We start from the raw sequence: 57671 nt of genomic DNA, 5'->3' as shown, positions 1-57671 counted from the left end.
CACAGACAAAACCTGCTGCACTAGGGGCAATAACTGGCACTCAACTGTAACTTCAGTTTGAACTACCTTTATTTTTAAGTGGTAGGACAAAGTGAACTAACCGTGGCGCTAAATCCCGAATTGGGTTAATTGCATAACCAGTTGTCCCTCCTAATGATAATCCTATTCCAAAGACCGTTAATCCGACAAATAGTGGTCCTCAAGCCCCTAAACTAAAGGTATTGTATTTCCCAATTGCTAAAATTGCACTAATTAAGACAAATGTCCCAATAAATTCGGCAAAGAAATTAAAAAAATTATTTTTATGTGTTGGACCTGTTGAGTGGATTGCTAAGATAAAATCTGGTTGTTCTGTTACAGTATCTTTAATGTGTTTTCAGTAAAAGATATCAACTATAATTTGACCAATAACAGCTCCAACTAATTGTCCAAGTAAGAGCGCAGGTAATAGATATCAACCATTGGCATTAAACCAAGTTTGTTGAACAACCATGGCAAAGGTTACAGCTGGATTTAAGTGAGCAACACCCTTTAGGGCACTAGAAATCATCGCTCCTACTAAAACAGCGAAACCTCATCCAGCAGTAATGGCAAAAAAACCTTGCCCATTTCCTTTTGTTTTTTTTAAGATTGTATTAGCAACAACCCCATTTCCTAAAATAATTAACAACATTGTCCCAAAAAACTCTAGGCCAAAATGTTGTAGAAATATTTTCATTTCTTCCATTATTATTTATTCTCCTTTCAGATTTATTTGCAATAAAAATTTAGATTCTCCTTTCTAACTTTTTTATAACATTTTGTAGAGATTAATTTTGCTAAGAATTCTTAGCAACGGGTAAAATCGCTAATAATTGTAGGTAATAATTGGTAAAGCAACTGTTGATTTCTTGTTGGATTATTACTAAATTTTCCCGTCATAATTGATAATTTTCGAGATTAAAAAGAATTGCACTAAAAATATGAATAAGGTCAAGTTTAATGTATTGCTTATGGCGATTAGTATCTTTGGCGATGGCAAGGCGATAGCCTTCGCGCGTTAGCGACAAAAAAGCAGCAAATTCAAGCTGACTAATTTTTAAATGCATCCGAATATTTTCTAAACAGGTAATAACTTTTTGATAAATTTCTGTTTCCATTAAGGACTCCTCCTTACGTAATCTTCAATTTTTAATTGTTATTGGTAAAAAAGGTGGTAATTTGATTCTTATTTGTTTATATTGTAAGGTATTTTATAAAATTTTAAAAGGGGATAAGAAATAAAATAAAATTATTCAACTTTTGTTTTTTCGTTTATAATAAAAATGAAGTGAAAATTTTTAAATAAAAGAGGAGAAAAAATATGTCAAATAAAATGCAAGGAATTGGGGCTAGTCAAGGGATTGCCATCGCCAAAGTTTTTAAATTAGAAGAACCAAAATATGTTATTCCTGAACAAAACGTTATTGATGTTACAGCTGAAATTGAAAAATTAGAAGCAGCAATGACAAAAGCTAGTGCTGATATTATTAGATTACAAGAAATTACATTAGAAAAATTAGGGCCAGAAAAAGCCGCTATTTTTGAAGCTCATGGGCAAATTTTAAATGACCCAGCAATGATTGATGATGCAAAAACAATGATTAATAATGATAAAAATAATGCCGCTTTTGCAATTCATACTGTTGCTCAAAAATTTATTGAAATGTTTAGTGCAATGGATGATCCATATTTTAAAGAACGAGCAGCTGATATCAAAGATGTTACTGATCGATTAATTAAATATTTATTAAATGTACCAGTGTTGGATTTAGCAACAATTAATGAAGAAGTTATTATTGTGGCTGATGATTTAACCCCATCACAAACAGCACAATTAGATCCAAAATTTGCAAAAGGATTTGCCTGTGATATGGGAGGAAGAACAAGTCATGCCGCAATTATGGCTCGTAGCTTAGAAATCCCAGCAGTTTTAGGATTAAAAACAATTACAAAGGAAACTAAACACCATCAAAATATTATGATTAATGGTGAAACTGGGATTGTTATTTTAAACCCAAGTGATAAAGAAATGTCAGAATGAAGAACTGCTTGTAATAAATTTGTTGAGCAACAAAAAGAACTATTAACTTTTAAAGATAAAGCAACTGTTTCAAAAGATGGTTACACTAAATTTGTTTTAGAAGGAAATATAGGTTCACCGAAAGATATCCATGGGGTATTAGAAAACGGGGGCGAAGGAGTTGGATTATTCCGTAGTGAATTTTTATACATGGATAATGATCACTTTCCAACCGAAGAAGAGCAATTTGTTGCGTATAAAGAAGTATTAGAAAATATGTCCGGAAAAGCTGTTATTATTCGAACATTAGACATTGGGGGCGATAAAACATTATCTTACTTTCAATTTCCACATGAAATGAACCCATTTTTAGGATATCGGGCAATTCGTTTATGTTTAGATAAAGAAGAAGTGTTCCGAACACAGTTAAGAGCATTATTACGAGCAAGTGTTTATGGCCATTTAGGAATTATGTTTCCAATGATTGCAACAGTTGATGAATTTAAAGCAGCTAAAGCTATTGTTTTAGAAGAAAAAGCAAAATTAATTCAAGAAGGGCAAAAAGTTGCTGATGATGTTGAAATCGGAATGATGATGGAAATTCCAGCAGCAGCAGTAATTGCTGATCAATTTGCAAAATATGCTGATTTCTTCTCAATTGGAACAAATGATTTAATTCAATATACAATGGCTGCTGACCGCATGAGTCAATTTGTTTCATACTTATACCAACCATATAATCCATCAATTTTACGATTAATTAAATCAATTATTGATGGGGCTCACCAAGCTGGTAAATGAGTTGGAATGTGTGGAGAAATGGCTGGAGATCCCGCTGCAATCCCATTATTAATGGGAATGAAGTTAGATTACTTCTCAATGTCAGCAACAAGTATTTTAAATGCTCGTCGTATTATTAGTAAATTAGAAGTATCAGCAATGGAAAAGTTAGTCGAGCAAGCAATTATGTGTGAAACAAATGATGAAGTTTTAGTCCTAGTTGAAGCCGCAACAAAAGAAGCATTGCAATAATTTAATAATTTCGTTAAAATTACACTATATTAAAGTAGTGTTTTTTTATTTTTAAGTTAGGAGATGTAAATCCAATGAATTCAACCTTATTAATTGCCCTTATTTTAGTGGCTACTTTTGGTGTTTTAACTTTAGCTAGTGGATTATGATATTGTTGAGAACGTCGGCAAAAAATCAAGCAGTCACCAACGGGGGTTATAATTGATACAAAACAAAAAATTATTGTAAAAAAACTGTTAGTTAAAAATAAAGCCTTAATTATATTACTAATTTTTTCGTTATGTCTATTAGCATCTGTTGTTGTTATGATTGAAGGTCTCGTTATTATGAGTCCTAGTGTTTATGGTAGTTAGAGAAAAATAAGCAACAAAGTTATTTGAAAATTTGTCCCCGCAATTTTAAAAATTATAGTATACTTAGAGTATATTTCAAGAATTTAGAAAGGGATAATTCAAAATGGGATTGTTTACAAAAAAAAGTAAAGAGATTGAGATTATTGCCCCAGTTGATGGTGAAATAATTAAATTAGACGATGTTAATGATGAAGTATTTTCACAAAAAATGCTAGGAGATGGTTTTGGAATTAAACCAAGTGCCGGAAACTTTTTAGCCCCAATGACGGGAAGACTAATGACAGTTTTTCCAACAGGTCATGCTTATGGAATTAAACATGCAAGTGGAGTTGAGTTATTATTACACATTGGAATGGATACAGTTTCATTAAATGGTGAAGGTTTCGACATTAAAGTTAAACAAGATGATAATGTTAAACAAGGAGACTTATTGTGTGAAGTTAATTTAAACCAGATTAAAGATAAAGTGCCAAGTTTAGACACTCCAATTGTTTTCACACCAGATGCAATTGGTAATCATACAATTAAACTTTTAAAAACTGGAAAAGTTAAACAAGGTGAAGTAATTGCTATTGTTGAATAACCAAATAAAAAAATCTTATTAATAAGATTTTTTTATTTTTTGGCAATTATCCTTTTTACGACACTTTTTGCTATAATTGTTAAAAAGAAAGGAAATTAATTCAATGGTCAAACTAATCTTTATTGCGATTGCTTTTTCAATATATTATTATTGGATTTTTTCTTCAACAGGGGCTGTTTTAACAGAAATGCTAAAATTACGAACAAAAAATATTTATTTTGGGATGATTATTGGTTTTTTCTTTTATTTTGCTGCTGTTTCGCTCTTTTTAATGCCGTTTCAATTAATTCCTGATTTACGTTACATTTTTCTAGTTTATTTACTAGGTGCTGTCAATGTTCTTTATTCATTAGTCCTGTTAATTTTAATTCGGTTTTGATTTAATATTCGTTTATTAGATAAAAATCATGCAATTTTTTTGTTTGCAATGGCCATTTTTATTTTAGTTTATTATTTTAAAAACTATTTTATTTCCCCCGCTGGACAAAATTTAAATACTAGTTATATTTTAACTTTTTTTACTCGGGATGAAAAAGACCTAACTAAATTTGTTTTAGATCCTAGTGTCATTATTGGTAATACAAGAGCATTAGCATCCCTAGGTTGATTCACCAATGTCTCAATGTGGTTTACAATTACCAACCTAGACCCTAATGAAATTATCTTGAATTTATTAGATATATTAGATGCGATGGTTTTCGCAGCGCTATTTGTTACGTTACTAAATAATTTTTCTCGCAAAAATAATAACAATTTAGTCATTGGCTTTTTTTCGCTCCTAATTTTAACGGGATCAAAATTACTAATTTATTATTTTGGCTATGATGCATGACACCCCGAAAATATGATAACAAACTTATTTTTTGTCATTTTTATTATTCTAAGTATCTATACTAATGCTGAGTATCGTAATCGTAATATGCCATGAATCATTGGGATTATTTTTACTAGTTATATCACCTTTGACTGAGATGCCACTTATATTATTCTTTTTTTAGTCTATGTTAGTGGTTGAATTACAATGTTAAAGTATCAAGTTAATTTTTTAAAGGATTTAGTAAAGTTTACGGTTTTTCCAACAATTTGTTTTATTTTCTATAATATTTGATATGGAACAATTTGATTAATTTTTGTTTTTTTAGGATTAATGTTAATTATGATTATTTTATCCTTTTTACTATATCGTAATTATGCACGGATTTTTGAAATTGAGAAGGCAATTTATAGTCATAATCGTGCCTTAATTTTTGTTATCCCTAGTTTATTTACAATTGCTTCAGTTTTGATTTTATTAGCTTCAGGGAAAATTAAGCTTGATTTTTGAAATCTTGAAGCAATTGCTTCCTCAATTTATACCCAATTAGAATTAGCAAAAATTAAGGACTTAGCTAACAGCATTTTCTTAATTATTTCCTTTATTTTCCTAGGGTTTGGATTATTATGAATTTTCTTTATGGAACGAATTCCCAATTTTTCGGCCAAAACATCAATTAATATGTTGGCAATTTTAACGGTTACTTTTTTTAACCCATTGGTTGGGCGTTTCTTAATTTGAATCTTTAATGATCGGGCTTTATTAAATAATGCGACAGTCTTTATTGTTGCGATTTTAGTTGCCATTAATACTTCTGTTTATGCCGTTAAAATTAAACAATTTAAAAAAATTACTTGAAAACCCCAACAAAAACAACAAAATCAGATTAATTACAAACAAAAATAACTATTAAACTACAGTGGAGGAAAAACAATGAACCAAGCAACAGCACAAAGCAGAATTGAAGAATTAAAACAGTCGTTAGAAGAATGAAATTATCAATATTACGTTCTGGATAAGCCTAGTGTGTCTGATCAAGAATATGATCGGGCAATGCAAGAATTAATCGCTTTAGAGCAACAATTTCCAACGTTAATTACCCTTGATTCGCCAACCCAACGAGTTTCAGGGACAGTAAGCGAAAAGTTTACGAAATATTTCCATACTAGCCCAATGTTAAGCTTAGGAAATGCTTTTAACTATGAGGATTTAGTCCATTTTGATGAACAAATTAAAGAATTAACAGGTTTATCATCAATTACCTATACATGTGAATTAAAAATTGATGGTTTATCAATCTCATTAGTTTATCAAAATCATTTACTAGTAATGGGAGCAACGCGTGGAGACGGTATTGCTGGGGAAGATGTTACAACTAATATTAAAAAAATCAAATCAATTCCATTAAAAGTGGCACAACCTAATTTGATTGTTCGGGGAGAAGTTTATTTATCATTAGAAGAATTTAATAAAATTAATGCTGAACGAGCTGCGAATGATGAACCATTATTTGCTAACCCCCGCAATGCCGCGGCAGGAACTTTACGACAATTAGATTCAACTATTGTGCAAAAACGGAACTTAGATGCCTTTTTGTATTATTATGTTAATGCCAATGAGGATGGGATTCCAACTCAGTATGAAGCGTTGAAACATTTAGAAGGATTAAAATTTAAAACAAATAAAGAATATCAATTATGTCATAATGTTGATGAAGTTTGAGGTTATATTCAAAAATACCAAAATTTACGTCATCAATTAGGTTATGAGATTGATGGAATTGTCATTAAAGTTAATGATTTTAAATTATATAATCGGATTGGTTATACAGCCAAAAATCCAAAGTGAGCAATTGCTTATAAGTTCCCCGCTGAAATTGTTATGACAAAATTAGTTGATATTTTCCCTAGTGTTGGACGAACTGGGAAAATCACTTATAATGCTGTTTTAGAACCAGTACGGATTGCTGGGACGATTGTTCGCGCGGCAACATTACATAATGCTGATTTTATTATTAAACGTGATATTCGGGTTGGGGATTATGTCGAATTGAAAAAGGCGGGAGATATTATTCCCGAAGTAATTCAATCCTTACTTAATCGTCGACCAAGACAAACTGTTAAATGAACAATGGCGAAAAAATGTCCTGATTGTGGGAATTGATTAGAAAAAACAGATGATGAAGTTGATCAATATTGTGTTAATTCTTTATGTCCTAAAAAAATTACCCGTGGGTTAGAACATTTTTGTTCGCGCAAGGCAATGAATATTGAAGGAGTTAGTGAAAAAATTATCAACCGTTTATTTGACTTGGGATATTTAAAAAGTTTTAGTGATTTATACTTATTAGAGAACTATCGTAATGAGATTATTGAATTGGATAATTTTGGGGAAAAATCCTTTCAAAATATGATTGACTCAATTAATCGTTCAAAAGAGAAATCGCTGGAACGATTATTATTTGCCTTAGGAATTCGCCATGTTGGACAGAAAACCGCACAATTATTGGCCAAAAAATTCCAAACTATTAGTGCAATTCAAACAGCAACAGTTGAAATGCTATCGGTAATTAATGATGTTGGACCAATTGTCGCTACTAGTGTGGTAGATTATTTTAATGTTCCAAATAATGTTGAGGAAATTGCCAAACTAATTAAGCATAATGTTAATATTAAGTATTTAAAAAGTGATAGTTTTGTTGTTCAAAAATTAGAAAATCAGCGTTTTGTTATTACTGGGACATTATCAAAACCGCGAGAATATTTTAAAGAATTAATTGAAAATTATGGGGGCCATGTTTCGGATAGCATTAGTAGTAAAACAACTTATTTGTTGGCCGGAACAGATGGAGGTAGCAAATTGTTAAAAGCAGCAAAATTAAATGTTAAAATAATTAGTGAGATAGATTTTATCAACCTAATTGAAGGAGGAGAATAGGAAAAAATGAAAGTAACCACAGAACAGTTAAAAAAATTAGCAAATGATATTATGTTAGATTTTGGACCGGAAGAATTAGAAAAATTAAAAAATGAATTTGATGTGATTTTAAAACAAATGGATTTAGTTCAAAAAATTGATACAACAAATGTCCGTTCAATGCATTTTCCTTATAATTTAACAGTTGATTATTTACGTGAAGATGTTGGACCAATCGCTGAACAACAAAAAAATATTTTAGCATTAGCACCAGTTGCAGAAGGGGATTATATTGTAATTAATAAGGTAGTAAAATAATGATGAAGAATTATACAGTAAAAGAATTACATGAAAAATTAGTGGCAAAAGAAATTACCCCTTCAGCAATAATTAAAGATAGTATTGCCAAATTAAAAAAATATCAAATTTTAAATGCAACTGTAACAGAATTAGAAACATTTGCCACAAATTTAGCAGCACAATTAGATAATGTCCCAATTTTACCATCTGATTTTCTAGCGGGGATTCCTTATGTGGCGAAAGATAATTTTGCGACAAAAGGAATTTTAACAACAGCTAGTTCAAAAATTTTAAGCAATTTTGTCCCAACTTATGAATCAACAGTCACTGAACTATTAAAAAAACAACATGCTATTTTAGTCGCAAAAAGTGCTTTAGATGAATTGGGAATGGGAGGGCATGGACTTTATTCCTATACTGGTGATGTTTTAAATCCGTGAGATTTAACAAGAATTACAGGGGGTTCATCATCTGGTTCAGCCGCTTTAGTAGCAAGTGGAGTTGTTCCATTTGCGCTTGGAACAGACACTGGTGATTCAATTCGTAAACCAGCTAGTTATTGTGGAATTGTTGGATTTAAACCTAGTTATGGTTTAATTTCACGATTTGGGGTTATCCCTTATGCGCCATCATTAGATACGGTTGGTTATTTTACCCGTTCAGTTGTTGATAGTGCGATCATCTTAGATTATTTAGCAAAAAATGATCACCAAGATGCGACATCATTAACTAGCCTAGAAAAAGATTATTATCAAAATATAACAACTGATTTAAAAGGGAAAAAATTTGCCTATTTTCCGTTTGCTCATAACCAATTATCTGCAGAATTAAAAACAACTTTTAATAAATTATTTACAAAATTGCAAGAACACGGGGTTGAAATTTGTGAAGCAACATTTCCAGAAGAATTATTAAAAGCATTATTACCGGTTTATATGATTATTTCTTATGCTGAAGCAATTAGTACCCATTCAGCGTTAGACGGAATTAACTTTGGTCTCCGTGTTTCTGGTGAAACATATGAAGATGTAATGATTAATTCACGTGTTAGTGGTTTTGGAAGGGTTGTTAAACGTCGTTATGCAATTGGGTCGTATGCCTTATCAAAAGATAATCAGACCCTATTATTTTTAAAAGCAAAACGAGTTCGTCGTTTAATTGTTGATGAATTAACGAAAATTTTTGCTAATTATGATATTTTATTGTTACCATCAGCAACAACAGTGGCTCCAAAAATCACAGGTGTTAAAGCACATACTTTAACCGAATCAGACTTAGAATTTTATTTTGACGACTTGTTAGTTTTAGCAAATATGATGGGTAATCCATCAATAACTGTTCCGTTAACTTTGATTGATGGATTACCAATTGGGGTTAATATTAATGCCAAGCCGTTTGCAGATCAAATTGTTTTAAATGCTAGTTTGTTAATAGAAGAAATTACGGGGTTAAAAAATCTTGTGGCCCCAGGAGGAGAAGAAAATGAATAATTTTGAAGTTGTTATTGGAATTGAAAATCATGTTGAATTAAAAACAACGACAAAAATGTTTTCTCCTGGACCAGTTAGTTATGGGGCAACACCAAATACTAAAGTTAATATTATGGATGTTGGCTACCCAGGAGTGATGCCAACAGTTAATAAAAAAGGGGTGGAATTAGCTTTAATTGCTTGTCATGCCTTGCACCTTGAAATTGACCCAATTGTGCAGTTTGACCGAAAAAATTATTACTATCCGGACTTATCAAAGGGATTTCAAATTACTCAACAGTACTATCCAATTGGTAAAAGAGGTTATTTAACAATTATTGATGAGGATAATACTCCTGTTGTTGTTAAAATTGAACGCTTACATATTGAAGAAGATACAGCAAAACAATTACATCATGAGGATAAAACATTATTAGATTATAATCGGGCTGGAATTGGTCTGATTGAAATTGTTACTGAACCAGTTTTACGGACAAGTTATCAAGTCCGCAAATACTTAGAACAATTACGCGAAATTTTATTATATTCAAATATTAGTGATGCTAAAATGAATGAAGGATCACTACGTTGTGATGTTAATATCTCTTTGCGCCCATTTGGTAGTGAAAAATATGGTAATAAAGTTGAATTAAAAAACTTAAATTCTTTAGCAAATGTTGAAAAAGCAATTGATTATGAAATTAAACGTCAATCACAAATTCTATTAACAGGGGGAACTGTTGAACAAGAAACTCGTCGTTTTGATGAAAAAACAAAATCAACGGTTTTAATGCGTAAAAAAACTGATGCAACAGATTACAAATATTTTTCAGAACCTAATATTTTTCCAATTAAGTTGCCCCCAGAATGAATTAATGATGTTATTAGCCAGATACCAGAATTGCCAGCAGCAAAAAGGCTTCGCTATCAAAAAGACTTTCAGTTAAAAGAAACAGAAATTGAAGTTATTCTACAAGATTATGATTTAATGCGTTTTTTTGAAGTAACTGCTCGTCAAACAACAAATTATTCAATGTTAGCGAATTATTTAATTGGTGATATTCAAGGTTATTTAAATCAAAATGGTTTAACTTGGGCTGAAATTACTTTGTTACCAGAACAATTAGCAGAAATGCTAAATTTAATTTCTGATAATATTATTTCAACTAAGCACGCTAAAACAATCTTACCAATGTTATTAAAAGAAAATATTAGTCCAAAAAATCTAGTTGATAAATTAGGACTAAAACAAATTACTGATTCAACTGAAATTGCGACAATTATTGAACCAATTATTATTACTAATGTAGAAATGCTATCTCAATATGTTGATCGCCCTGAACGAGTAATTAAATTCTTTATGGGAGAATTAATGAAGTTAACAAAAGGGCAAGTAGCACCAGAAATTGGACAAAAAGTTGTTGAAGAATTAATTTTTAAAAATCAAAAAAAATAGATGGAAATTACTTTCCATCTTTTTCATTGTCAGTTGTTTGTAATTTAATTACTAAATCATTAATTGCGTTAATTTTTGAAATAACTAATAATTCATCTCCTAATTTTAATGTATCAACATCAGCTGGCAAAATAATTCGTCCTTTTCTTTTAACATGGACAATGTTATAGTCTTTGTTATTGATTAAACGTAAGTCAAGTAATGATTGTCCTTCGATTGAAGGCTCAGTAACAATAATTGAAACTGATGCATAGTTTTCATCAACTGTTTGGATTTCAATATCAACATCAAATAAGGCTTTTGAGGCGGTCATATGCCCAGCCATTACATCTGGTTGAACAATATTAGTGATTCCTAATGCTTTTAAGATTCTTGTATGACGAGAATCTTTTGCTTTCGCAATAATATTAACAACACCAATATCTTGTAAACTAATGATTGTTAGAATACTTGCCTCAATATTTGTTGCCATTGTAACAATCACGGTATCATATTGTTCCATTCCTTGCTCAATTAAATTAGCTTTAATAGTTGTATCTAAAGCTACACCATCGACTTGCTCATAACTTGCTACCATATTATTAATTTTTGCTTGATCAATATCAAAAACCATAATATGTTGTTTTTTCTGAATTAATGTATCTACAATTGCTTGTCCAAAATTATTAATCCCGATAATTGCAAAACTTTTTTTTCGTGCCATTTGTTATCTCCTCAATTCCTAGTATAAATATTATACTATTTTTTATTTTTTTAGGCAAAAATATCACAAATATTAGCCCCCTTAACATTTTCTTAAAAACGCGGTAAAATAATAATAGTAATATTAATTCGTAATAACTTTTGAGATAAGAAAGGATTAATTTTATGACCAGAAATGATAAAGAAAAAATTTTAGCCCATTTTCGCCGTCAATTTAATTCACAAGATATTTTTCCTTGTGTATTATGTGGCGAACCAACCGAGGAGCATCAAAGTTGTTGTTCAACTTGTATGTATGATTTAACGCCAAAAATGATTGAAGATTATCAGCGCATTGGCCCGGAAAAATTCTGATTTAAATACTATGAAAAATAATCTAAGAAAATCCTCAATAAAGAAGAACTTTATTGAGGATTTTTCCTAAAAGAGGATTTATTGCTATTTTTTAACTAATACGAATATTATTGAGACCTTGTAGTATAATGTTATTAATAAATAGAGATGGTAAGGGGTATAAATTAATGCAGATTTATCAGCAATTTTTTAAAAATATTTTTAAAAGAAAGCATGAACCAAGTAAAGGCAAAGGTGATGATAATGCTGCTCCAATCACCCGTTCACGCTTTCATTTTTTACCATTTTCAAAAGTTGCTGGAAAACTATTTTTGATCTATGTTTTAGTCGTTTTTATTACCGGTTTTCTATTATCTGTGCCTGGGATTGTTGTTGGCAATCGAATAGTATATGATCCTTGAGGAGAAATTATTGGTGAATATAATTTTCAGTGAAATTTCTTAGTAGGATTATTTACTGCTTCAAGTGCTTTTTCTGATACAGGACTATCAATTGCTAATGCCGCTGCTGATTATAGTTTTTTTGGTCAATTTATAATTATTGTTTTAATCCAAATTGGTGGCTTTGGAGTTTTAACTTTTAAGGTAATGTTGCTTGTCTTATTAGGGCGCCGTATTTCAATTAAAGATCGTCAGTTAGTGCAGGGAGAACGAGGAAGTAGTAACTTTGGCCAAACAATGGATTTAATTAAAAATAGTTTTATCTTTTTAGTTATTATTGAGTTTATTGCAGCAGTTTTACTATTTTTTAATTTTTATTTTTCCTCAGGGTCAACGGCTGGTGAACATATGATTGATAATGTTACTTATCATGATTTTTGAAATAGTTTATGAAGTGGGGTTTTTCACTCCGTATCAGCAATTAATAATGCTGGGTTTGATATTATTGGGAATTCGTCTTTAATGCCATATAATGATAACTATTTTATGCAATTTATCTTTTTATTTGAATTTGTTATTGGTGGTTTAGGCTTCCCGACTTTTTATGATTTAAAACGTAAAATTATTGCATGAAAAAACAAGGAAAATGTTAAATTCAGTTTATTTACCAAAATTAATTTTATTACGTATGTATTAATTTCCTTTGTTGGGGTTTTTGGAGTTTGATTAATTGAATTTGTTAATATTAATGCCCCAGGAGAATCAATTTTAGCGCAAGCGTCATCAAACTGGAATGGTTTTATGAATGTCTTTTTTAATACAATGTCAACGCGGAATGCCGGTTTTTCAACTGTTGATATGACAAAATTCTTACCAGGATCGCGGGCAATTATGTCAATGATGATGTTTATAGGATCAGCTCCCAGTTCAACCGCTGGAGGAATCCGGACAACAACCTTTGCTATTATTATTTTAGCAATTTGATCGGTTATCCGGAATAATGATAGTGTTAATGCCTTTAAACGGAAAATTCCAAATGAAACGGTGAAACGGGCATTAGTTGTTACGGTAATTTCCGGAATCCTTGTTGGTTTAGCAGTTACAATTATTTGTGCTGAAAATCCGCATTTAAACTTTTTAAATGTTTTATTTACAATCTGTAGTGCCTTTGGGACAGTAGGACTAAGTGCCTTTTCCTTTACCGAGATGTATGGTCTAGGAGTTTTTAGTACGCTAGTTTTAATTCTCTTAATGTTTATTGGACAATTAGGAGTTTCATCAACGCTATTAGTATCAGTGCGTGGAACAGGGAAAAAAGAATATAGTTATGTTGAAGAAAACATTGTTATTGGTTAAAAAAGTTTTTATCAAGCTTCAATAATTTGGTATAAATCTTCAGCAACTTTTTGATGGGCTCATGTTGTTGGGTGAAAGTTATCAAAAAAGAAGTGTTTACTTAAATGTTTAGGGCTAGTATTATCATAATATTTTGGAACAATTTTTCCGGTACGAAGTTCTTTAAAATCAAAGTTAACACAAGGGTCAGTGATATTATGATGATGATCAAGTTCTTGAAAAGCAAGGAGAAATTCATTTGAACGAGTAAATAAATCATATTGTTTAATAATTATTTTGTTTTTTTGGTCAGATATTTTGGTCATTATTTTAACAATTCCAGCATTATAATTTTTTGTGAATTCTGTGGCTAGTTTTCGCTGTTCATTATTCTGAAAATAGGGGATACTGCCCAAATCAACACTATTAATTAACAATAAATTTTGAACGCCTTGCTCAATTAACGTATTAAGAGTTTGTTCAAGATTAATCAAGGTCTTATTTAGTTGTTCTTGTTTAACTGGTCGCGCTGTATTTTCAGTTAAAATGTTAATTAAATCATTACCACCAATTTGGACAATAATTAAATCAGTTGCTTTAACGTTATGTTGTTCTAATAAAGCGGCGGCTTGGTTAGCAAGATTAAAATGGTTAAAAAATAACCGTGATAAAAGGTTATCCATTGGACCTGTTGTTGCTCCCGCAATAGCATAATTATTACCATATTTACTATATTTTTCATCTTTATAAATGAAACTTCATCCTGCTGTTAAAGGTCAACCCATTTTTTCGGCTAAAACTTTAACACTAACGTCTCCATTAGTAAAAGAATTATTCACAAATGGACTAGGCATCATAATTGTTTCAACTGTTTCGATTTTTCCGGCATTTAAAAGCACAGCCCCAGCTGTTGCGAGGCCATTTGAATCACTTAGGCTATCTCCCAAAATAAAAAAATTGGTAAGTTTTTGACTATCTGGTTTTCTTGTTTTATTACTATTTTTTGTGTTATTAAATAACATATGAAATATCATCTCCATTGCCTTGTTGTAAAAATAACTTATACTAAATATAACCGAAAATAGGTAGATGTCAAGAAGAATTATTTATTGTTTTAAAAAGATTCGGATAAAGATTTCCAAAAAAATAGTTGTTTTACTTGTTAAATAATTTAAGTTTTGTATAATAATAATTGTAATCAATTTGGAACAATACTCAAGTTGGTGAAGAGGGCACCCTGCTAAGGTGTTAGGTCGGGTAACCGGCGCGAGAGTTCGAGTCTCTCTTGTTCCGCCATTAAATTTAAAGATTATTTATGAAGTTATATTTTATTATAACTTTTTTATTTTAATTGATAAAATATAAGTATGAAGATAATGTGGGGTTAAGTTATGAAAAATTGATTAAAAATTATTTTATCAATGATTTTCTTATTTGGATTAGTAGTATTAGCAATTGTCGCAGTAGCAGTTGTTTTTAATATTCAATATACTTTTATTTTTCTTGGTTTTATTTTAATTGATTTTCTGTTTTCTTTTGTGATTTTTTTCTCAAAACGCCGTTATGAAGTTAAATTTTCGTGAATTATTTTTATTAATTTTTTCCCAATAATAGGGCTTTGTTCATATTTGATGTTTGGACGGAAATACCATTATTCAAATCAAAAAACATTATTTTATGAAAAAATTAATAAAAATGAATATCAAAATAATTTATTAACAAATGATAAAGTTAAAAAAACTGTTGGTTTGATTCCTCAACATTTTGTTAAAACAGTTGATTTAATTAATGAAATTGCCGAAAAACCGTTATATCAAAATAATGCGATTGAAATTATGGAAAATGGGGCAAAATGTTTTCAACGAATGCTAGATGACTTAGATAATGCTAAATCGTATATTTTATTAAATTATTTTATCATTGCCGATGGCGAATTATTTGAAATTGTTTGTGCTGTTTTACGAGACCGCATTGCGGCAGGGGTACAAGTTTTTATGATTTATGATCATGTTGGTAGTTATTTTAAAATTAGTAAAAAAAGTATTCGCAAATTACGAAAAATAGGGGTTATTGTGCAAAAGTTTTTACCAATTATTACTCCTTTTATAAATGGCAATGCAAATTATCGTAACCACCGAAAAGATGTTGTAATTGATGGTTTAGTTGGTTATACCGGCGGAATTAACTTGGCCGATGTTTATGCTAATCAATCAGCAAAATTTGGGTTATTTCATGATGTGCAAGTTCGAATTGTGGGGAAAGCAGTCCGAGGATTAGAAGTTACTTTTGTTGATGATTGATATTTTGCAACAAAACATCAAGAAAAGTTAACGGAATTAGTTCCTGCGATTTTGCAAACAAAAAACTATAATAGTCAAGGAACAGCAATCGTCCAAATTGTTAGTCATGGGCCAAGTATTGACCAATCAGTTACGAAAGATGTTTATCTGTCATTAATTAATAGTGCCCAAAAACGAATTTGACTATCAACTCCTTACTTTATTCCTCCTGTTGAATTAATTGAAGCGCTAAAATTAGCGGCTCGATCAGGAATTGATGTCCGTTTAATAATTCCAGGATTAACGGATAAGATTTTTGTTCTTGATATTACTAAAACTTATTGTCGCGAATTAATTGAAGCGGGAGTGAAAATTTTTGAAATGAATGGTATTTTTAACCATAATAAAATTGCCATTTTTGATAATGATGTGACAATCATTGGGTCTTGTAATTTAGATTATCGTAGTTTCTTTGCTGATCATCAAACAAGTGCAATTATTTATGATCAAGCTGTTGTGGAAACTTTTTTACCTCGCTGAGAATGAGACTTCCAACACGCTATTATGTGACAAGAATGGCCAATTAAATATAAGCCATTAAAATATCGTTTTTTACTAGTTTGTCTAAAACTTTTTGCACCAATTTTATAAGTTAAAATAAAAATAAAGTATAATTATTTAGTAAGTAAAAGTAGAAGGAAGTGGGCTAATGTTATTTAATAAATTAAAAAAATCAGGTGAACAACATGAATCAGAGCAAAAAGGGAAAAAAGTTAAAAACTTATTGCAAGAAGATAAAGATAAAGCAGCGGTAGCAGAATTATTTGAAGAACAACCAGTTGGAGATGTTAAAACCGGTTTTAGTTTTCGCCGTCGAAAAACACAAAAAATTATTAAAGAAATTAATAGCCAAAAAGTGAAAGTGCTACTCTTTTATACTGATGTAAAAAATATTTTACGACAATTAGAGTTTGGTCTACAACCGGTTAATAATATTCATTTAGGTAAGAATGATGAATATACTGTTTGAACCTATTTAGAAAAAAAAGACCATTTAGAATTTGAGTTAGATAATTCAACACGACACTTTTTTTGAGAATGAATTGCGGAGCAAAAAGTTGATCCAAATCAAATTGCTATAGTGGCACTAGATATTAAAAAATTATATGAACATACAAAAGCGGATTGAGAATATGATGAAGTTACTCGTCGCATTAAAATCTTTGAAAATATTAAACCAGAAGTAATTTCATGAATTTTAGTTAAAAATCCAGAATATGTTAAACGGATTGAACAATACTTAATGAGCCAAAATAATTTAAAAATTAAATTATTTAAAGGGGAAAAAGGAAATATTGAAAACTTAACAGTTAAAAGTAGAAAGAAGTAAATTATGAGTAAGAAATTAGATAAGATAACACCTCGTAGTGTTGATTTTCCCCAATGATACACCGATATTGTTTTAAACGCCGATTTGATTAGTTATGGACCAGTTAAGGGCACAATTATTTTTAAACCTTATGGTTATGCGATTTGAGAAAATATCCAACAAATTCTAGATGCTGAGTTTAAAAAGTTGAAAGTTAAAAATGTTTATTTTCCACTATTAATCCCAAAATCATTATTTAATAAAGAAAAAGACCATATTGAAGGTTTTGCTCCCGAAGTTGCGACAGTCACAAAAGTTGGTGATAAAGTTTTGGATGAAGAATTATATATTCGCCCGACTTCAGAAGTTTTATTTGGGACTTTCTTTAGCAAAGAAATTCAAGGTTATCGTGATTTACCATTATTATATAATCAATGAGTGAATGTTCTGCGATGAGAAAAAACAACTCGCCCATTTTTACGAACAAGTGAATTTTTATGACAAGAAGGGCATACTGTCCATAGTAGTGCACAAGAAGCCGAAGATTTTACTTTAAAAATTTTAAATTTATATGCCAAATTTGCCGAAGAAACATTATTATTACCAGTTATTAAGGGCCAAAAAACTGAATTTGAAAAATTTGCTGGAGCAGATAAAACATATACAATTGAGGCATTAATGTATGATGGTCAAGCTTTACAATGCGGAACAAGCCACTATTTTGGTCAAAATTTTACTAAACCATTTGAGATTAAATTTTCAAATAAAGAAAACCAATTAGAATATGCTTACTCAACATCATGGGGAGTATCAACGCGTTTAATTGGGGGAATTATTATGAGCCACAGTGATGATAGTGGGCTAGTGTTACCTCCAGCAATTGCTCCAATTCAAGTGATGATTGTTCCAATTAAAAATGATGAACAATTATGCAAAGTAAGTAATGAAGTAATGACAACTTTATCAGATTATCGTTGTGAAATTGACTTTTCTGATAAAAGCTATGGTTTTAAAGCTGCAAATACTGAAATTAAAGGGATTCCGTTACGAATTGAAATCGGACCACGTGATTTAGCTGAAAATAAGGTAACAATTGTTCGCCGCGATAATTTTGAAAAAATTCCAGTTTTATTGTCTGATATTTCAACTATTGTTGATAAACTTTTAAAAGAAATTAGCGCTAATTTATATGAGCGAGCATTAAATAATCGTGATAAAAACACAAAAAGATTAAATACTTTTGCAGAATATAAAGCTGCTCTTAACACTGGAAATGGTTTATATTTAGCCCCGTTTTGTGGCAGAATTAGTTGTGAGGAAAAAATTAAAGCCGAGACGCAAACGACAACTCGTTGTATCCCCTTTGGCATTGAGAAAGAAAAAGGGAAATGTTTTTACTGTCAAAATGATTCAGAATTAATTGTATATTTTGCTAGATCATATTAAAAAGGAATTTAACCTCTTATTTAGGTAAAACTAAAATAGGAGGTTTTTATTTTGTTTGCTGTTAATGAATCAACAATTTACAATAATGATAGTCATAATTTTATTGGCGTTAATAAAATTAATTTAAGTTTAGATGTAGCAATTGAAACTTTACCATTACCTGGTGGACAAGGAGAAGAATTATACCCGTTTTATTTTCGTCCAACAATTGGGATGATTGATCCATGATTTGATGAGCATGGCCAAACAACAGATATATATCGCCAAGATCTCTATGGCCATTTTAAATCGTACCAATGATTATTCCATCACTTTCCAACTTTAAATATAAAGATAGGCCAATTAGAAGTTGTTATTAATGTTAATAACAAAAAAGGTTGCTTATTTAATAATTTAGTTAAAAGTAATAATGATTATGTTATTAGTATCAAAGATAAAATAATAACTTTTGGTCATTGAGCAAAAGTTGCTATTCCAGTTGGGTGTTTTACAACAACTGAAGTTAATAAATTGAGCACAGTTATTACTATTCCTAGTTTAGAAGATAATAATCTTGTTGCTAAAACATCTTACTTAGAAACAATGATTAATTTGCAAAATAGGGTTGAAGTTACCCAGGAACAGTTAAAAATTACGCCATTTCTTAAGTATCAATTATATAATAGTGAAACTGGGGATTTTTATCAAAAAAGTATTTTAGCAGAAAATAATTTTGAAATATCATTTAATCATATGACAAATAATTTTATTGACCAGCTTTTTAGCATTAAAACTGAACTTGCTTTTGATAAAGAGCAATTTAAAGGTTTTCCAATTGATATTTGGTCAAAAATTGATAAAATCAATAATTTCTATAATCATAATTTTAATCCGCTTGTAACAGAAACAACTATTGTTGAAAGTGAAACAAAGTATGATAGTGAAAAAATTCGGGGTTATTTACAATATGATTTTGCAACAAAAACTTATTATCATCATTTTATTGATAAACCTTATTTTAATGCTAAAAAAGAACTAGTTGGTTTTCGACCAAGTTTTGACAATAACATGGTGGGACTCATTACTAATCCTTTTGTAGATAAAGAGCAAATATCTTTATCAACAAAAATTTTACAGTGAAATATTATAATAAACCAAATTTTAGTGGCCCAAACTGATTATGATAATTTGCGAATAAAAATTACAGAACAATACCAGGATTTTCCTAATCGACTTACAAAATTAATAGGTAGTTTAAATCAAATTTATTTAATAGATAATTTTAATTTAAAAAAGTATTTTAATCAAGAATTCACAAAGGAAGTTTTTGAAGACTTTTCAGCGGAGTTTTATTATAAAAATTAATAGTAAAAAAATTGTTATTTGGATTTTAGTTTTTATTTTTATAATTTGTGGTGGGGCTTTAAGTTATTATATTTATCAAAAAATTGTGATTGAAAATAATAAACCAAGTTTAAAAATAGTTAAAAAACCAGAACCTTCTGTAAAACCTAAGCAACCAAATGACAATTATGATCCATATCACCTGAATTTAAAGTTTCCAAATGAAAAGGCGTTAATTAAATATAGTAATCAACAATATTTTATTATTAATCAAGCCTTCAAAATAAGTTTTTTGGGACAATGAATTAAAACTTATCCTATTGTTGATCAAAATAAAAGTTTTTTAGGTTTTAAATTCAGTAATGAAGCAATAGGATTGTCAAAAACAATTTCAATTTATCATTATAGTTTAGATTATCAACCTTTTCTTATTTGGAAAATTTATCTTTAATACAAAAACTACTTTATTTAATTTTAAAAATTAGATACAATAATATTGTTTTTATATTAATTAACATTGGGAGGCAGGGAATGAAAATACAATTTAATCCATCTGGGAAAGGCCCATGAGGTTTTTTTGACCCGGCAGGGAGTTATCAACCTAGTTTAGGATGACAAGAACAATCAGCTTTTAAAGGGCAAAGTTATCTTTTTCAACTTGTTGGAATTGCAATATTTGTTCTAATTGTTGGATCCCTATTTGTTTTCAAAAAATATTATGCTAAAACAGCAAACTGAAAGTGATTTCGAATTTCAATTGGGATATATCAAATTGCTACTTATTTTATTTGCTATGCAATATGAGCAACTTATTTAGCAGTAGTATTAAAAGAAAACTGATTTTGAGGACCGTCAGGAATGTCACGAGTGAGACCATTAAGTGAAATCATGCCATTACACTTATGTAGTATTCATCAACTTTTATCGGGATTTCTGTTGATTTTCCCGAGCAAGCGTTTTTTTGAGATTTGTGCTCCATCAGCTCTAATTTTACCTGTATTAGCAATTGTTAATCCAGTTAATGCTTATTGAAGTTTAGATAATGTCTTTTATTATAATTATTTTATTTTACATACAATTATTATTTTTTCATATATTTATGTATACAAGTATAGTTTAGTTGGCCGCTCATATACAGGTTTATTATTAAAATGACAATTTTTATGATTATTTTTATTTTCAATTGTGGCAGTGATTTGAGACGGAATTTTTAGTGCTAATATGTTATATGTTGGTCCCAATGGGGGTAGTCCTTGAAATGTTGGGGGCTTTAATATTGGGAAATGAAACACAAACTATGCTGGGGTTAAATATGTCTGACCATTGGCTTGATTCTGGATGGTTATGTTAGGAATCTTATTAATTTTACCAGCCCATGTTTTAATTTTCTTTATTAAACAAAATGGGCAGTATGATAAAAAAACAAAGAAAATTGTTTATAATCCCAAATCACAACAAAACGATTTTTATGGCCAAATGGGTAAAGACTATATTTTCTTCACTTTTAAATCATTCTTTTGAAGTAAAACAAAATTAAGAGCAGAAATTATTAAAGCAAAATTAGCAAATTACTTTGATAATGATATTAAACAATTATTAAAACTAAAATAATTGTTTTTATTTTGCCAAGATAATTTCAATAATCTTTTTCGCTAAACTTTGTTATAATAGACTTATAAATAAAAGGAGCGGATTATATGAATATTTTAGAAGAAATTAAAAAAGTTTTCCAAGAAAATGGCATTAAACAAACTATTACAATGGACACTGTTTTTAAAGATTTAGGAATTGACTCATTAGATTTGATGGATTTAGTAATTATTGCTGAAAAGAAGTTGAATGTTAGAATTCCTGATGATAAATTAATGGATATTAATAAAGTTTCCGATTTAGTTGCAATAATTGAAGAATTAAAAAAATAGGAGATTTTTAGTTTATGGCTTTGAAGTATGAAAAAATTGTTGATTTACTGAAAGAAAAAAATTATCGCTTAACGGATATTAGACTTGCTATTATTAAAATTTTGACAACAAATGAACATTTAACTTTAGCTGAAATTGTTGAACAATTAGAAAAAGAATTTAAAAATGTTAATTTAATGTCAGTTTATAACACAATTGATTTATTATTACGTGAGCATATTGTTTTTACTAATACATTTGATGGGAAACAAATTTGATATGATTTGGCCCAGAATCCTTCAGTTCATATGATTTGTGATGCTTGTAAAAATGTTGTTCATATTAGAGATTCAGAAATATTGCAAAAAATTGATTTAATAAACTTAAGTGAAGGAATGAAAAAAATGGCATGAGAGCCAATTCACTTTAAAATTGAAGGCCATGGTTTATGCAGTAATTGTTTAAATAGTGGCGAAGGTCATAATCATTTTGATGATGATCTTGATTAATAATTAAAAATTTATTGCTATTTAATTTTTATTTGTTAAAATAAGTAAGTGTTTATAACACTTTTTTATAGGGGTGTAGTTCAATCGGTAGAACAGCGGACTTCAAATCCGTTGGTTGTGGGTTCAAGTCCTGTCACCCCTGCCATATTAATGATGAAAAGTAGAGTATACTTTTTTTATTTTATGGTATTATTTTACTGTGAGATAGGGGTGTAGTTCAATGGTAGAACAGCGGTCTCCAAAACCGTTGGTTGTGGGTTCAAGTCCTGTCACCCCTGCCATAATTTACATTAAATTGGAAGTATACCCAAGCCTGGTTGAAGGGGGCGGTCTCGAAAACCGTTAGGTGGAGAAATTCACGCAAGAGTTCGAATCTCTTTACTTCCGCCATTTAATTTAAACGATAAAATTTAAACAAAAAAAATTAGGAATGTTCTTCCTAATTTTTTTGTTTGATAGGATATGTTATTTCAAATATTTTTGTGGGAGAGCAATTACAGCAATAGTATCGAGACCAGCATGGGCAAGAAAAATTGGCGCAATATCTTCAATTTTATAGGATACATTTAATTCAGATAGTTTTTGAACTGTTAAATCTCATATTTTCGGGCTGCATTCAGCTGTTTTTAAAACAAAAATTTGGTATGTTTCTTTAACTTTGCTAGCAAAGTTTTTAAAACTTTCCACTAAAGTTTCAATTAATGAATTAATTGTTCGTGATGTCCCAATTTTTTTTGGTGTTTCTCCTCATTGAATTAACACTTTAATTTTTAGTAAACTAATTAATGAAATTAATATTTTTCCAACGCGACCACCTTTTGCTAATCGATCAACACTACCAGGAATCATTGCCATATAACTTTCTTTTTCAAATTCATTTGTTTTAGAAATAATTTCCTCAACAGTTTTATTTTCTGCCACTAATGATTGAGCATAAATAACTAATTGTTTTAAAGCAAAAGCAGCAGTATGATTACGAACAACATGTACTTTTCCTTTGTAGTCCTCTTCCTGACTGATTGTATATGCTGTTGCATACTGACTTGAAAGTTTTTCAGCAATTGGATAATGAATAATTTCATCATAATCTTTTAAAATTTCATCATATTTTTGCATTAATTCTCCATTTGAGGCCTGGCTAGTTTTTGTAATTCCAGATCGAACAGTTTCAATAAAATTAAATTTTTCTCGATTTTCGTCAGTATCATAAATATCAATTTCATTATCTAAAATAATATGTAAGGGAAGCACAAAGATCCCATATTTTTTAGCTTCTTTATCTGTAAATCCTGCTGATGAGTCAGTCAAGATGGCTATTTTTTTGCTCATATTTATTTCTCCTTACTTTTTGAAACTTATTTATCTCAACAAATTAGTGCAATTGTATTTGCTCCTGTATGGGCTGCAATAACGTTTGGTAAATTTGCTAACTGGTTAATTTCAAATCCTTTTTCTTTAGTAATGTTTTTTACTTCTTCTAATAGCTCGTCATTCATTTTTGAATATACTAAATCAATTTTTCGTGATTTACGTTCTTTCTTAATTTGGGTTAGAGCTGTTTCGACTGCTTTTTTAAATGTTCGGGTTTTATCAAATTTATCAATTTTACCATCATAGCGTAAAATTGGAGTAATTTTTAAAACCTTTGCTAATGCCGCAGCGGCAGGAGTAATTCTTCCTCCTCGTTTTAAAGTTTCTAAACTTTTTGGAATAATAAAAGCAGTAAAATGTTGTTTTAATTCATCAATTTTTGCTTGAATTTCCGTAACATTAATTCCACTTTTAATTCATTGGTAGATATCATCAATCATTTTTCGAATGATTAAACTAACACCATCAGTATCAATCACAAAAACGCGATCTTTATATTCATCTTGCTGAGAAAGCATGTATGTACTGTCATGTTGTCCTGATAAGCCTTTTGATAAACCAACAAAAACAATTTTTTCGTAGGTTTTTAATAATTCATTTCATGTTGTCATCATTTTTCCTAATGGAATTTGGCTAGTTTTGATAACTTGATGTTCTAAAATATCATAGAATTCATCGTATGAAATAACGTCATCATCATCTTCGATTTCTGTTCCATCTGGGAAGTTTAACAAGAGAGGTAATAAATATGTATCCTCATATTGTTTCAACATTTCCTTCTTAATTCCAGATGAGGAATCGATTAACAGGGCCACTTTTTTCATATGTATCCTCATTTCTTTATTAGTATTAAATTTTTTTAGCTTTCAAAATAAATTACTGCATTTAAAATATACTAGTAATACTTTAATTATAAACTTTGATATAATATTTTCAAGAATGAAAGGGAGATATCAATGAAACTTTTAGATAATAGCAAAAAAATGTATGAAGAAATTCTACAAGCCTTTGGACCATCAGGATGTGAGTTCCAAGTTACAGAAATAGTTAAAAAATACTACCAAAAATATACAACCGAAATTATTCAGGACAATTTAGGGAGTTGTTTTGCCGTTATTCGTAATAAAAAAGGGTTAAAAAACCCAAAAAAAGTTATGTTAATGGCCCATGGTGATGAAGTTGGATTTATGGTTCGTCAAATTAATGAACAAGGGTTAGTAAGTGTTAATCCATTAGGGGGGATTTGAGAGCAAACATTATTAGCTAAACGTGTTAAATTATTAACAGATGATGGGCGCTTTTTGACTGGAACTTTTTCGGCAATTTCTCCACATCTTTTAACTGCCACTGCACGGGAAAAAGCAACGCCAATTAGTGAAATGCTAGTAGATTTTGGCTTTAGTTCAAAAACTGAGGCCCTTGCTGGAGGGATTCGACCAGGAAACTTTTTAATTTGTGAGGGACCAACTGTTTTTTTAAATGAAAAACGTTTATTATCAAAGGCGATTGATAATCGAATGGGAGTTATTTTAGGGTTAGAAGTATTAGAACAAATTAAAGATCTTAGATTAGATTATGATTTATATGTTGGTTTTTCGGTCCAAGAAGAGGTGGGAACGCGAGGAGCACGCACAGCAACAAGTTTAATTAACCCTGATTTTGCAATTGTGACAGATGTTTCACCAGGGCAAGATTATAGTTCAACAGCTGCTTTTGGACAACTAGGGGCTGGGGTAATGTTACGAGGAATGGATCGCGGCTATATTACCCGTTATGATTTATTCCAATATCAAATGGCTTTAATGGCAAAAGAAGAAATTAAATCACAGTTTTATATTTCCCCTGGGGGAACAGATGCCGGGGAAGTCCATTTACATGATTATGGAGTTCCAACAATTCAAACATGTTTAATTGCGCGTAATTTACATACAATTAGTGGTATTATTGATTTAGAAGATTTTAATGAGACAATTAAATTGGTTACAGCGATTGTCAAAGATTTAGATGCGGTTAAAATTGTGGATTTTAATTTTGTTAATAGGAGTATGGAAAATGAATAAAAAAACTATTGGACTTTTTTATAATTTAGGATTTGATACATTATTTGGTTATGTTAAAGGTTTTGACCACAAAAATTTTACCCAAGATGGGGATTTAATTATTTTTTATGATGAAGAAAATGAATTTGTTGGTTTTAATTTACTTAATGCCAGCAAAAAAATAACTAGTTTTTTATATAATGGCATTAATAGTGATAATGTACCCTTAATTGCTGAATTAGGTTCAGTATTAAAATTAAAATCTGGTCTCTGAGAACAATATAATCAAGAACCACAATTTTTAGTTGGGGAAATTAATAGTTGTGTTCACCATCCTAATTCGGATAAATTAAGTATTTGCCAAGTAAACACGGGGGAAAAAATTGAACAAATTGTTTGTGGAGCCCCTAATTGTGATCAAGACCAAAAAGTTGTTGTTGCCACAATTGCGGCAATTATGCCAAATTTAATGAAAATTGTTCCTTCAGAATTGCGTGGTGAACAATCAAATGGAATGTTATGTTCTGAGCGTGAATTAGGGATTGCAAGTGATAATCTCGTTAAGGGTCTATTAATTTTAGATCAACAACAATATCATACTGGTAACAGTTTTTGAAAGGAATATTATAATGAGCAAAATTAAGGATGGTTTTTATAGCGCAGTTTATTTTCAAAAGACAGCTAAAATTTTAAAGATAGAGCGCCCCAATGATATTGTTACAATGCAGTTTTTTCAACGTAGTGATAATGTTAAATTATGTGGAATTAATGAATGTGTTGATTTAATTCGCCAAGAAGCTTTTAATCCTGAAACATTAGAAGTATGGTCATTAGCAGATGGTGATTTGATTAATGCCAATGAACCTGTTTTAAAAATTATTGGTCACTATAGTAATTTTGGTCATTTAGAAGGCTTAATTGATGGAATTTTAGCACGACAAACAAGTATTGCAACTAATTGTTATCGCGTTTTACAAGCAGCCCCATCTAAAGGAATTATTTTTATGAATGATCGTAATGATTATTATTATAATCAAGCAACAGATGGGTATGCCGCATATATTGGGGGGATTCGTAAATTTGTTACAGCAGCGCAAGTATCATTATTACCAGAAAAACTAACACCAATGGGAACTGTTCCCCATGCCTTAATTCAGGCTTTTAATGGGGATTTAGTTAGTGCGTTAGAAGCTTATCAAAAACATTTTCCAACCGAAGAGTTAGTTGCTTTGGTTGATTATAATAATGATGTTATTAATGATTCCTTATTAGTTGCCAAAACATTTCCAAAATTGGCAGCAGTCCGTGTTGACACATCACAAGCGTTAACTGATAAATATTTTCTTGGTAAAGAGGAGCAATATTTAACAACACCAGTTAATGGAGTTAGTAAGGAATTGATTCAAACTTTACGTAAAGTTCTTGATGAAAATGGCTATAATGGGGTTAAAATAATTGTTTCATCTGGTTTTACTGCCGAAAAAATTGCAATGTTTGAAGCTGTTCAAGTTCCTGTTGATATTTATGGGGTTGGTCAATCATTGGCAAAATTATCAGTTGGATTTACCGGTGATTTAGTGATATTAAATAACGTTAAACAAGCAAAATTTGGCCGTAATAATATTGAAACAAAACGACTAGTTAAACGATAAAAAATGTTTTATAATTAAAGTAATAATGGAGGGTTTAAAATGAGTAATGATAAAAAACAAGAAGTTGAATCTTTTTATAATCATGATGGGACTTTTTTTGACCATCCCAATCAACCAGAAAGTAAAGAACAAAAAGTTGAAGTTAAACAGCAGCCGCAAGAAAAACCAGTACAAGAGCCAAAAAAACCAACTTTTTTTACAGGTTTAAGTGAGGTTATTTCACCGTTATACGGAAAAAAAGCAAAAGAACCGAATCAGCGTGATGCTGTTGGTTATGATCAAATTGCTAAAACGGAAATAAATTTAGCAAGTAGCTCAATTCAAAAAATTATTGACCAACAAATTGATGAAAAGAAAAATAATTTTGTCAAACCAACTAATCTATCTTCTGCACAGTTAGATGATCAAGTTGATAATTTAGTTAAAACAAAGCTATCAGAAAATTTACGACAAAGTAATATTAACCCAGATGGAAAAAATAATGACGAAAAATTTTATCGCATTAATAAATTGTCTGAACAAGCGGCAAAAACTGAATCATTTTTGTTCCGTCCACGTAAAAATGGGGAAAATATTTTTGGGGAACGAACAGCAGAGTTGACATTAGAATTGGAAAATATTAAGGAAAAAATTCGTAATACAAACCCGCGTTCTAATTTTAGTAGTAATTACGAACAAACAGCAATGTTTGGGGGAATTGAAGAGCAAAAAGAAATTAATCGCCAAATTCAAGATGCGATTAATAATGTTTATCAAGTTGAAGATGATTTTTCTGAAGATATGCCCTTAAGTGAGCGTCGTAAAAAAATTGAAAGTAATTCAATTCATGCGAGCTCAATGCGCCTACAAAAAATTAAAAACTTACAAAACCATAATTTACAAGATCAGTTTTTACGTCGCCCAAAAACAATTTCCCAAAGTTCATTAGATTACCATAAAATGTTACAAAAATTACGTGACCAAAACCCTGATGAAGAAAGTCGTAAAGTAAGCAAATATTATGCTAATAATAATCTATATTTAGAAAGAATGATTAAGTTAGAAGAAGAAAATTTTGAACAAGCAAACAATAGTCGTAAAGAACGAATTCATGAAGAAGCAAACCAAGTTAAAGACAATAATTCAAATAAAAGTCGATAAACTGATTTAGAAAGTTTTTATTTAAAGAACTATAAAAATAAGTTATAATAAACTAGTAGAAATAAACAGTAGGTGAAGAAATGTATTTAATTTTATGAGCATCAGAAGGTGATTTGTTAATTTCCCAAACAATTTTAATTATTATTTTATTGTGTTTAGCAATTGTTTTTTGTTTTTATGGAATTATTGCTGCTCGAAAAGTTGCGATTGCTGCGAAAAAATTTGATTATTTTGTTGAAGATTTAACATATAAATCAGAAATGTTAAATTCAACAGTGGATACTGTTGTCAAAATTTCAAACTATATTGATATTTTTGAAGCTTTCACAAAAAGAAATGTTAAAGCATGAGTTAAAGTAATTGCTCGTAATAAAGATATTGCTTATCGTCTTGTTGATAAATTAAAAGAATTTGCTAATTCTGATGAGAAGAGTTAAAAATGGCTTTTAAGTTAGTTAAAACAGCAGTTATTATGGTAGTTGGGATGTTAATTGCCCCAAAAAAAGGATCAGAATTACGACAAGACTTTGTTAATTTAATTAAAAAATATAATCCACAGTTAAAAGAGATGGTAAATAAAATTGAAATCGTCTGAGAAAAATCGCAAGGAATTGAATCAGATGAAGTAGCAGCCGACATTGAATTAAAAATTAAAAATGTTCGTGGGGCGGTTGATATTTTAGAATCATCAACAACAAAAGAAATGGCTTATAAAGCTCTGAAAAAAGTTGATGCTGGGGCAGTAAGGTTAATTAAAGCTGCGGCTAAATCACCGAATGTGCGGGCAGTTGCGAAAGATTTAGCAAAAATTACTGTTAGTGTCATTGATGAAGGGGTTAAAGTAACCGAAGATTTGAAAAAAACTTCCGCTTCAATTTCTGAGCGAATTATTGAAGAAGGTAAACCAACCCAAATAAAAAAAAGTAAAAAAATCGAACAAGAATAAACTCTAATCTTAGAGTTTTTTAATTAATAAAAGTAATAGGAGAAATAACAGATGAATATTATTAAGGAATTAGAATGGCGAGGATTATTAAAGCAGTTAACTAATCCGGAAAAAATTTTAAAGGCGCAAGAACTTAAAAAAGGGGTTTATTGTGGGTTTGATCCAACTGGTGATTCTTTGCATGTTGGACATTTAATTCAAATTTTATTATTAAAACGTTTTGAACAATTTGGTTTTCAACCAATTGCGATTATTGGTGGGGGAACAGGGATGATTGGTGATCCCAGTGGTAAAAAAGCGGAACGAACATTGTTAGATGATAAGACAGTTAATCAAAATGTTGCTGAAATTACTGCCCAAATGAAAGGATTAATTCCCGATGTTAAAATTGTTAATAATGCTGATTGACTAGAAAAACTTAGTTTGATTAATTTTTTACGTGATGTTGGAAAAGATTTTAATATTAGTTACTTATTGAATAAAGAAAATATTAGCTCACGCTTAGAAAATGGTTTATCATTTACTGAATTTTCATATACGTTATTACAAGCCTATGACTTTTATCAGTTATATGTAAATTATGATTGTGTTGTTCAAACTGGGGGCAGTGATCAGTGAGGAAATATTACTTCGGGAACAGATTATATTCACAAAAAAGTTGGGGAAAATAATTTAGCATGTGGATTAACAATGAATTTATTAACAAAAAGTGATGGAACTAAATTTGGGAAAACCGAATCAGGGGCCGTTTGATTAAATAAAACAAAAACATCTCCTTATGAGTTTTACCAATTCTTTTTTAATCAAGAAGATAAAGAAACAGGGAAATTATTACGTTATTTAACCTTTTTATCAGAAGCAGAAATTAAGGGGATTGAAGAACGACATGCTCAAGATCCTGCTAGTCGTTTTGCTCAAAAACAGTTAGCTCAAGCTATTACTTTATTTGTTCACCAGGAAAGTGGTCTTGAACAAGCATTAGCAGTTAGTGAGGCTTTATTTACTGGTAATGTCAAAATGTTATCAGCCTCAGCTGTTGAAAGTTTAAAACAAAGTTTAGAACAATATCAAACTGAAACATTTAATTTACCAATCCTTGATTTATTGGTTAAGGCAAATATTGTTAGTTCAAAACGAGAAGGACGAGAATTTTTAGCACAAAAAGCAATTTTATTAAATGGTGAAATTGTTCAAGATGAAAATTATCAAGTTAGTGCGACAGATTTATTATATAATAATTATTTAATTGTTCGTCGCGGGAAAAAGAAATATCATTTAATATATCAAAAATAATTTAACTTAATTAAAAAGTTATGGCAAATTGCCATAACTTTTTAATTTGTTAGTTAGTTTTTACTTTTATCATCATTTTGTGATAAGTTTTTTTCATATGCTTCAACAACTGCTTTATGAAATAAATAGTCTTCTTTTGAAATATTTTGAACAATACGTTCTTTAATTTCTTTTTCTAAAAAAAGCGAAATTGATTTATGGATTGTTTGAATAGCATTATCAGTTTCACTGCTTGGATCAATAAAATCATTTAATAATTCAAATTTTTCTTCCCAATTTAGGGTATTAATAAATTCTAAGATAAACTTCGGATTTTCTTTAATATACTCTGAAAGTGGCTTATGTCTATGGTCTTCAATAAAAGTTTGAATTTTTGTTGGTAACATTTTTTTCACTCCTTTATGCTATCCTTAAAGTACCTATTAATTATACCATTTTAACTAATAAAAATTAAAGGGGTTTAATGATGTTTTTAAATAATAAATTAACTTGTAATTATTTTAAATTATTAGTAAAATGATTTGGTAAACTTTAAATTTAAAATGGGGGAATAGCAAAGATGAAAAATGTCTGTTTAGTATGCTCAGCAGGAATTAGTACTAAGATGATTGTTACAAATATTAATGAATTTTTAACAACTCATCAAAATGATATTAAGTTTTTGGCTGTTAATATTAACGAATTAACTTCGGAACATTATGATGTTGTTTTATTAGCACCACAAATTGGTTATTTAAAAGACAAAATTACCACAATTTTTAAAGATCAAAAAAATGTAAAAATTGAAATTTTACCATCAGATTTATATGTAAGTAACAATGCTGAGGGAATCATTAATTTTATTACCAACTTATAGAATTATTTCGTAATACGCTTATGAAAAATGGAGGTACCATTTGAAAAAAATAGTTACAATAGTTTCATTAACGTTTCCAATCGTAATTATTTTGTTATTTTTAGGTACCATTTTTTATGGCATGAATCAAAAGACGTTGCGAAAATAATTACCGAAGAATTTCTTTTTGAAAAAAACAAATGAGCCTTGAACAGTTTACGGGGATATGATGATGGGTTAATGCCATCAATTCGTAGTACTGTTATTAATAATTTAAGTAAAACATTCACAATGAAAGAAATTAATTCATGAAAAGTTGAAGTCTACTATGGACATGTTGATGACAATAATTTTTATAAAGCCCAAGCCATTAATTTTAATGACTTTTTTTTTTTTTTTTGGGATTGTCAATGCATGAAAAGGTTTTTACTTATACTTTTACGTATAATGGTGTGGCTTTATTTGTAATGATTTCAAGATATTTTCTGATAGATAGTAAGAAAGTTACAAATAGATGACTATATATTTTCCTTTTTGGAATTCCTTTAATTTTTTTAAGTGCTCTTGTTACAACAAAATATAATGTTGGAAATATCTATTTAATTTTACGTAGTTATAATATATAAGCCAAAGTGTTAAAATAAGTAAGACTATAAGTTATATGAAATTTGATTTTAACTTTTATCCAATAAGTTTAAAGTATAATTATTAGATTTTAAAATCATTTATTCATCATGCTTTAACAAATGTTATTATCAAAAATTATCTTAGAGTAAAATATTTTTGTCTAAGTAATAAAATTATTAAAAATTTTTATTTCTTAATTTTCTCCTTTAATAATAATTAATAATAAAATTCTTGCTTTCCCTAGTTTTTTTCGTTAAAATAAAAAAAGTTTAATAAAAGTGATTTTTTTACTGGGTTGTTATTTGATAAATAGAGAGAAGACTTTCAAATGGATAAAAAAGTTATGAAATTCAAATTTAAAGGAAAAACAAAAAATCATCAAAAAGATCTTGGCTTTGTTAAAACAGAGGAAATTAAAGCAGTTTCACAATTTTCACAGCCAGAAATATTAGAACATTTTGAAATTACCAAGTTTGGATTAAACTATGAAGACGCAAAAGAAGTTGGAAATAAGTTTGGGGATAATTCTCAAGAAAAAATTAAGTTTCATTGATTTTTGCGACTATTAAAAGTTTTATTAAATCCTTTTAATATTGTTTTAACAGCAATTGCTGTTTATAACCTTCTTAGTTATTTCTTAATGGCTGGAGATAAGTTTGAATTAATTGCGACAGGGATTATTTTTACCATGATTATTATTAGTTCAACAATTTCGTATATTCAAGATATTCGTAGTTTCTTAGTTACAAAAAAACTAACGGAATTAGTAAGTAGTAAAATTACTGTAATTCGGTTAGAAGATGATGAAAAAGTTAGTGACATTTCTGTTAAAAATAATACAACATTAATTCGTGAAGCAAAAGAATTAGAAATTCATGAATTAGTTCGTGGGGATTTAATTTATTTATCAAGTGGGGATCTTGTTCCAGCTGATGTGCGGATTCTATGAAGTAATGATTTATTTATTAACCAAGCTAGTTTAACAGGGGAATCAATGCCCGTTGAAAAACACGCGAATTATAATCCATCTAAACCAAGCTTGTTAGAACTACAAAATATTTGCTACACTGGTACTAGTGTTATTTCTGGTAGTGCAATTGGAATTGTTGTTGGGGTTGGGAAAGATACTTATTATGCAACTATTTCAAAAACAATTTCAGAAAAACAACCCCCAACTAGTTTTAACAAAGGGATTAAACGAACAACATGATTACTATTATGCTTTATGTTAGTAATGGTACCAATTGTTTTTGCTATTAATGGGGTAACAAAAAATGATTGAATTTCAGCGCTGTTATTTGCGATTACTGTTGCTGTTGGTTTAACACCAGAAATGTTGCCAATGATTGTAACATCAAACCTAGCGCGGGGAGCTAGCCAAATGAGTAAGGCAAAAGTTGTTGTTAAAAAATTGGAATCAATTCAAAACTTAGGAGCGATTGATATTTTATGTACTGATAAAACAGGAACATTAACAAATGATAATATTGAATTAATTGATTATCATTTATTAGATAATAAAAATGATGAACAATTATTAAATTACTTATTTTTAAATAGTTATTTTCAAACGGGGTTAAAGAATCCCTTAGACAAAGCAATTATTCAGTATGTTGAAAAAAATCATATTAGTTTATTAAAAGAGCATTATACTAAAATTGATGAAATTCCCTTTGATTTTAATCGTCGAAAATTAACTGTTGTTGTTTCTAATGAAGAAGGGGACCATACTTTAATTTGTAAAGGGGCGATTGAAGAGGTTGTTAAAAACTGTACACAAATTTATTACCAAGGGAAAGTGCAACCATTAACCAATGATCATTTACGAATGATTGAAAGTAGTGCTGATAAGTTAAACACCCAAGGCTTACGTGTTTTAGGATTAGGTTATAGCGCTGGGCATAACGATGATAGTTACTATTCAACGGGGGATGAAAGTAATTTAATTTTTATGGGGTTTGCTTCTTTTTTAGATAAACCAAAACCTTCAGCAACTAAAATGATTCAACTATTACATAAAAATGGGGTTGATTTAAAAATTTTAACTGGGGATAATGAGCAAGTAACAAGAGCCATTTGTGAGCGGGTTAACTTACATGTTAAAGGATTAGTTAGTGGAGATTACATTGAAAAATTAAGTGAGTTTGAATTACGAGAAGTTGTTGAAAAAAATAATATTTTTGTCAAATTAAATCCGTTACAAAAAGCAAAAATTATTACGGCGCTAAAACAAAACGGTCATACAGTTGGATTCATGGGGGATGGGATTAATGATGCTCCAGTTTTACGACAAAGTGATGTTTCAATTTCGGTTGATAATGCAACCGATATTGCTAAGGAAGCTTCTGATATTATTCTCTTAGAAAAATCATTATTAGTATTAGAAAAAGGAATTATTCAAGGGCGGAAAATTTTTGGAAATATTCTAAAATATATTAAAATTACCATTGCATCAAACTTTGGGAATGTTTTAAGTATTTTAGTTGCTTCCGCTTGATTGCCATTTCAACCAATGGCGCCAATTCAGTTACTATTTCAAAATTTATTATATGATATGTCACAATTAGCGGTCGCTTTTGATAAGGTTGACCAGGAATTTTTAAAGACACCTCAGCGGTGAACAACAAAAGATATTTTACCGTTTGTCTTTATCAACGGACCAGTCTCCTCAATCTTTGACATTCTAACCTTTGTCTTGATGGGCTATTACTTTGGAGTTTTAAGTAATCCAAGTAGTATTAGTTCAGACCAAGTAATGTTATTCCAAACAGGATGATTTGTTGAAGGATTAGTAACACAAACCTTAATTGTCCAAATGTATCGAACAAGAAAAATACCATTCTTCCAATCAATGGCGTCATGACAATTATTGTTGGCAACGTTCTCAGTTATTACGATTGGAATTGCGTTGCCATTTACCCCACTAGCAATTAATTTAAGTTTAGTTAAACTACCTGCAATTTATTTTGCTTTCTTTACTGCCTTGATTCTTGGTTATTGTATTATGAGTCAAAGCATCAAGATGTTGTATATCAAATTTTTTAAACGGTGGCTATAATAAAAAAAGTTTACCAATTAATGAATATGTCAAGAAAAATAGACAATTAAAAAGTTACTTGAAGGGATGATTTTCTGTATTGAACAGGACTCATTCCTTTTAATTTGGCTTGTGGTCTAAAATTATTGTAAAAATAGATATATTTAGGTAGATTTTCAATAATTCATTTGGCTGTTCGTTTTTTTCTTTTTATATGATATAAAAATTCAGTTTTCATAGTACCAAATCATGATTCTGTATGGGCATTATCATAAGAGTTTCCACGTCTGGACATTGAAATCGTAATTCCAAGATAATTGCATAATTTTTCATAATCAGAATTTGTATAATGAAAACCTTGATCTGATTGTAGAACTCAAGTTGATGGCTTTCCAGCTTTTACTCAAGAATTAATTATGTTTTTAAAGACAAATTCTTTTTCTAAATTATTACTGATTTGGTAGTCCAAAATTTCATTAGTATGAAAGTCTTTTACTATTGATAAAAAATAGGTTTTGTCGCTTGTTAATAAATATGTTATGTCTGTTCCTATTTTTTGATTAATATCTGTGGTTGAAAAATCTTGATTCATGATATTTTCATGTCTTTTGTTACCAGAAGATAATTTATAATTAATTTTTTTATTCTAATAATTGATTTTAAATTCATATTTTTCATATATCTATAGACAATATGAGGTTTTAAATTTCAATTATATAGTTTATTAATAATTAGTGTTAACATATTATATCCATAAATTTTCTTAAAAGTTAGAAATAACGTTTTAACTTTTTTTGCAATTGTATTATTCCATTTATTAAAAAGTTTCATTCCAGCATTAAATCATTTATAATAACCAGCTCTAGAAACATTTAAAATTTTGCATAAATATTTAATCTTGTATTTTTTCTTTAAGGACCAAATCGTTTGAAATTTCTTCTTTTTCGATTTGGGCAAGGACTTTTTTACATCTTGAATCATTTCAATATACTCAATTAATTCTTTTTTTGTCATTAATTCAAAATTAAGATTTTTTGGACGCCCTGGTCGGCGAATTCCTTTAGATTGTAGACCATTTCCTGGTTCTAACGCTTTTTCTCCACTAATTTTAACTGCCTTTTTTCAACGAGATAAAGTTGGTGTTGAAATTTCAAATTTTTTAATTGTTTTTGCTCAACCATTTTCTTTGTAATATTTTAAAATATTAAGTTTTTCGTTTTTTGTAAATCATTTTGTTCCCATAATAAAAGAATACCTTTCAATAAAATTATGACACATAAGTAACTTTTTATGTGTCTATTTTATTTTAGGTATTCATAATGGTAAACTTTTTTTATATAGTTATTAAGATTTACTTATGATTTTTAATAAAATTATCTAACTTTGTTTCAATTGCAGTTAGTTTTTCCATGATTTTTACATGTTGGTCATGGTTATGGTCTTTACAATGTTCCATCGCGATATTCCTCCAATTGTAATGAAAAATTAAAAGGTAATATTTTCTTAAAAGCCCACCCAACCCACACCAAGTTGTTATTAATTAGTAAAATATATTAAAATAAACTTTTTGTTGCTATTTATTTTTATCTTAGCACAATTTATAGTTAATGCAATAATTTTATTTTTGAGATGGGTATTATTAGGTTAGTTAAAAAATTTTTATAAGTGTAATAAAATGTCTTGTCATTTTTTTCCATTTTGTTATATTTAAGTTATGGAATAGTCCATAAAAAAAAGTTATTAAACATAATTTCAAAATTTTACCAAGATCATAGTGCCAAAGAATAAGTTTAGTTTAAAATTTAATTATTTTGGTTTTTTGTTTGTAACATTAGAAAGAGAGTTTAAAAAATATGAAAAAAATTTTAGCAATTTTAGGAGCTGTTAGTTTAACTGCTTCAGTATCAACAACTCTAGTAGCATGTAACAACAATAAAAATGACGCAGCTGTTCAAACAGCAGTTGATAAATTAAATAGTGCAGCATTAGATTTAATGTATGTTAATGAATCTGAAGGTGTTCAGTTTATAAACACAAAAACTAATGCGAAATATAATATGAGACAAGCTGCAAGTTATGTTATGGATGTAGCAAACACCATTTCTAGTAATGCTATTGAAGGTATTAGTATTTTTGGTAGTAAAAATAGTCAAACTAATGAACCATTCTTTTCTTTAGATAAAAATGATATTGTTTCTAAAAATGATTTTAAAAATAATGATGCATTTGCAGCAATCAGAGACCAAGTTGGGAAAAAATTTTATGATGAAAATAGTAATTTAAGTTATCTAGTTAAAACTGTTCAATATACTAATTCAAGTTTTACAATAAAAGATAAGGCAGAACAAGATGTTGAATTTTATTGAGCAGGTTATTATATGTATGCAGAAGTAGTCACTTCTAGTAAAGCATAAAATATTTTAGAAAAGAAAATAGTTTTTAAAACTATTTTTTTCATTTAAATTAGAATAATTATTCAACACATACAATATCTAAGTAATAATTTAAAGATGTTTACTTAATATTAATGCTTGGCAAATTTTTTCAAAATATTTTTTATTTTAAATAAAAATATATAGAATTAAATACATTATTATTTAAAATATGTTAAGATAAAAATGATATATTTTATGTCATCATGAAATTTATGCTAGAAGTTATTATTAAATTTTAAAATAATATATAAATTTAGTAATAAAAAACCCCAAGAGTATCAAAGTATCAAGATGTATTAAAATGAAAATTAATTTTAGATCTTAATATTAATTAAAATATTAAGAAAATAGTGTTTTGTAAGAATAATAAAAGAAAGTTTAAATATAAAGAAAGGAAATATTAAATTAATGAAAAAGTTATTATCATTGTTAGGGGTTATTTCGTTAGTTGGAACAAGTGTTACACCAGTTATTGGTTGTGGAGCAAAGCCAGTTAGTCAAGAAACGATTCATGACAAAATTAAAAAGTCTTTACAACATCAAATAGTATTTGATGATGATTGAATTATTGATTATAGTCAATCAGACAAAAATATTAAAAGTTTTATTTCTTCAGCATCTAATTTTGAATGATCATTTTTAAATAAATTAATTACTGATTTGGTGATGAAACAATTAGTAACAGATATTCCAAATTTATTAGAACTATATCCAAATTTTAGTTTATCAGCTCAAATTGCAAATAGAATTAATATTATTGATGATTTAAGAAATTCTATTTTTAAGAATGAAAATTATAATTTTAGTTATGATGTTGGATATAATTTAGATGATTTAAAAGATATATCGGTAAAGCAAATTCAAGAAGCGAATCCCTCAAATCCACCAATTATAAATGGGTTTTTAACTAATTATGATGGATCAACTTTTGGGCAATATAAGATTTTTGGGAGTGAATCACAAAATCAAATCTCATTAAGAATTAATTCATTTATTGCTGATAATCAAAAAAGATTAAATTATCTTACTAAAATGTTAAATGGTACTAGTGCAATAGTAGCAAATCAGGCTTCATATCATAAACTACTGTTAATGCCTTCTGGAACAATGAGAATAGGATTTTCATCAAATGATTTTCCAAATCATGATTTAATTAAAACTATATATAATGATAATAGTCTTTTTGAAAACTATAAAAAATTAATATTAAGTAATATTAAAAAAGATGCTTTAAATAGTAATCAAATTAATTTTCTATTAAAATATATGCCAACTATTTTTGATGATATTGATTTAGATATTTCTTTAAATTCAGCTTTTTTACAATCAGACATTGAGCAATCTGACAATTTAAAACATATATATGGTTCAAAATATTACGAAGATGGGCTATTAATACTTAATGTTAAAACAACTTTAAAATATAAAGATATTTCTGCGACAACAACAATTGATGAGCAATTAGCTTTTGGGATTGTTTATGAATAGTATTTAATTTGATTTTTATCTTAATCATAAAAAACTAGAAAATAGAGGTTTAAAAAATGAAAAGTAAGAATTTAAATGCTCGAGAGATTATTGAGCGTATTTTTAAGTCTGGTCAAAAACCGCTTTGAAAATCAAAAAGATTTATTAGTTTTATATCAGCAATAGTTTTAATTGGGGGATCAGGGATTACAACAGGTGCTATTTTGGCAACTAGAAATCATGGTCAAGAAATTTATTATAAATTCGATGATAGATATTTTAGTTCGCAAGAAAGTGTTGCTAATTATGTGCGTAGTGCTGCTAATACTCGTTCACTTGGTTATAATACAAATAATTATTTGTATTAATTTTTAGTAAATTTTTTCAAAATATTTTTTATTTTAAATAAAAATATATAGAATTAAATACATTATTATTTAAAATATGTTAAGATAAAAATGACATATTTTATGTCATCATGAAATTTATTCTAAGAGTTATTATTAAATTTTCAAATAATATATAAATTTAGTAATAAAAATTACCAAGAGTATCAAAGTATCAAGATGTATTAAAATAAAAATTAATTTTAGATCTTAATATTGATTAAAATATTAAGAAAATAGTGTTTTGTAAGAATAATAAAAGAAAGTTTAAATATAAAGAAAGGAAATATTAAATTAATGAAAAAGTTATTATCATTGTTAGGGGTTATTTCGTTAGTTGGAACAAGTGTTACACCAGTTATTGGTTGTGGAGCAAAGCCAGTTAGTCAAGAAACTATTCATGAGAAAATTAAAAAGTCTTTACAACATCAAATAGTATTTGATGATGATTGAATTATTGATTATGATCAATCAGAAGAAAATATTGAAAATTTTCTTGCTAGAAATATAACTTACGATTGGTCTTTTTTTAACAAATTAATTACTGATTTAGTGATGAAACAATTGATTAAAGATATTCCAAATTTATTAGAGCTATATCCAGATTTTAGTTTATCAGCTCAAATTGCAGATATAAATTTAGCTGATGATTTGGGTGAAGCCATTTTAAATCATAAAAATTATCAGTTTAATTATGATGTTGCTTATAATTTAAATGATTTAAAAGATATATCAATAAAACAAATTCAAGAAGCTAACCCAGTTAATCCTCCAGTCACAAATGGTGTAGTATCTTTTTATAAGGGCAATACTTTTGGCCAATATAAAATTTTTGGTAGTCAAACACAAAATCAGATCTCATTAAAAATTAATTCTTTTATTACTGACAACCAAAAAAGATTAGATTATCTTACTAAAATGTTAAATGATACTAGTGCAATAGTTGCAAATAGTAACCAATATCGTAAGTTTTTATTGATGCCAAGTTTTTCAATGACATTTGGGTTTTCAATAGAGGATTTTCCAAGTAAAGACTTAATTAACAAAATACATGATAATAGTATCTTTTTTGAAAACTATAAAAAACAAATATTAAATAATCTAAAAAAAGATATTTTTAGTCGTAATCAAATTAATTTTCTATTAAAATATATGCCAACTATTTTTGATGATATTGATTTAGATATTTCTTTAAATTCAGCTTTTTTACAATCAGACATTGAGCAATCTGACAATTTAAAACATATATATGGTTCAAAATATTACGAAGATGGGCTATTAATACTTAATGTTAAAACAACTTTAAAATATAAAGATATTTCTGCGACAACAACAATTGATGAGCAATTAGCTTTTGGGATTGTTTATGAATAGTATTTAATTTGACTTTTATCTTAATCATACAAAACTAGAAATTAGAGGTTTAAAAAATGAAAAGTAAGAATTTAAGTGCTCGCGAAGTTATTGAGCGTATTTTTAAGTCTGGTCAAAAACCGCTTTGAAAATCAAAAAGATTTATTAGTTTTATATCAGCAATAGTTTTAATTGGGGGATCAGGAATTACAACGGGAGCTATTTTAGCAGCAAGAACCCAAGAAGAAGGAATTTATTATAAATTTGATGATAAATATTTTAGTTCGCAAGAAAGTGTTGCTAATTATGCGCGTACTGCTGCAACTACTCGTTCACTTGGTTATAATACAAATAATTATTTGTTTGATGGTCAAACTTTTGGAACAAAAGAAACCTTAAACAAATATTTAATGCAAAAATTCCCAGTTAATACTGTTAAAACAATTAGAAACCCGGGTAATTATACTATTAATAGTAGTGGTGAATTATCACGGGATGTAATTTCTGCCTCATATGAACAACCTGTAACAGTATATCGTGGTAATGATGGAAGCGCTTATTTGAATAAAACTGATGCCTTAAGTACTTTTCAAAATTATCAAAAAGTTTATAACATTGAAGGAGAACTTCGCTACAATGAATATGAAGCAAGAGAATTATATGAAAATTCAATTAAGAAAAAATTAGAAAATACTGATAACAGTAAAACAGAGTGTTATATTCAAGGGGCAATTTGTCAAACAGAGCAAGAAATAAAATCTTGATTACGGAATGGGATTAAAAATGGTTTTGAATATCAAGGGCAGTATTTTTCAGACTATAATTATTCAGAATATAAAACAGTAATGGCAAATATTGATGACTATACAGTTAATAAATATGTTAAAGAAGTAGTTAATCCGGATAAAAATTCGTATTGGATTTCCCATGATTTAGCTGCAAATAATACTGGCTATTTTGTTGGCCCAAAATATGTTGAAACTAGTCAAAAATTAACATCTGCGAAATTTGAAGAGGTAAGTTCTTATACGCCATCAGCTCTGTTATTTATGACTTTAACTTCCACATTTAATAATATAGCTACTAATTTATATGAAAAAGATGTTGAAAATTATAATAATTGAAATAAAGAAAATTTATTAGACTTTCTTATTTGATTGGCAGATCAAAAAATGTTAAACAATAAATTAATAAAAAAATTTATCGAATTAAGAAAAACCTTAAATATATCTGATCAATTACTTCAGGATTCAACAATTGGTTTAGGAGATATTACTGATCCAACTTTTACTGATTTTCATAAATTACTAGTCGCCATGAAAAGAATGATTACCTACCAAAAAGTTTATGCATCATCAGTAGAAAACGGTGCTAAACAATTAGAACAATTATTTAAAGAAATTATTGTTGAAATTTTAAATAATAATCGTGAAACAATGACTTTTTTATTTGAAAATGATGATTTGGATAAAAACCGAGGAGCTGATTTTTTATTAAATAAAGAAATTGAATTCAATGATATATATAATATGTTTCTAAATGAAAGTGACTTTTTTGAAAGTAGTAGTGATAAGTTAGCAGTTTTAAATGGTTTACAGAAACTTGAGAGTGCAATTGATAATATTGTTGGGATGATCAATGGTGTGGGTGCTTTAAAAGATAGTATGAAAAAAAATTATACAGATAATAATACTAGTGATAGTAAAGTTCAAGAAGAACGTCAAAAAACAAATCAAAAAGTTCAACAAGGTTTAAATGAAAAAGCAAATGAAATTAATGACAAAATGCATATTAAAGATAAAAAAAATAAAAAGATTGAACCTCGTTTCGTGGGAGCTTTTCTAAAAGGTTTTGCAGCGGCCTGAGAAATTTCAAAATCACTTAGTTTTATTTCGATTAAAACACTAGAATTTAAAATTGATAACGAACATTCATTATATTATATGGTCCCAACCTTCCGAATTCCAGTATTAGGAATTGATTTAAAAACACCACAGCCTCAAACTAAAATTACGGAATTATCAGCATCAGCTTTAAAATACATGTTACCAAGTGATCTAGAAGCAAAAGATCAAAAACTATATGAATTTAATGATCATTATTATTTATCAAAAGAAAATGCTAAAAGTGATTTAATTGAAGCAATTTATTTACACCCAGAGCGCTATCTACCAAACAAAAAATTAATGATGAGTATTATGGCTCAAGATATTCCCTATACTTTGCCTTCACAAATTAGTGATGCTAATATTTGTGGAAGCACTTCTAATGATGATGATTGTATTACCCAAGCTGATTATGATACAAAATTAAGTGAAGAAAAAAATAAATTTGTTAAAGAAATGTTTGATGAATATTTTGTTCCAAATAAAAAAGAATTTTACTTAGATGGTTTTGGACATTATTTTGAAACCCAGCAAGAAGCATTAGCAAGTTTAAAAGAAAATGTTGCTCAGGCTAATTTTAATGTTTCATATCAATATACAACAAAAACTGGAAAAAGTATTCTAGCTGATTCACTAAATGAAATACAAGATTTTGTAACTAATAATGAAATTATTGATAGTAAAGCAGTTATTAACTCTGATTTAATTACCACATCAAATTATGATAGTTTATCAAACTATATTGGTTTAAACTTTGATGTTTATGAATTAACTTATTTTGGTGATAAAAAATATTTTATGTCCGCAATGCAAGCATGAAATTACGTTTTAAATCACGTTAATTATCAAACTTTAAACTTTGATGCAAATGCCAAAACCTTTGCTTTTGGTAAACATGAATTCTTTTCAGAAAATGATTTTATGCGCTGAGTTGAATTAAATACAGTCCAAGTAAGTGCAAAAGAGGCAAATGGAAAGGTTGTGAATTAAATGTTACGATTAATAGCTTTAGCTTCTTCTTTAATAACAGTAACCCCATCAATGACAACAATGACATATTATGCTCTAAACGAGAATAATAGTCAACGAATCATTGATCCTGAAATTTTACGAGAAGATATTTTTAAAAATAGTATTTATGGAGGACAAGTTAAGTACAGTGAATTTGATGGGCAAACTTTTTATTCAGATGAAGCCCTAAATGAATATTTGCTACAAAACAATAAAGTAACTTCTGTGTTAACTTCTTCTAATCCTAATAAAATTATTAAAAATTATGAACATATGACATTAGATGAAACAAAAATCTATGATGTTGATTTAAATAATTTTAAACAACTATATCGGGATGCTTTTGGGAATGTCGCATATAGTCGCCAAGAGGCCCTTGATACTTATGTTAACAAAGGCCATGTTAAAGCCCAATATAGTTATGATGGTTTTTACTGATTTGATACCCCCGAAGAGGCAAAAATTAATGAAAAGTATAATATGAAGATTAATAAGTCGTTATATTATATTTGTCAAAATCAATATTATAATGTTTTTAATGATAAAGACATTAATGCCTTAATATCTTTAATGGATGAAGGGTATTATGCTAATATTAATGAATCCTTAACTCATAGCCCCTTACAAAAGCCGATTATTGAAAAAGGGGATAGTAAATTAATTTATGATTTATTAAAAAAAGATTTCCAAAAGGATTGGAATGGGGATTATTATAACCAAATTACCGAGTCAGAAACTCATTATAAATTGTCAATTGCTCCCTCAGCAAGTAACCGAATTACGGTTCAATATTTTGATAAAAATGGTAACTCAATGGGTGGAGCAACTGATTATTGGGCTGGAAGTGCATTTACTTTTGAACCACGTAATGTTAAGTATAATAGTGGACAAGAAGTAATCAATGGGTTTAAAAATGCCAAATGAGGTGAAGGAACCGAAGGAACTCCTGGATTTGGTTGAAGATATAAAACAACAACTTTAGAAGGTTACAAAAATGGTCAAGAAGTAAAAATAAAAATAAACCTTGTTCCAACAAACTGAAGCGGTGGTGGGGGTAAAACTCCAGCTCCAAATTTAAACGATTATAGTTATGCCGACCAATCAACGGGAAAAATTAAATTATATTCAAGTCCAGATAAGCATGATGATCAATTCTTAGATGTAACCCCAGAAAAACAAGGGGTCTATTCGCCGGCTAATATTACAACAGAGGAAAAAAATAAATTTTATAATGAATGATATGATAAATATTTCAATAGTGTTATTACAAACTTTGGGGTTAATGATAATCGCCAAGTAACTTATGATGACATTAAAGATGGTAATTATATTAAAAATGTTGTCTTTGATGGAGAAGGATCAAAAGGTTTTATTTATAAAGATAAAGCCTATGATATTAATTATAGTAAAGGCTATAGTCAATCCTTAATTGAAAGTTATTTACACTGAGTTGAAATTAAAGCTAAATTATTAGAGAATCCTCTAACAGTTGAAGGAAAAACTGTTTATCCATTACGTAATGACTTTTTAGCCACAAAAGAACAATTAGATAAATTTCTATATTTAGAAGGTAACTTTCAAAGTAAACTAATGTACTCATATTCACCAGATCCCGATATTTCTGATCGTCAAGGAAAAATGTTAGCACCAACATTAGAAGAAGCAAAAGAAAAACAAATTATTAACAATAATAAAACCCTTCGTAAACAATTTATTGCTTATGATGCTTTTGGTAATCAAGAAATTGCTAGTAGTAGTGCGGAAGATGCAATTCGTCAGTTAACTAATAAAATTCAATTAACTTCAAAATTTGTTCATAAAAAAGAAATTGGTTCATGAGATCCAAATGTTAAAAGATCATGAGATTTAACAATTTCTGATGGTCGTTATAATGTTTATCGTATTGAAGATCCAAATCAAGGTGGAAAATTTATTTATTATCCATCACAAGACTTAGCCTTAGCTGCTGTAAAAGCCAATGCGAAATTAAGTTCAAGTGTTAATACGCTGGAAAAAGCAATATATTTATATAATTATAGTGCAACAAATGGGCAAGTCATTCCATTCGTCTTTTATGATAATGATGTTAATAGTGTTATTACAAAAATTTATCAATATGAACATTGAACAACCAATTAGTTTTTGATAATTTTTGGAAAATATTTTTGAAAAAAGTTTTATTATTTGGATAATAAAACTTTTTTCCTTTCAAAACAGAATATTTAGAGTTAAAATAATGGTGACATACAGTCTATGTCTAGAAAGGATGATAATATTGAAAAAGTTTATTAATAATATCAACGATATTGTTCCAGAAATGCTAGAAGGGATCACATTATCTAACCCTACAACCCTAAAACGAATTGATGGATTTAATATTATTATTCGTAAGAATAAAAAAAATAATAAAGTTGCTCTGATTAGTGGTGGAGGCTCTGGTCATGAACCTGCACATGCTGGTTATGTTGGGGAAGGGATGTTAGATGCTGCTGTTTGTGGTGAAATTTTTACATCCCCAACCCCTGACCAAGTTATTTCGGCGATTCATGCTGTTGGAACAGAACAAGGAACATTACTAATAATTAAAAACTATACTGGTGATGTAATGAACTTTGAAATGGCAATGGAAATGGCCCAAGCTGAAGGCTTTACTTGTGACCATGTTATTGTAAATGATGATCTTGCTCTTGAAAATAGTACTTTTACAACAGGAAAACGAGGAATTGCAGGAACTATTTTTGTCCATAAAATTGCTGGAGCAAAAGCCGAAACGGGGGCTTCTTTAGCTGAAGTTAAACGCGTGGCTGAAAAAGTTATTGCTAATTTAGGAAGTTACGGAATTAGTGCCGATGCATGTACAGTTCCTGCCAATGGTAAAAAAAGTTTCATGTTAGCAGATAATGAAGTTGAAATTGGCTTAGGAATTCACGGTGAACCAGGGGTTGCCAAAACAACAATTAAACCAGTTGATGAATTTGTTACAGAGCTATATCAGAAAATTAAAGATCACTTAAAACTAAAAGCAAATGATCATGTTGGCGTAATGATTAATGGGTTAGGAGGAACTCCTTTGATGGAATTATCAATTGTTGCTCGTAAAACCCTAAAATTATTAGCTGCTGATCAAGTTACTTGTGAAAAAACTTTTGTAGGAAATTATATGACTGCAATTGAAATGCCTGGCTTTTCAATTTCAATTTTAAAACTAGATCAAGAATTGACAGAATTGTTAAAAGCAAAAGCAGTTACAGTAGGAATGGTTGTTGTTTAATGGAACAAGCAAAAATTTGACAAGTGATTGCCGAAAAACTAATGGCTAACAAGGAATTATTGAATGATTTAGATCAAGCAATTGGTGATGGTGATCATGGGACAAACTTGACCCGTGGTTTTAGTGAAGTTATTAAAGATCCAACAAAATTAAATGGCACTTGGCAAACATCATTTAATTTTGTGGCAATGACCTTAATGTCAAAAGTTGGTGGTAGTTCAGGACCATTATTTGGCATCTTCTTTTTAAACATGAGCAAAACAATTAAAACTGGTACAACTCAACAAGAATGATTAGACGCTTATTTAGCTGGAATTAAAGCAGTTAAAACCCTTGGGAAAAGTGATGTTGGTGAAGGCACAATGTTAGATGCTTTAGCACCAGCAATTAAAGTCTTGGAAACAAACTTAAATTTAAGTAATAAAGATGTTTATCCGAAAATGGCTTTAGCCGCGCAAGAGGGTGCTGAAGGGACAATTGCAACGCTAAAAACCAAGGGGCGAGCATCTTATTTAAAAGAGCGTTCTGTTAATCACATGGACCCAGGGGCTAAATCAGTTAGTCTAATTTTTGAAGCGGTTAGTGAGGCTTTACAATAAATGGTTGCTGTTTTAGTTGTTAGTCATTCTTATCCCCTGGCCAAAGCAGTTGTTGATTTTGTCAGTGAAATGAAAATAAATAATTTTCCATTCCAATTTATTGGCGGAATCGATGAAGGTCAAGCATATGGGACTGATCCGATTTTAATTCAAAACAAATTAACAGAATTATTGGTTGATAATGATGTTTTAGTGTTATGTGATTTGGGTAGTTCAATTATGAATACTGAAATGGCAATTAATTTTTTATCACCAGTTTTACAAAAACGCGTCGCAATTGCTGATAGTCCTTTTTTTGAGGGGACTCTTGTCGCTATTACTAGCAATCATCTTGATATTGATCTAGCAACGTTAAAACATGAAGTAGAAACTATGAGCCGAATGGCAAAAATGTAAGGAGAAAGTGAAAAAATGATAAAAATTTTAGGAACACCAAGTCGTTATATCCAAGGATATGATGCAATCCATCAGTTAAATACTTATGCTGGCCAATTAGCTGATTCGTTTTTAATTGTGGCTGATAAAATTATTATTAAAGACTTACAACCAATTTTAGCAAAAACATTACAAGATCATAATTATCATCTTGAAGAATTTAGAGGGGAATCATCATATAGTGAAATAAATCGTTTACGAGCAATTTACCAAGCTAAAAAATTACAAATGGTTATCGCTGTTGGTGGTGGTAAAACAATTGATACTGTTAAAGCTATTGGCTATTTTGAAAAATGTCCAGTGGGGATTTGTCCATCAGCTGCAAGTTGTGATGCTCCAACAAGTGCTTTATCAGTAATTTATAAAGATAATGGGGAATTTGAAGAATATTTATTCTATAAAAAAAATCCTGATTTTGTTTTAGTTGATACCCATATTATTTCAAAAGCGCCAGTTCGTCTGTTAGTCGCTGGAATGGGAGATGCTTTAGGAACTTATTTTGAAGCACGAGCTGTCGCAAAGGCGAATAAGGATAATTTTTTTAAAGCAAAAAGTACTAAATCAGGGTTAGTGTTGGCCCATACGTGTTATCAAACCTTATTAGAAAATGGTTTACGAGCAAAAATAGCTGTTGAAAATAAAAGCTGTACTGCTGATGTTGAAGCAATTGTTGAGGCAAATACCCTATTAAGTGGGTTAGGCTTTGAATCTTGTGGGTTAGCTTGTGCTCATGCCTTTTACAATGCTTCAACAATTGTTCCAGCGTTAGAAAAATTCTATCATGGCGAAAAAGTTTCATTTGGAACCGTGATTGAACTAATTTTGGAGGGAGCGCCAACTTGCGAACTACATGAAGTATTAGAATTTTGCATTAGTGTTGGATTACCAATTTGTTTAGCTGATTATGGAATTAATGAATTTGATGAAACCCTTTGAATGAAAGTCGCCGAAAAAGCATGTCAACCTGGTGATACAATGCATAATGAGCCATTTATGGTAAATCCAATGATGGTTTTTAATGCTATTAAACATGCAAATTATTATGCTAGTGAATACAAAAAGTTTCATCAGAATCAAATTTTTAAAAAGTAAAAAGGAAAAAGTAACTGGGGTTACTTTTTTTATAAAATAATTTCTTAAAAAAGATTTTTTCGTTATAATATATTTATAGAAAAATAGAATAAGGTGATGAAATGCGCAATATTGTGCGAAATATTGTAACATTAGTATTTATCATAATTAGTTATTTTGCTTTTTCAACATGAATTAATTGAATGATGCGCCAACAAGGAAATACCGTGATTGTTCAAATTATGTCACCATTCCAAGTGGTAATTTTAGGATTAATTTTTGCAATGATTATTCCGACTTTTAAATCAATTTTTTTAGCATCATATAGTTTGATGCGCAAATATCAAAAAAATAAAAATCAATTTTTATTATATAAGTATGATAAATTAATGCTAATTTTGCGATTGATGGAACGTAATGTTAATACAAATAATGTTAATGGTTTAAAACGTAATTTTTTAAGTTATGATGTTAATGACATTATTCGTCCGCAATTTGTTGAATCTTTAGTTGCTGATTTAAAAACAGCGGTGGTTCGGGATTATGCCTTACCAAGATATGGCAAAGTTGTTAAAGAAGTTATTAAATGTTGTGAGGACTTTTACCAAAAAGAGCGGGCTGTCTCAACAGGGAGCGTTAAACGTGAATTGTTTTTTGATATTCGTCAGGGTTATCAATTGACATCACAAGGATCAAATTACAACATTCATTATTTTGAAACGCTATATAGTAAAACAAATAATAAACAACAATTGGGATGAAAAATTTATTCATTATATATGATTAAATTTAATTATTATTTTTTATTTTATGGGCTTGGTTTAGCGGCCGTGGTTGGAATTATTTCATTTCCAATAATTGGTCAATATAGTAATTTTAATTTAGCGACATGAGGGGTATCGCTTTTAGTAATGGTGTCTAGTGTTGGCACAATTGTTAGTCATGGTTTTAGATCCCTAACCTTAAGTAAAAAATTTGAAGTTCGCAAATATTTAATTTTACCAGCTGTTACTTATTATTTCTTGATTTTATTAATATTTTTAAATATTGCTGGATCAATTATGCTCTTGCCAAGTATTACAGCTATTCCTCCTGAAAGTACCAATATTTTTGAATCCGGAGCCTTACCATTTCTATTTGCCTTAGCAAATTTAGTTTTAACAACAGCTCTATTAATTTATATTTTAGCAACATTAATGGACTATTTAAAAGGACCGGGATTAGTAAAAGAATATTTGATTGAAGGAATTATTTTGCCACTAGTGATGTTTTTGACTTTTACAATTACTCGTACTAGTTTGATTATTTATTATGATGATCCACAAGGATTAAATCCTTTTGTAAATATGATTCAAACCTTTTTAACCGCTGCCTTATTTATTTATTGAGTTGTTAATTGAATCTTTAGTAGCATGATGTCAGCAGTTGTTAATAATAATAAATATTTAAAATTACATGGTGTCAGCCAGGCACCAAAAAAACACCAAAAAATTAATAGCAAAAAAATCAAATAAAGCTAATGATTTACGCATTGGCTTTTTTCTTTGTTTAAGTTGCTAAATTATTTTTTATGTCATAATAAAAATATAAACTACAATTAGTAAATTAATGAACTATTTTAAATAGAAAATAATAAAATTTATATCACAAAATTATTCATGTTAGCAAAAAACTGTTTTTAATATTTATATTAAAAATTATTTTTTATTTTATTGCGATTTTTTAATTATTTAATACTAACTATTAACTACTTATTAAAGATGGTAGGGATATCGGTGAGTTTATCAAATAAAAGTGCTAATATAGTAGCTTAATTATCAAGTACTAATATTTTTGATTTAAATTTTGATCAATTTACATTAATAACAACTTTGGTTGAAGGAAATACTATTTATCAAGATCTTTTGTCTTATAAAGGATAATTAAGAGCAGGTTTGACATATTATAAAAATAATTTTTATTTATTGCGAATTAAAAAACTAGAATTTAAGATAAATTCTAGTTTTTATTTTTCTATTATCAAATTTTTATTGATAATCAAAATATGAATTAATTACCAAACCTTCATTAAACAAAATATCCGCATCAATTGGTAATGATTCAAAATAATTGGTATAACTTATTTTATCAACAGTATAAGAGAGTTTAAAAATAATTTGATATGTTTGATATGATATTTCTTTTGTTGTATAAAATTCTTCCATCGTGAATTCTCGTTGTTCTTTTATTAAATTAGTAAATAAGATATCAAAAGCTGGTCAAGTTGCATATAATGTTGTTTTGGAAAATGAAAATAATTCTGTATCAACAAAATAAATTTCTTTGCCCTCTTCCTCTTGAGGAAGAGAATTTTTTGTAGCCAAAATTAAACTAGATAAAAAATTAATTATTTTATATTCCCCAACTAATGCTTTTTCGGGAGCTTTTTTATGAGTCATTGTTACAGATTTTAATTCTTCTTCCTGATTTTTACTATTAAATCCAATATTATTATTTATGATAATTGGAGTTGTAGTTGCAAGTCCTAATCCTGTTACCCCAATTAGGGATAATAAATTTTTCATTCTAACAAGTCCTTTCCTCAAACCCGCCCAGACCCTACCATTTTAATAAATAATGATAGTTAATATTATTTTAGTGATTTAATTATTTTATTTGCTATGTTTCTATTTTAGTCTTAATTTAATTCGAAAACAAGATTTGTAAGATTGGTTATTAATAAATTAATTGTAAAGAGGAAAATTCTAAACTATAAAGTAAATAATTTATGTAGTATAGATTCTAAGGGAGGAAAACTATTGCGAAGATTATTTACTCTACTTTTATTTGTTTGTTGTACTTTTACTTATTTAGTGTATTATCCGTTTAATCTTATAAAGAATAATTTTTTTAATTTAGTATTATCCAGTACGATCGAAAATGTTGAACCACTTAATATAGTTAAATTTAATCCTAATTTATCTTCTTTTAATATATCAGGTAATTTAAGTCAATTTAGAAAAGAAAATAATACTAATGTCACAATTTATGGTCCTGAAATTTTATTATACAATTTTGAAACAGAAAAAATATCTTTAAGTCTTTGAAAAAGCTTAATTGAAAATTTATCTTTTAATGTAAATAGTAATATTAATTTTTCAACCGGAGAAGAGGGAAATATTTCATCGGAAAATATAATTCTTAAAACAGAAAGAATTAGTGAAAAAATAATTCGCATGCAAGTTCAATCTTTAAAAAAAGACAATAACAATGGGACATTACAAGCTTTAACTTCATTATATATTAAGTGTGATAATAAAAAACTGATATTAAATCTGGGCGTAATTTTGGAAAATAAAAGTTTAAAATATTTGAATGTAAATGTAAATGTAAGTTTAAAAATAATTGGAGTTTTTTATAAGGAAAAATTAAATTATGAAAAAACTAAATTAAAACTCAACGAGTTGTTAAAAATAAAAGAAATAGTTTTTGATAGTTATACGAATGATATAAAAGTACGAGAAAAAAATTTATTAATAAATTGGAATCAGTATTTATTAAAAATGTTTAGAGAAAATGAATATTTAACTAATTTTTTTAGCGTTCCAAATATAGATTTGCAATTTAATTTAATTTCTAGTTCTTTTTATTTAAAAATCCCTTTTTCTAATATTATTTTAAATTATGATTTTGTTTTTAAAATTAAATATCAATCAACAGGGGAAGAAAATATAAAACAGCGATTACTACTTTTACCTGGAAGAATCTTTAATGAGAATTTTAATAATCACGCTAATTATCCTGATTATAAGAAGAACCTTTTTTATAATAGTGCAGTTAATGTAAAACTATTATCAAAATTTAATAACGAAAAATTTTATTTAGATAATAAAGAAATTATTGGCAAAGATAATATTGATTTATATTTATGACCAAAATTAAACGATACCCAATATGAAATTAAAATTGTCCAAGAACTTAATAATAAACAAAATATTATTTACAATAAAAAAATAATAATTTTAGGATATTCCAAATCAACAAACTTTTATTCAGCGGATGGTAGTATTGCAAAAGAAGAAATTACTTTTAATAATATGGATTACCCAATTATATTTTCGACAATAGAAACTAACGATAATTTAAAATTAGAAATAAATTGGTCAAAAATTGATTCTGTTCATTTATATAAACTTAACGATAATTTAAATCCGATTAAAAATTATAAAGTTAATGATAAAAATTTTACTATTAAAAATGATGGTATTTATAGTTATAAAGTCTATGAATCTTCTGGGCGAATTTTAAGTTACTATTTTTTTATTAGGACTAAAAACATTTATTTTCAAAACTATTTTATTTCAGATCATTTCAATATATTAAAAAAATTTTTGACAAAAGTTAAAAATCCTATTGTTTTAAATTTAAAAACTATGACTTATGAACAATTATTATCAGAGATTAATAATTATTATTTTTGAAATAATAATTCTAAATCTTTAATAAATTTGAGTAAAATTAATTTAGACAAAATATCATCACTAACAAATAGCATCAATAATAAGGAATCAATGAATAATATTAAATTAGCAGTAGTTTATATTTTAAATAATTATAATTTAATTTATAAAAGAGATTATTTTATTTATATTGATGAAATAGAATTGTCTGATTTTAATAATACTAAAAATAACTTGCCAAATGTAATTAAGAAAATAAAAATCAGGGCAAACCCATATTCATCCAAAACTGTAGGGGAGTATCTTATTAATTTTACTGATAATATTTTTGATTTATCACAAATTGATTTTTCTAACCTGAAGAGGTCAAGCAGTTTAAAAACAGAATATATTAAAATAATTAATAATGCTTTAATAAAAAAAGGAGTTTTTGCCACTAAAGATATTGACTATAGGATATTTCTTGATGATAGTAAAATACTAATTAAAGCTATTAATGGTTCTAAAAAATTAATTAATGAACAATTAATATATTTTACTCCTGTAAAAAGATTAAAACATAATTTTAATTCTGTGACAATTAAAAATATTGTAATTATAGTAACAATTGTTTTTATTATTATATATTTAACTGTTTTTGTTCTTTTCTTTCGTACAATTAAAAAAATTTTAAAAAATAAAAAAAACATGAGTTAACTTCTCATGTTCTTTTTATTTAAACATTTCAAATATTGTTTTAAGCATAACACCTGTTCCACGGTTATTTTGGTCAGCTGTTCCAGCAATATCTAAGTGAATATATGGTTTATCTTCAACAAATTCACATAAGAATGCGGCGGCTGTTGAACTACCGGCAAATCTTGAAGGTTCGGCATTTGTTAAATCAGCAATTGGTGTTTTTCGCATTGCTTCAAAATGTTCTTCTTTAATTGGCATTCTTCAAATTTCTTCATGTGAATGTTCAGTTGCTTTTGCAAACTCTTGATATCATTCGTCATTATTAGCAAAAACTCCTGTCATCGTTTTTCCTAAAGCAACTAAGATTGCCCCTGTTAATGTTGAAGCTTCAATTAATTTTGTTACATTTAATTTACGGATCGCATATGTAATTCCGTCAGCTAATACTAATCTTCCTTCAGCATCAGTATTATCAATTTGAACTGTTTTACCGTTCATTGAGGTAATAATTGATTCTGTTAAAGTTGCTTTACCCCCAATTCGGTTTTCAGTTAAACAACCGACAGCAGAAATATTAACATTTGCTTTTTGTTTTGCTAAGGCAATTATTGTTGAACAAACAATTGCTGCTCCCGACATGTCAAATTTCATTCCAACCATTGCATTTGAAGGTTTTAAGTTATATCCACCACTATCAAAAGTAATTCCTTTTCCAATTAAACCAACTCTTTCACTATTTGAAGGATTACCGTTGTATTCTAAAACTATTACACGTGGTTCTAAATTACTACCAGCATTAACGGCTAATAATAATCCCATTTTTTCTTGTTCAATTTCTTTTTTATCTAAAATTTTAACAGTTAAATTTGGAATTCCTGCTGCCATTTCTTTTATTTTATTAGCAAACATTTCTGGATACATTAAGTTTGGTGGTGTATCTTGCAGAGTACGAGCAAAATTAACTAATTCCATTTTAATTTTAATTTCTTCAAATTTTTCTTGGGCACGGCTACAACTGTGAATCAAATTAATTGTTGGTTTAACATTATTTTTTTTAGCTGTTTTTAATGAGAATTCTTCATAATCGGCATAAAAAACACTTTCCATAATTGCACGACCAACACAACTATTTTCTTGTGCGCCTTTTTTAAAACTATCAATATTAATATTTACATTATACTTGTTAGCTTTAACAAAATTGCAAATAAATTTTGTTGCTGTTTTAAAATCTAATGCTTTATCAAAGTAAGCATAAATTGTTTTGTCTTCACTAATTAAAGTTGTGCTATTGCTTTCTTTAATAATTAGGGGGTTAAGTTCATCTTCTTTAAACACTGCTTTTAGTGTTAGTTCTTGATTTTTATCATTTAGTAAAATCATTGGATTAATTCCTTCTTTCTAATTAATTATCTAATATAATTTATAGTAAGAATTATAACACTTACCGGTTTTAAAATCTCATAAAATTAAGAATTTATCAAATATTAATTTTCGGTTTAATCAGTTATAATAGAACTTGTAAGAAAGAAAGGGGCAAAGCCATGAAAAGAAGCGAAGTCGCAAATGAGTATAAATGAGATTTTTCACACTTGTATCAAGATGTCCAAGCGTGAAAAGCAGATTTAGCAATAATAGTTAAGAAATTAGAAGAAATTATTACCTTCAAAGGTAAGCTAAATGATCAAAAGATTTTTAAAAAATATCTTTTACTAGATGAACAAATTGATTTAATTGCTAGTAAGTTAGGACAATATTTGCATATGGGCGATATTGATACAACTAATCTAGAATACCAAGAGTTAAGCGGAATTTATTCTAATACAATTAATCAAATTTCAAGTAAATTAGCCTTTGTTGCACCAGAAATTAAAACAATTGGGGAAGCAACTGTGATGAATTGGGTAAAAAATGACCCTGATATTAGTCAATATGAATATGGTTATCGGAAATTTTTCCGTAGTAGCAAATATATTTTGTCAGCGCGTGATGAAGAAATTTTATCAATTGTCGCTCGTAGCCGTGGAGCTGCTGATGATTTGTACGATTTATTAGCTTACGCTGATCGTAAACCTGTTTACATTACTCATAAAGGTCAAGAAGCAGAATTAACAAATGCCTTGTATAGTGAAATTATGGAAAAAAGTGATCCTTTAAAAGATCAAGGGTTAAGAATTAAAGTTTCAGAATTATTTACAAAAAACTTGGTCGAAAAAAAACATTCGCTTGCGCGTGTTTATGAAGCAATAATTCATGAAGCAGTGGAAGATGTCCAATTACGCGGTTATAAAAATACTTTACAAGCAGCGTTAAGCGGTGATGATGTTGACGAAGAAATTTATGTTAGTTTAATTAAATATGGTAAAAAACATAGTAATTTATTTGCTCGTTATGAACTATTGTTAAAAAACTATTTTAAATTTGAAAAATTTTATGCAACAGATCGTAGTTTAAAATTGGTTAAAAATGTTGCTAGTTTAGACAAAAAATATAGCGTGGAAGAAGCAAAAGATTTAATTCGGACAGCTTTAAAACCATTAGGAGCTGAATATTTAACGCAATTAGAAAAAGCTTGAAGTAATAATCGCATTGATTATTATGAAGATACTAATAAACGTGATGGGGCTTATTCTTCTGGTGGGGCTGGTGTTGAACCAATTATTTTAATGAACTGAGATGGAACAATTAGTTCAGTTAACACTTTAGCCCATGAGGTAGGGCACTCTGTTCATACATTATTAGCTGATAGTAATAATCGTTATCCACTAGGGAATTATCCAATTATTTTAGCGGAAGTTGCTTCAACAGTAAATGAACATTTACTATTTGATTACCTATATTCAATTGCAACAACTAATGATGAAAAAATTTATTTATTACAAAATCGTATTGAAGAAATAATGGGAACCTTTTTCCGCCAAATTCATTTTGCTGATTTTGAATGAACAGCCCATCAAAAAGTTGAAAATAATGAGTCATTAGATGCTGATAAATTAGCCGATCTTTTTGCGCAAAAATCAGAAGAATTTGGTTATCATGTTTTTGATAAGCTAGATGAAAAAGGAAAGCCTTATGGTTGAACAAGAATTTTACATTTTTTTAATTCGCCATATTATGTTTATAAATATGCTACTTGTATCG

At 28.6% G+C, this 57671-nt stretch carries 52 protein-coding genes and 4 tRNA genes (2 of these 56 only partly in view); 45 read left to right on the top strand and 11 right to left on the bottom strand.

Annotation, left to right across the window (positions count from 1 at the left end):
• Together SCHRY_RS04580 and SCHRY_RS04575 are read right to left on the bottom strand one after the other, a co-directional pair.
• Positions 1–727 carry the 5' portion of an MIP/aquaporin family protein gene (locus SCHRY_RS04580; RefSeq protein WP_016339288.1) on the bottom strand. Its footprint begins 23 nt before the window's first position, so the window shows 727 of its 750 coding nt (coding positions 1–727); it begins with the start codon at positions 725–727; its stop codon lies beyond the left edge, outside the window.
• Between the two features lie 91 nt (positions 728–818).
• Positions 819–1139 (bottom strand): hypothetical protein, encoded by a 321-nt coding sequence (locus SCHRY_RS04575; protein WP_016339287.1) that lies wholly within the window; start codon positions 1137–1139, stop codon positions 819–821.
• 203 nt (positions 1140–1342) lie between these two features.
• On the opposite strand from SCHRY_RS04575, the gene ptsP reads away from it, so the two are divergent.
• The 8 genes from ptsP to gatB all read left to right on the top strand — a co-directional run bounded on the left by ptsP (position 1343) and on the right by gatB (position 10964).
• Positions 1343–3073, top strand: coding sequence for a phosphoenolpyruvate--protein phosphotransferase (gene ptsP / locus SCHRY_RS04570; protein WP_016339286.1), 1731 nt, complete (start codon positions 1343–1345; stop codon positions 3071–3073).
• A gap of 74 nt (positions 3074–3147) precedes the next feature.
• On the top strand, positions 3148–3426 hold the full coding sequence (locus SCHRY_RS04565) for a hypothetical protein (protein ID WP_016339285.1): 279 nt from the start codon (positions 3148–3150) through the stop codon (positions 3424–3426).
• Between the two features lie 103 nt (positions 3427–3529).
• Positions 3530–4009, top strand: coding sequence for a PTS sugar transporter subunit IIA (locus SCHRY_RS04560; protein ID WP_016339284.1), 480 nt, complete (start codon positions 3530–3532; stop codon positions 4007–4009).
• A gap of 103 nt (positions 4010–4112) precedes the next feature.
• A complete protein-coding gene (locus SCHRY_RS04555; protein WP_016339283.1) occupies positions 4113–5729 on the top strand; it encodes a hypothetical protein in 1617 nt (538 codons plus the stop codon).
• 27 nt (positions 5730–5756) lie between these two features.
• Positions 5757–7760 (top strand): NAD-dependent DNA ligase LigA, encoded by a 2004-nt coding sequence (gene ligA, locus SCHRY_RS04550; RefSeq protein WP_016339282.1) that lies wholly within the window; start codon positions 5757–5759, stop codon positions 7758–7760.
• 6 nt (positions 7761–7766) lie between these two features.
• Positions 7767–8057: an Asp-tRNA(Asn)/Glu-tRNA(Gln) amidotransferase subunit GatC gene (gene gatC, locus SCHRY_RS04545; protein ID WP_016339281.1), complete on the top strand. Its 291-nt coding sequence runs from the start codon at positions 7767–7769 to the stop codon at positions 8055–8057.
• Positions 8057–9529: an amidase family protein gene (locus SCHRY_RS04540; protein WP_016339280.1), complete on the top strand. Its 1473-nt coding sequence runs from the start codon at positions 8057–8059 to the stop codon at positions 9527–9529. Before gatC ends, SCHRY_RS04540 begins: the two co-directional genes overlap by 1 nt.
• The gene (gene gatB, locus SCHRY_RS04535; RefSeq protein ID WP_016339279.1) at positions 9522–10964 is read left to right on the top strand and encodes an Asp-tRNA(Asn)/Glu-tRNA(Gln) amidotransferase subunit GatB; all 1443 of its coding nucleotides are present in this window, start codon (positions 9522–9524) and stop codon (positions 10962–10964) included. The genes SCHRY_RS04540 and gatB overlap by 8 nt, the downstream gene beginning before the upstream one ends.
• 7 nt (positions 10965–10971) lie before the next feature.
• On the opposite strand, the gene SCHRY_RS04530 is transcribed toward gatB, so the two are convergent.
• Positions 10972–11667, bottom strand: coding sequence for a potassium channel family protein (locus tag SCHRY_RS04530; protein ID WP_016339278.1), 696 nt, complete (start codon positions 11665–11667; stop codon positions 10972–10974).
• Between the two features lie 164 nt (positions 11668–11831).
• On the opposite strand from SCHRY_RS04530, the gene SCHRY_RS04525 reads away from it, so the two are divergent.
• A complete protein-coding gene (locus SCHRY_RS04525) occupies positions 11832–12041 on the top strand; it encodes a hypothetical protein (RefSeq protein ID WP_016339277.1) in 210 nt (69 codons plus the stop codon).
• Between the two features lie 146 nt (positions 12042–12187).
• A complete protein-coding gene (locus SCHRY_RS04520; RefSeq protein WP_016339276.1) occupies positions 12188–13756 on the top strand; it encodes a TrkH family potassium uptake protein in 1569 nt (522 codons plus the stop codon).
• A gap of 8 nt (positions 13757–13764) precedes the next feature.
• On the opposite strand, the gene SCHRY_RS04515 is transcribed toward SCHRY_RS04520, so the two are convergent.
• Positions 13765–14757 carry an SGNH/GDSL hydrolase family protein gene (locus tag SCHRY_RS04515; RefSeq protein ID WP_016339275.1) on the bottom strand — a complete coding sequence of 331 codons (993 nt, stop codon included), beginning with the start codon at positions 14755–14757 and terminating at the stop codon, positions 13765–13767.
• Positions 14758–14940: 183 nt separating this feature from the next.
• Here SCHRY_RS04515 and SCHRY_RS04510 point away from each other — a divergent pair.
• The 12 genes from SCHRY_RS04510 (at position 14941) to SCHRY_RS04455 (ending at position 22952) form a co-directional block, all read left to right on the top strand.
• Positions 14941–15031: transfer RNA gene (locus tag SCHRY_RS04510), tRNA-Ser, on the top strand.
• A gap of 95 nt (positions 15032–15126) precedes the next feature.
• Positions 15127–16665 carry a cardiolipin synthase gene (gene cls, locus SCHRY_RS04505; protein ID WP_016339274.1) on the top strand — a complete coding sequence of 513 codons (1539 nt, stop codon included), beginning with the start codon at positions 15127–15129 and terminating at the stop codon, positions 16663–16665.
• A 58-nt stretch (positions 16666–16723) separates the two neighbouring features.
• Positions 16724–17404 (top strand): hypothetical protein, encoded by a 681-nt coding sequence (locus tag SCHRY_RS04500; RefSeq protein WP_016339273.1) that lies wholly within the window; start codon positions 16724–16726, stop codon positions 17402–17404.
• 3 nt (positions 17405–17407) lie between these two features.
• Positions 17408–18829, top strand: a complete 1422-nt coding sequence (gene proS / locus SCHRY_RS04495; RefSeq protein WP_016339272.1) for a proline--tRNA ligase — start codon at positions 17408–17410, stop codon at positions 18827–18829.
• Positions 18830–18880: 51 nt separating this feature from the next.
• Positions 18881–20173 (top strand): hypothetical protein, encoded by a 1293-nt coding sequence (locus SCHRY_RS04490; RefSeq protein WP_016339271.1) that lies wholly within the window; start codon positions 18881–18883, stop codon positions 20171–20173.
• A complete protein-coding gene (locus SCHRY_RS04485; protein WP_016339270.1) occupies positions 20136–20603 on the top strand; it encodes a hypothetical protein in 468 nt (155 codons plus the stop codon). Before SCHRY_RS04490 ends, SCHRY_RS04485 begins: the two co-directional genes overlap by 38 nt.
• Before the next feature lie 80 nt (positions 20604–20683).
• Positions 20684–21763: a TMEM164 family acyltransferase gene (locus SCHRY_RS04480; RefSeq protein ID WP_016339269.1), complete on the top strand. Its 1080-nt coding sequence runs from the start codon at positions 20684–20686 to the stop codon at positions 21761–21763.
• Positions 21764–21849: 86 nt separating this feature from the next.
• Complete coding sequence (locus tag SCHRY_RS04475; protein WP_016339268.1) at positions 21850–22074, top strand: acyl carrier protein; 225 nt, start codon at positions 21850–21852, stop codon at positions 22072–22074.
• 14 nt (positions 22075–22088) lie between these two features.
• Positions 22089–22562, top strand: coding sequence for a Fur family transcriptional regulator (locus SCHRY_RS04470; protein WP_016339267.1), 474 nt, complete (start codon positions 22089–22091; stop codon positions 22560–22562).
• 69 nt (positions 22563–22631) lie between these two features.
• Positions 22632–22707: transfer RNA gene (locus SCHRY_RS04465), tRNA-Trp, on the top strand.
• 61 nt (positions 22708–22768) lie between these two features.
• Positions 22769–22843 (top strand) — tRNA-Trp (locus tag SCHRY_RS04460).
• A 16-nt stretch (positions 22844–22859) separates the two neighbouring features.
• Positions 22860–22952: transfer RNA gene (locus SCHRY_RS04455), tRNA-Ser, on the top strand.
• A gap of 75 nt (positions 22953–23027) precedes the next feature.
• Here SCHRY_RS04455 and SCHRY_RS04450 read toward each other — a convergent pair.
• Together SCHRY_RS04450 and SCHRY_RS04445 are read right to left on the bottom strand one after the other, a co-directional pair.
• Positions 23028–23891, bottom strand: a complete 864-nt coding sequence (locus SCHRY_RS04450) for a DegV family protein (RefSeq protein ID WP_016339266.1) — start codon at positions 23889–23891, stop codon at positions 23028–23030.
• 26 nt (positions 23892–23917) lie between these two features.
• Complete coding sequence (locus SCHRY_RS04445) at positions 23918–24757, bottom strand: DegV family protein (RefSeq protein ID WP_016339265.1); 840 nt, start codon at positions 24755–24757, stop codon at positions 23918–23920.
• A gap of 132 nt (positions 24758–24889) precedes the next feature.
• On the opposite strand from SCHRY_RS04445, the gene SCHRY_RS04440 reads away from it, so the two are divergent.
• The 7 genes from SCHRY_RS04440 to tyrS all read left to right on the top strand — a co-directional run bounded on the left by SCHRY_RS04440 (position 24890) and on the right by tyrS (position 31003).
• Entirely contained in the window at positions 24890–25993 is a 1104-nt protein-coding gene (locus tag SCHRY_RS04440; RefSeq protein WP_016339264.1) for a M42 family metallopeptidase, read from the top strand.
• A complete protein-coding gene (ytpR, locus tag SCHRY_RS04435) occupies positions 25986–26615 on the top strand; it encodes a YtpR family tRNA-binding protein (RefSeq protein WP_016339263.1) in 630 nt (209 codons plus the stop codon). The genes SCHRY_RS04440 and ytpR overlap by 8 nt, the downstream gene beginning before the upstream one ends.
• Positions 26602–27624, top strand: a complete 1023-nt coding sequence (locus SCHRY_RS04430; RefSeq protein ID WP_016339262.1) for a nicotinate phosphoribosyltransferase — start codon at positions 26602–26604, stop codon at positions 27622–27624. Before ytpR ends, SCHRY_RS04430 begins: the two co-directional genes overlap by 14 nt.
• 39 nt (positions 27625–27663) lie before the next feature.
• Entirely contained in the window at positions 27664–28764 is a 1101-nt protein-coding gene (locus SCHRY_RS04425) for a hypothetical protein (RefSeq protein WP_016339261.1), read from the top strand.
• Between the two features lie 80 nt (positions 28765–28844).
• Positions 28845–29201, top strand: coding sequence for a hypothetical protein (locus tag SCHRY_RS04420; protein WP_016339260.1), 357 nt, complete (start codon positions 28845–28847; stop codon positions 29199–29201).
• Between the two features lie 2 nt (positions 29202–29203).
• Entirely contained in the window at positions 29204–29710 is a 507-nt protein-coding gene (locus SCHRY_RS04415; protein WP_016339259.1) for a hypothetical protein, read from the top strand.
• A 51-nt stretch (positions 29711–29761) separates the two neighbouring features.
• On the top strand, positions 29762–31003 hold the full coding sequence (tyrS, locus tag SCHRY_RS04410) for a tyrosine--tRNA ligase (RefSeq protein WP_016339258.1): 1242 nt from the start codon (positions 29762–29764) through the stop codon (positions 31001–31003).
• Between the two features lie 53 nt (positions 31004–31056).
• Here tyrS and SCHRY_RS04405 read toward each other — a convergent pair whose 3' ends face one another.
• Positions 31057–31389 (bottom strand): hypothetical protein, encoded by a 333-nt coding sequence (locus SCHRY_RS04405; protein WP_016339257.1) that lies wholly within the window; start codon positions 31387–31389, stop codon positions 31057–31059.
• A 173-nt stretch (positions 31390–31562) separates the two neighbouring features.
• Here SCHRY_RS04405 and SCHRY_RS04400 point away from each other — a divergent pair, with 173 nt between their 5' ends.
• The 3 genes from SCHRY_RS04400 (at position 31563) to mgtA (ending at position 35523) form a co-directional block, all read left to right on the top strand.
• On the top strand, positions 31563–31859 hold the full coding sequence (locus tag SCHRY_RS04400) for a PTS sugar transporter subunit IIB (RefSeq protein ID WP_016339256.1): 297 nt from the start codon (positions 31563–31565) through the stop codon (positions 31857–31859).
• A 27-nt stretch (positions 31860–31886) separates the two neighbouring features.
• On the top strand, positions 31887–32306 hold the full coding sequence (locus tag SCHRY_RS05395) for a hypothetical protein (RefSeq protein ID WP_016339255.1): 420 nt from the start codon (positions 31887–31889) through the stop codon (positions 32304–32306).
• A 487-nt stretch (positions 32307–32793) separates the two neighbouring features.
• Positions 32794–35523, top strand: a complete 2730-nt coding sequence (mgtA, locus tag SCHRY_RS04395; RefSeq protein ID WP_016339253.1) for a magnesium-translocating P-type ATPase — start codon at positions 32794–32796, stop codon at positions 35521–35523.
• 46 nt (positions 35524–35569) lie between these two features.
• On the opposite strand, the gene SCHRY_RS05615 is transcribed toward mgtA, so the two are convergent.
• Positions 35570–36094: an IS3 family transposase gene (locus tag SCHRY_RS05615; RefSeq protein ID WP_236607990.1), complete on the bottom strand. Its 525-nt coding sequence runs from the start codon at positions 36092–36094 to the stop codon at positions 35570–35572.
• A complete protein-coding gene (locus tag SCHRY_RS05610; protein WP_236607989.1) occupies positions 36052–36744 on the bottom strand; it encodes an IS3 family transposase in 693 nt (230 codons plus the stop codon). The genes SCHRY_RS05615 and SCHRY_RS05610 overlap by 43 nt, the downstream gene beginning before the upstream one ends.
• A gap of 611 nt (positions 36745–37355) precedes the next feature.
• Between SCHRY_RS05610 and SCHRY_RS04385 the strand changes: the two genes are divergently transcribed.
• The 11 genes from SCHRY_RS04385 to SCHRY_RS04335 all read left to right on the top strand — a co-directional run bounded on the left by SCHRY_RS04385 (position 37356) and on the right by SCHRY_RS04335 (position 50930).
• On the top strand, positions 37356–37916 hold the full coding sequence (locus SCHRY_RS04385; RefSeq protein WP_016339252.1) for a lipoprotein: 561 nt from the start codon (positions 37356–37358) through the stop codon (positions 37914–37916).
• 429 nt (positions 37917–38345) lie between these two features.
• Complete coding sequence (locus SCHRY_RS04380) at positions 38346–39425, top strand: lipoprotein (RefSeq protein WP_016339251.1); 1080 nt, start codon at positions 38346–38348, stop codon at positions 39423–39425.
• Between the two features lie 56 nt (positions 39426–39481).
• On the top strand, positions 39482–39772 hold the full coding sequence (locus SCHRY_RS04375; RefSeq protein ID WP_016339250.1) for a hypothetical protein: 291 nt from the start codon (positions 39482–39484) through the stop codon (positions 39770–39772).
• Positions 39773–40087: 315 nt separating this feature from the next.
• Positions 40088–41164, top strand: a complete 1077-nt coding sequence (locus tag SCHRY_RS04370) for a lipoprotein (protein WP_016339249.1) — start codon at positions 40088–40090, stop codon at positions 41162–41164.
• A 56-nt stretch (positions 41165–41220) separates the two neighbouring features.
• Positions 41221–44019, top strand: coding sequence for a hypothetical protein (locus SCHRY_RS04365; protein WP_016339248.1), 2799 nt, complete (start codon positions 41221–41223; stop codon positions 44017–44019).
• Positions 44020–46179, top strand: a complete 2160-nt coding sequence (locus SCHRY_RS04360; protein ID WP_016339247.1) for a hypothetical protein — start codon at positions 44020–44022, stop codon at positions 46177–46179. It abuts the gene before it with no gap.
• Positions 46180–46315: 136 nt separating this feature from the next.
• The gene (gene dhaK / locus SCHRY_RS04355; RefSeq protein ID WP_041611904.1) at positions 46316–47311 is read left to right on the top strand and encodes a dihydroxyacetone kinase subunit DhaK; all 996 of its coding nucleotides are present in this window, start codon (positions 46316–46318) and stop codon (positions 47309–47311) included.
• Positions 47311–47910: a dihydroxyacetone kinase subunit DhaL gene (gene dhaL, locus SCHRY_RS04350; protein WP_016339245.1), complete on the top strand. Its 600-nt coding sequence runs from the start codon at positions 47311–47313 to the stop codon at positions 47908–47910. The genes dhaK and dhaL overlap by 1 nt, the downstream gene beginning before the upstream one ends.
• On the top strand, positions 47911–48306 hold the full coding sequence (dhaM, locus tag SCHRY_RS04345; protein ID WP_016339244.1) for a dihydroxyacetone kinase phosphoryl donor subunit DhaM: 396 nt from the start codon (positions 47911–47913) through the stop codon (positions 48304–48306).
• Positions 48307–48321: 15 nt separating this feature from the next.
• On the top strand, positions 48322–49437 hold the full coding sequence (locus SCHRY_RS04340) for a glycerol dehydrogenase (RefSeq protein WP_016339243.1): 1116 nt from the start codon (positions 48322–48324) through the stop codon (positions 49435–49437).
• Positions 49438–49538: 101 nt separating this feature from the next.
• Positions 49539–50930: a hypothetical protein gene (locus tag SCHRY_RS04335; protein ID WP_016339242.1), complete on the top strand. Its 1392-nt coding sequence runs from the start codon at positions 49539–49541 to the stop codon at positions 50928–50930.
• 513 nt (positions 50931–51443) lie between these two features.
• Here the strand turns inward: SCHRY_RS04335 and SCHRY_RS04330 are convergent.
• Positions 51444–51980, bottom strand: a complete 537-nt coding sequence (locus SCHRY_RS04330; protein WP_016339241.1) for a hypothetical protein — start codon at positions 51978–51980, stop codon at positions 51444–51446.
• A gap of 234 nt (positions 51981–52214) precedes the next feature.
• Between SCHRY_RS04330 and SCHRY_RS04325 the strand changes: the two genes are divergently transcribed.
• On the top strand, positions 52215–54551 hold the full coding sequence (locus SCHRY_RS04325; protein ID WP_016339240.1) for an RNA polymerase beta'' subunit family protein: 2337 nt from the start codon (positions 52215–52217) through the stop codon (positions 54549–54551).
• Positions 54552–54566: 15 nt separating this feature from the next.
• Here SCHRY_RS04325 and SCHRY_RS04320 read toward each other — a convergent pair whose 3' ends face one another.
• Positions 54567–55913, bottom strand: coding sequence for a M17 family metallopeptidase (locus SCHRY_RS04320; protein WP_016339239.1), 1347 nt, complete (start codon positions 55911–55913; stop codon positions 54567–54569).
• Between the two features lie 161 nt (positions 55914–56074).
• Between SCHRY_RS04320 and pepF the strand changes: the two genes are divergently transcribed.
• Positions 56075–57671 carry the 5' portion of an oligoendopeptidase F gene (pepF, locus tag SCHRY_RS04315; protein ID WP_016339238.1) on the top strand. 206 nt of this gene lie beyond the right edge of the window, so 1597 of the gene's 1803 nt are visible here — the first part of the coding sequence; the start codon lies at positions 56075–56077; the stop codon falls past the right edge of the window.

It is taken from the genome of Spiroplasma chrysopicola DF-1 (genome assembly GCF_000400935.1).
Taxonomy (GTDB): domain Bacteria; phylum Bacillota_I; class Bacilli_A; order Mycoplasmatales; family Mycoplasmataceae; genus Spiroplasma; species Spiroplasma chrysopicola.
This window is presented reverse-complemented; position numbering and strand designations above follow the sequence as displayed.